General features: G+C 54.3%; 44 protein-coding genes (2 of these 44 cut by a window edge). 16 read left to right on the top strand and 28 right to left on the bottom strand.

Features of this window, described 5'->3' with window-relative positions; translation table 11 throughout:
- From tnpA to fabF, 7 genes are all read right to left on the bottom strand, one after another.
- Positions 1 to 101, bottom strand: partial view of an IS66 family insertion sequence element accessory protein TnpA gene (gene tnpA / locus Poly41_RS12230; protein WP_146526437.1) — the start only. 247 nt of this gene lie to the left of the window's left edge; only the first 101 of its 348 coding nucleotides appear in the window; it begins with the start codon at positions 99 to 101; its stop codon lies beyond the left edge, outside the window.
- A gap of 90 nt (positions 102 to 191) precedes the next feature.
- Positions 192 to 956: a class I SAM-dependent methyltransferase gene (locus tag Poly41_RS12225; protein ID WP_197231254.1), complete on the bottom strand. Its 765-nt coding sequence runs from the start codon at positions 954 to 956 to the stop codon at positions 192 to 194.
- Positions 957 to 1365: 409 nt separating this feature from the next.
- Positions 1366 to 2418 (bottom strand): nitroreductase family protein, encoded by a 1053-nt coding sequence (locus Poly41_RS12220; protein ID WP_146526435.1) that lies wholly within the window; start codon positions 2416 to 2418, stop codon positions 1366 to 1368.
- A gap of 345 nt (positions 2419 to 2763) precedes the next feature.
- Entirely contained in the window at positions 2764 to 3321 is a 558-nt protein-coding gene (locus Poly41_RS12215) for an REP-associated tyrosine transposase (RefSeq protein ID WP_146526434.1), read from the bottom strand.
- 541 nt (positions 3322 to 3862) lie between these two features.
- The gene (locus tag Poly41_RS12210) at positions 3863 to 4864 is read right to left on the bottom strand and encodes a ThiF family adenylyltransferase (protein ID WP_146526433.1); all 1002 of its coding nucleotides are present in this window, start codon (positions 4862 to 4864) and stop codon (positions 3863 to 3865) included.
- Between the two features lie 446 nt (positions 4865 to 5310).
- A complete protein-coding gene (locus tag Poly41_RS12205; RefSeq protein ID WP_146526432.1) occupies positions 5311 to 5682 on the bottom strand; it encodes a hypothetical protein in 372 nt (123 codons plus the stop codon).
- 18 nt (positions 5683 to 5700) lie between these two features.
- On the bottom strand, positions 5701 to 6933 hold the full coding sequence (fabF, locus tag Poly41_RS12200; protein ID WP_146526431.1) for a beta-ketoacyl-ACP synthase II: 1233 nt from the start codon (positions 6931 to 6933) through the stop codon (positions 5701 to 5703).
- 289 nt (positions 6934 to 7222) lie between these two features.
- Between fabF and Poly41_RS12195 the strand changes: the two genes are divergently transcribed.
- On the top strand, positions 7223 to 7990 hold the full coding sequence (locus Poly41_RS12195) for a transposase (RefSeq protein ID WP_146526430.1): 768 nt from the start codon (positions 7223 to 7225) through the stop codon (positions 7988 to 7990).
- Positions 7991 to 8159: 169 nt separating this feature from the next.
- Here the strand turns inward: Poly41_RS12195 and Poly41_RS12190 are convergent, their stop codons facing one another.
- From Poly41_RS12190 to Poly41_RS12165, 6 genes are all read right to left on the bottom strand, one after another.
- Complete coding sequence (locus Poly41_RS12190; protein ID WP_146526429.1) at positions 8160 to 8969, bottom strand: N-acyl amino acid synthase FeeM domain-containing protein; 810 nt, start codon at positions 8967 to 8969, stop codon at positions 8160 to 8162.
- A gap of 115 nt (positions 8970 to 9084) precedes the next feature.
- On the bottom strand, positions 9085 to 9441 hold the full coding sequence (locus Poly41_RS12185) for a helix-turn-helix domain-containing protein (RefSeq protein WP_146526428.1): 357 nt from the start codon (positions 9439 to 9441) through the stop codon (positions 9085 to 9087).
- Positions 9442 to 10282: 841 nt separating this feature from the next.
- On the bottom strand, positions 10283 to 11218 hold the full coding sequence (locus Poly41_RS12180; protein WP_146526427.1) for a hypothetical protein: 936 nt from the start codon (positions 11216 to 11218) through the stop codon (positions 10283 to 10285).
- 301 nt (positions 11219 to 11519) lie between these two features.
- Positions 11520 to 12203: a response regulator transcription factor gene (locus Poly41_RS12175; RefSeq protein ID WP_146526426.1), complete on the bottom strand. Its 684-nt coding sequence runs from the start codon at positions 12201 to 12203 to the stop codon at positions 11520 to 11522.
- 908 nt (positions 12204 to 13111) lie between these two features.
- Entirely contained in the window at positions 13112 to 13924 is an 813-nt protein-coding gene (locus Poly41_RS12170) for an N-acyl amino acid synthase FeeM domain-containing protein (RefSeq protein WP_146526425.1), read from the bottom strand.
- Between the two features lie 364 nt (positions 13925 to 14288).
- On the bottom strand, positions 14289 to 15098 hold the full coding sequence (locus tag Poly41_RS12165; RefSeq protein WP_146526424.1) for an N-acyl amino acid synthase FeeM domain-containing protein: 810 nt from the start codon (positions 15096 to 15098) through the stop codon (positions 14289 to 14291).
- Between the two features lie 393 nt (positions 15099 to 15491).
- Here Poly41_RS12165 and Poly41_RS12160 point away from each other — a divergent pair, with 393 nt between their 5' ends.
- From Poly41_RS12160 to Poly41_RS35665, 3 genes are read left to right on the top strand one after another with little or no spacing between them, the layout of a single operon-like run.
- The gene (locus Poly41_RS12160; RefSeq protein ID WP_146526423.1) at positions 15492 to 16760 is read left to right on the top strand and encodes an HlyD family secretion protein; all 1269 of its coding nucleotides are present in this window, start codon (positions 15492 to 15494) and stop codon (positions 16758 to 16760) included.
- Positions 16757 to 19834 carry an efflux RND transporter permease subunit gene (locus tag Poly41_RS12155; protein ID WP_146526422.1) on the top strand — a complete coding sequence of 1026 codons (3078 nt, stop codon included), beginning with the start codon at positions 16757 to 16759 and terminating at the stop codon, positions 19832 to 19834. The genes Poly41_RS12160 and Poly41_RS12155 overlap by 4 nt, the downstream gene beginning before the upstream one ends.
- An 11-nt stretch (positions 19835 to 19845) precedes the next feature.
- Positions 19846 to 19974, top strand: coding sequence for a PEP-CTERM sorting domain-containing protein (locus tag Poly41_RS35665; RefSeq protein ID WP_197231252.1), 129 nt, complete (start codon positions 19846 to 19848; stop codon positions 19972 to 19974).
- Between the two features lie 549 nt (positions 19975 to 20523).
- Here the strand turns inward: Poly41_RS35665 and Poly41_RS12145 are convergent.
- Entirely contained in the window at positions 20524 to 21378 is an 855-nt protein-coding gene (locus Poly41_RS12145; RefSeq protein ID WP_197231251.1) for a PEP-CTERM sorting domain-containing protein, read from the bottom strand.
- Positions 21379 to 21715: 337 nt separating this feature from the next.
- On the opposite strand from Poly41_RS12145, the gene Poly41_RS12140 reads away from it, so the two are divergent.
- The 5 genes from Poly41_RS12140 (at position 21716) to Poly41_RS12120 (ending at position 26832) form a co-directional block, all read left to right on the top strand.
- The gene (locus Poly41_RS12140; protein WP_231615615.1) at positions 21716 to 22762 is read left to right on the top strand and encodes a FemAB family XrtA/PEP-CTERM system-associated protein; all 1047 of its coding nucleotides are present in this window, start codon (positions 21716 to 21718) and stop codon (positions 22760 to 22762) included.
- Between the two features lie 235 nt (positions 22763 to 22997).
- Entirely contained in the window at positions 22998 to 24125 is a 1128-nt protein-coding gene (locus Poly41_RS12135; protein ID WP_146526419.1) for an ABC transporter permease, read from the top strand.
- A 5-nt stretch (positions 24126 to 24130) separates the two neighbouring features.
- On the top strand, positions 24131 to 24961 hold the full coding sequence (locus Poly41_RS12130) for an ABC transporter ATP-binding protein (RefSeq protein WP_146526418.1): 831 nt from the start codon (positions 24131 to 24133) through the stop codon (positions 24959 to 24961).
- Positions 24958 to 26001: an HlyD family secretion protein gene (locus Poly41_RS12125; RefSeq protein ID WP_197231250.1), complete on the top strand. Its 1044-nt coding sequence runs from the start codon at positions 24958 to 24960 to the stop codon at positions 25999 to 26001. Before Poly41_RS12130 ends, Poly41_RS12125 begins: the two co-directional genes overlap by 4 nt.
- A gap of 186 nt (positions 26002 to 26187) precedes the next feature.
- Complete coding sequence (locus Poly41_RS12120) at positions 26188 to 26832, top strand: YdcF family protein (protein ID WP_146526416.1); 645 nt, start codon at positions 26188 to 26190, stop codon at positions 26830 to 26832.
- Between the two features lie 180 nt (positions 26833 to 27012).
- Here the strand turns inward: Poly41_RS12120 and Poly41_RS12115 are convergent, their stop codons facing one another.
- Positions 27013 to 27741: a hypothetical protein gene (locus tag Poly41_RS12115; RefSeq protein WP_146526415.1), complete on the bottom strand. Its 729-nt coding sequence runs from the start codon at positions 27739 to 27741 to the stop codon at positions 27013 to 27015.
- A gap of 305 nt (positions 27742 to 28046) precedes the next feature.
- Between Poly41_RS12115 and Poly41_RS12110 the strand changes: the two genes are divergently transcribed.
- Entirely contained in the window at positions 28047 to 28646 is a 600-nt protein-coding gene (locus Poly41_RS12110; protein WP_197231249.1) for an RNA polymerase sigma factor, read from the top strand.
- 2 nt (positions 28647 to 28648) lie between these two features.
- Positions 28649 to 29911 carry a LolA family protein gene (locus tag Poly41_RS12105; RefSeq protein ID WP_146526413.1) on the top strand — a complete coding sequence of 421 codons (1263 nt, stop codon included), beginning with the start codon at positions 28649 to 28651 and terminating at the stop codon, positions 29909 to 29911.
- 257 nt (positions 29912 to 30168) lie between these two features.
- On the opposite strand, the gene Poly41_RS12100 is transcribed toward Poly41_RS12105, so the two are convergent.
- From Poly41_RS12100 to Poly41_RS12065, 8 genes are all read right to left on the bottom strand, one after another.
- Positions 30169 to 33948, bottom strand: coding sequence for an SUMF1/EgtB/PvdO family nonheme iron enzyme (locus tag Poly41_RS12100; protein ID WP_146526412.1), 3780 nt, complete (start codon positions 33946 to 33948; stop codon positions 30169 to 30171).
- Positions 33949 to 34023: 75 nt separating this feature from the next.
- A complete protein-coding gene (locus tag Poly41_RS12095; RefSeq protein WP_197231248.1) occupies positions 34024 to 35814 on the bottom strand; it encodes a cytochrome c peroxidase in 1791 nt (596 codons plus the stop codon).
- A 173-nt stretch (positions 35815 to 35987) separates the two neighbouring features.
- On the bottom strand, positions 35988 to 39521 hold the full coding sequence (locus Poly41_RS12090; RefSeq protein WP_146526410.1) for an SUMF1/EgtB/PvdO family nonheme iron enzyme: 3534 nt from the start codon (positions 39519 to 39521) through the stop codon (positions 35988 to 35990).
- Positions 39522 to 39802: 281 nt separating this feature from the next.
- Positions 39803 to 40672 (bottom strand): 3-hydroxy-5-phosphonooxypentane-2,4-dione thiolase, encoded by an 870-nt coding sequence (gene lsrF, locus Poly41_RS12085; protein WP_146526409.1) that lies wholly within the window; start codon positions 40670 to 40672, stop codon positions 39803 to 39805.
- An 18-nt stretch (positions 40673 to 40690) separates the two neighbouring features.
- Entirely contained in the window at positions 40691 to 41317 is a 627-nt protein-coding gene (locus tag Poly41_RS12080; RefSeq protein ID WP_146526408.1) for a DAK2 domain-containing protein, read from the bottom strand.
- A 119-nt stretch (positions 41318 to 41436) separates the two neighbouring features.
- Entirely contained in the window at positions 41437 to 42453 is a 1017-nt protein-coding gene (locus Poly41_RS12075) for a dihydroxyacetone kinase subunit DhaK (RefSeq protein WP_231615614.1), read from the bottom strand.
- A 23-nt stretch (positions 42454 to 42476) separates the two neighbouring features.
- Positions 42477 to 42803 (bottom strand): hypothetical protein, encoded by a 327-nt coding sequence (locus tag Poly41_RS12070; protein ID WP_146526407.1) that lies wholly within the window; start codon positions 42801 to 42803, stop codon positions 42477 to 42479.
- Positions 42804 to 42918: 115 nt separating this feature from the next.
- Complete coding sequence (locus Poly41_RS12065; protein WP_146526406.1) at positions 42919 to 43593, bottom strand: hypothetical protein; 675 nt, start codon at positions 43591 to 43593, stop codon at positions 42919 to 42921.
- Between the two features lie 318 nt (positions 43594 to 43911).
- Between Poly41_RS12065 and Poly41_RS12060 the strand changes: the two genes are divergently transcribed.
- The 3 genes from Poly41_RS12060 to Poly41_RS12050 all read left to right on the top strand — a co-directional run bounded on the left by Poly41_RS12060 (position 43912) and on the right by Poly41_RS12050 (position 48252).
- Positions 43912 to 44676: an IclR family transcriptional regulator gene (locus tag Poly41_RS12060; protein ID WP_146526405.1), complete on the top strand. Its 765-nt coding sequence runs from the start codon at positions 43912 to 43914 to the stop codon at positions 44674 to 44676.
- A gap of 862 nt (positions 44677 to 45538) precedes the next feature.
- A complete protein-coding gene (locus Poly41_RS12055) occupies positions 45539 to 45757 on the top strand; it encodes a transposase (protein WP_231615621.1) in 219 nt (72 codons plus the stop codon).
- A gap of 20 nt (positions 45758 to 45777) precedes the next feature.
- Positions 45778 to 48252 (top strand): heparinase II/III domain-containing protein, encoded by a 2475-nt coding sequence (locus Poly41_RS12050; RefSeq protein ID WP_146526403.1) that lies wholly within the window; start codon positions 45778 to 45780, stop codon positions 48250 to 48252.
- Between the two features lie 129 nt (positions 48253 to 48381).
- On the opposite strand, the gene Poly41_RS12045 is transcribed toward Poly41_RS12050, so the two are convergent.
- The 3 genes from Poly41_RS12045 to Poly41_RS12035 are packed head-to-tail and all read right to left on the bottom strand — an operon-like array spanning position 48382 to position 51193.
- The gene (locus Poly41_RS12045; RefSeq protein WP_146526402.1) at positions 48382 to 49806 is read right to left on the bottom strand and encodes an MBL fold metallo-hydrolase; all 1425 of its coding nucleotides are present in this window, start codon (positions 49804 to 49806) and stop codon (positions 48382 to 48384) included.
- A 32-nt stretch (positions 49807 to 49838) separates the two neighbouring features.
- On the bottom strand, positions 49839 to 50663 hold the full coding sequence (locus Poly41_RS12040) for a sulfite exporter TauE/SafE family protein (RefSeq protein WP_146526538.1): 825 nt from the start codon (positions 50661 to 50663) through the stop codon (positions 49839 to 49841).
- The gene (locus tag Poly41_RS12035; protein ID WP_146526401.1) at positions 50651 to 51193 is read right to left on the bottom strand and encodes a rhodanese-like domain-containing protein; all 543 of its coding nucleotides are present in this window, start codon (positions 51191 to 51193) and stop codon (positions 50651 to 50653) included. The genes Poly41_RS12040 and Poly41_RS12035 overlap by 13 nt, the downstream gene beginning before the upstream one ends.
- A 707-nt stretch (positions 51194 to 51900) precedes the next feature.
- Here Poly41_RS12035 and Poly41_RS12030 point away from each other — a divergent pair.
- The gene (locus Poly41_RS12030; protein WP_146526400.1) at positions 51901 to 53070 is read left to right on the top strand and encodes an alpha-amylase family protein; all 1170 of its coding nucleotides are present in this window, start codon (positions 51901 to 51903) and stop codon (positions 53068 to 53070) included.
- Positions 53071 to 53312: 242 nt separating this feature from the next.
- Entirely contained in the window at positions 53313 to 54776 is a 1464-nt protein-coding gene (locus Poly41_RS12025) for a sulfatase family protein (protein WP_146526399.1), read from the top strand.
- A 249-nt stretch (positions 54777 to 55025) separates the two neighbouring features.
- Here the strand turns inward: Poly41_RS12025 and Poly41_RS12020 are convergent, their stop codons facing one another.
- Positions 55026 to 56507 (bottom strand): sulfatase-like hydrolase/transferase, encoded by a 1482-nt coding sequence (locus Poly41_RS12020; protein ID WP_146526398.1) that lies wholly within the window; start codon positions 56505 to 56507, stop codon positions 55026 to 55028.
- Positions 56508 to 56674: 167 nt separating this feature from the next.
- Positions 56675 to 57671 carry the 3' portion of a BNR repeat-containing protein gene (locus Poly41_RS12015; protein WP_197231246.1) on the bottom strand. Its footprint extends 332 nt past the window's final position, so 997 of the gene's 1329 nt are visible here — the last part of the coding sequence; the start codon falls outside the window, past its right edge; its stop codon occupies positions 56675 to 56677.

Below are 57671 nucleotides of genomic sequence, written 5' to 3'. Positions count from 1 at the left end.
TCCAGTTCACAGAACTCAGCGATGGTCAACTCAGAGTGAGCAAATCGTTCGAGCCGCTCGCGCCACTGCTGAGCGAGTTGAGGGTTGGGCAATCGTGCCATGGGGTTCTCCGAAACGCGGAAAGAAACCCACCACGCTACCGCTCCCGTCAACATGGGAAGATAGAACGCTTACTATAAGCCACACTGCGATTAGTTGAGAGAACGGGCGGAGGCGGTCGCCATTGTCAGACGGCCCATGCGCAAATCGCCTTGGTCGCTCTCGGCGACCGGGTCCTCGCCCTTTTTCCAGAGACGAGACCGCTTTGTGAATAGTGCGCTGCTGTTGATCGGTTGGCCAATTAGAAACTGGACGAACGGAAGACCACGTGGCACCACTAAATTCCATTTTCTGCGGCTGTCGGATTGGACAGCGGATGACAACTCGGACGGTGTCCATGCTGCGTACATCGAGTTGCGGAAGTCCGCTAGGAAATTGGGCAGGCCTCTCTCGACGTAGTCGTGCCCGAGCATCTGCACATACTTTTCAGTCAGCGCTTTTGTACGCAAGCGGACTAAATCCATCACCACAACCAGTCCATCGGGACGAGTTACGCGATCGAGCTCAAAAAGTACTTTCTTCAGTACGTCCAGTGATGGCATGTGATGAGCTGCATCCATCATTGTGGATAGATCAAATTCTGCATCACCGAGATTATCAAGTGAGGTTGCGTCCCCGGCCTGAAACCTGAGGTTGCTCAGGCCTTGCTGTTTGGCATTTGCCGACGCGACGTCCACCATCGGTGCTGACAGGTCGATCCCAATTAGTTCGTCAAGTTTCAGCTCCTTGGCTAAGTTGATCGACATGTGGCCGGGGCCGCAGCAAACGTCAAGAGCTCGCCCGCCAAACGGATTCGTCCTTGCTTTATAAATTGTTTCAATCGCGATTGCATAGGAGATGGCCAGCTTGGTTTCCATCACCCGATCGTATTGCAACACATTGTCGGAATTGTCAGTCACCGCTTCTGGTTCGGGAGTTCGCTCTAGCTGTTGCTTGCCAAAGTTCTGCTGGACAATCAACGGTAGGAGTTGGAATACAGATGGCATCGTAAATCCTTCAATGGACGGTTGCCCTGGCACGGTAGCTGCGCATAGGTCGCTGAGGGGAACACCCCTTGAAAGCCGCGCAGCCGCCTCCCTTGGGAGAGCGTGTTTTAAGTTTGAGAAACCTATCAGTAATACGGTCGAGTTTGCAGTAGGCTGGAACGACCAACGGGAGTTCCGGCAACCACTCCAGCGACGGCTCGCTGTACCCTCACAATGCCGGGACTCGCTGGGGCTCGTCCCAGCCTACCATTTTTGCAGGCTGAAGCTTGGGCTTTTGCAATCAGCACTGTCTTGCATCGCTTGGCAATCTTTGCGAACGTTCGCTGGGTGGGGCACTATTGCCGACACGGAAGGCTAGTTGCAGAATTCGCTGCCCCAAATTCGGTAGGAGCTTCGCTAGGCCATGACGTGCGCTATCAATGGTTGTTTGGAAATTCGGCTTTGGTTGTTCTTGCAGAAGGAAAATTGGAGGGCTTCCAAGTGGATGCATGGAAAGTCCCATCTCGGCTCCCTTCAGCCAGAACCGTTCGATTGCTCGTCCACCGCGGAAGAACGCTTCGCTCGATTTGGTTGGAACCGACAAGAATGCGATCGCTCCACTTGCCCTGACCGCTTGAGACGATGGCATTGTCAATAGCGGCGTTAGCCGCAGGGTGTGTAGCGTCTGCATGATGGACCAACTGCGTAAGCAGCGCAATCCTGTCGCAACGCCAAAAGGCAACTCTAGCGTGCGGATATCCAAACCGTCGTTTGTCGTCTCGGCCTCGTGAGTGCTGAAACGAAGCTGTCGGAATAGTTCCTCGTGAAATGGACGGTGGCGAAAGCGGAGAGAGTCGGTTTTCGCGACCAGTTTGCCAAACGAGGCTTTGTCCTGTTTGCTGGTGATCCAATCGACTTGAACGTCCGAGAACTGCAACACAGACTCTTCGAGTTGTTGACACAGTTCGGAGGCCAACGGCTGTGAGTCGTAAGGTTTGCGGCAGGTGCATCGCTCGCTGATGAACGGATAGAGCGGATCGGGGGTAGCCCCTGGAGTCATTTGGATTTCGACAACGGCACTGTCGCATGACGGATGATCGCCATCAAACGATTGCCAAACCGGGGTGGCGATATAGCCGTGATGTGCGGCAGCAATGACCATGTTTTCAACGGCAGCACCAATTGCAGTCAAGTCGAACATCGACGATTCGTCTGATGGCAATGACCGGCGCGTGTCCATGAAGACGGAGATTCGATCTCCATCAATTTGAAACAACCACGGCTGATTGTTGTCGGGCGACGGAGCAGCTACGGCTGCGTCAAGGATCGTATTGAGGACTTGTGGTTCGATCATGGTTTTTTTGCGTAGGCTGGGACAAGCCGCGACCGCGGCGAAGTCCCGGCACGATGTGAGATGGAACGTTGTTTGCCGATTTATGCCGGAACGTCACCGACGCTTCGTGGTATTAGGTCTGTATGGTTGAGTTGGTGTTGGTAAGGATTGAATGATGATTGTATTTTGACCGCGACGGCTTGTTCCAGCCTACACTGACCCCGGAATGGTCCGGTTGGGACGTTGTTCTATTGGGTTCGTGCCGGAACGTCACCGACGCCTCGTGATGTTGGGTTTGTTTGGTTGATTGACGTTGGTGAGGATTGGGTGGTGATGGAGCTTATTAGCGCGCCAGTTTGTTCCAGCCTACGGTTCGCCCCATTCGCATTTGTCGGTGACTGCTTTGGGTATTTCGCCTCCCCAGTCCAAATCGTATTGTCCTGCTTCGACGAAACGATGAAAAGAGGACCACGGCCAATCCTGCACTCTGCGGACGACCTCATGTTTCCGTGGATTCCAGTGCGTGTAGTCCACGCATCTCTCCAAATCTGCTTCGTCCCTGATCGTGTGCTCCCAAAATCGTGGTTGCCAAATCCCTCGCATGCCTTTCTTCTTTTGTGCTGGTGTGACAGGTGATTCTGGCATCCCGGCTGCCAACCACGCTTCACTGAACGTTTCCTTGATCCGCTTGATTCGCGTCGAATAGTCGGCGTCACCTGAGGGCAGCGCCATGACCCAATGCCAATGATCGGGTAGCAGCACGGTCGCAAACAGATCGAATGGACGGTTTTGTTTGATTTCTGAAATCGCATTCCGCAAGCATTGTCGCCCAGCATCCATCGTCAGAATTGGCCGACGCTGGTAGGTCACTACCGTGAAAAAGTACATGGCCCCCGGAATGAAATAACGGCGATAATCAGACATGAGCCAAGCCCCGTTCGTGTAGGCTGGGACCAACCGTAGGCTGGGACAAGACGCGTCAGCGGCGAAGTCCCGGCATAATGTGAGGTGGAACGCTGTTTGCCGATTCGTGCCGGAACGTCACCGTCGCTTCGTGATGTTGGGTCTGTTTGATTGATTTGGTGTTTGTGAGGATTGAATGTTGATGGGTCTTTTTAATGCGATGGTAGCGTAGGCTGGGACGAGACGCGATAGCGGCGAAGTCCCGGCATGATGTGAGACAGAACGTCGTTTGCCAAATGGTGCCGGAACGTCACCGTCGCTTCGTGATGTTGGGTCTGTTTGATTGATTTGGTGTTTGTGAGGATTGAATGTTGATTGTATTTTGACCGCGCCGGTTTGTTCCAGCCTACACTGACCTGGGAACGGTCCGGTTGGGACGTTGTTCTATTGGGTTCGTGCCGGAACGTCACCGTCGCTTCATGATGTTGGGTCTGTTTGATTGATTTGGTGTTTGTGAGGATTGAATGTTGATTGTATTTTGACCGCGCCGGTTTGTTCCAGCCTACGGTTTGAAGCCTAATTGGATCATGCGGCGACGCATGATGTTTCTTTTGATTCGTTGCATGGGGCCTCGGTTGCCCCATCGCAGTTTTCCCTTTTTGAGCAAATAGCGATAGGCGTCGAATTGATGGTAGTACGGTGCTGCCTTCACCCGCCCGCGACCGAGCAAGATCTTAACCGCCTCCGCTCCGACCACCCCGCCTGCTAGCCGACATGCGGACGCTACCGAGGGACCTTGACCGGTTTCTCGATTGACATGCGAAAAGTCAAAGTAGGGGACGTGAGTCGATTTCGGCGCCAACCCCATCGCAAAGGCTATGAACAAGTCGAGCGAATCGAGATTGGGGCTCAAGTCAAAATACTCGTCGAACGACATTCCGTTGGGATCGAAACTAATCCATGCGGTACTGAATCCAATCGGACCAGCCGTCACCGCCCAAATGCCTCGTTTGCGTGCTTCTGCAAACAACAATCGGCGAGCGTCGAAAGAAAAGAAGTCCACCGCATCAACCAACAAATCGACTCCATCCAGGAAGTCACCAACATTCGATTCGTTGATGAATTCTTTTCGTACGTCGATGTCGAGTTCGGGATTGACCGACAATGCACAGGCGGCCAAGGTCTCGGCTTTCGACCGGTCAACCGAATCGACCGTTGAACCGAATTGACGATTGAAATTACCAACCGCAAACGTGTCCGCATCGGCAATACGAAACCGCCCGATACCCATCCGTACCAACGTCATGAGGTGCAGCCCACCGACGCCTCCCATACCGGGAATCGCTACACTGCAATCCCGTAGCCGCTGCTGCTCGTCCGGGTTGATCAATCCAAGATTGCGAGAAAACGCCTCCGCGTAATCCCAGTCGACTGGATTGCCGACGGAGGCAGATGGTCCTGTGAAAACAGGGTCATTCGAGCGTTGAGCCGCGAAAGGATCGCCAGACACCATGACAGACTCCGCAGCGTTAGCTAGAGACGATTCGAAAGTTTGAAGACTCATGGTTGAGAATATTTCATGTTAAGTGAAGCTACCCCCCAATGCAAGTGAAAGTACCCCCGGGGAGAAGGGGGGGTGTTGGGAGTTTCAAGTTTCGGGAATCTCTCTACTCCCTCAGCCCGGATTATTGATGGCTGATGTAGGCCGGATCAAGCAAATGCCTACTATGCCGGAACTTCGGTCGCAAATCACTCGTCATCTCGGCTCGCACACTGCGCATGACTACAAAGGCATTTGTGCCGCTCCGGCAGCGTATGCGACCTTGTTGCCAGCCTACCGGAATAACCCGGGTTAGCATCGCGAGGTCAATTGGTGTCTTTTCTTGTATGGCCGGTTCCCACTCATCTTTAGGCATTGGCCAACTCGGAGGCCTGCGATCGGCCGGTTGGAACTGGCCCGACGATGGTGCGGTTGTGTAGAAACCAGACAACTATCTTCCGCTCGATGCCTCAATTCTCGACCAAGACCGCTCGGATCATGTCTTCCAGCACATCAAAGTCTTCGCGGTCCTGGTCCTGCTGGCTTAGCCCAAGCAAGCTTTCCGTCAGTCCAGGTAGTAGCGAGAGGCAGAATTCGAGATCAACTTGCTCTCGTTTCCAACGCGCTAACCAACAAGCATCCGCAAGCTGAGCACGAAGCTCGTCCAAGCTCTCGCATCGCGGCTGCTCTGACGTTAGCCTTTGATTCAAATAGCAAAGCCACGCTGCGGCTTGACTTTGGCTCAATTGAAGACGTCGCCGGGATATGGAATCGCGACTGGCGTTGGCACGGGTTGCACGGTTGCTTTCGACCCGCGTCGGTGTAGTTGCTCGATCGGACATTTTCGTTCCTCGCAAAGACTAGGCAAGTTTCTTAAAGGCTAAGCAGGCGTTTTGACCACCAAAACCGGATGAGTTGCTCAGCGCCAACTTGATATTTCGTTCGCGTGCTGTGTTGGGTGTGTAATCCAGCGGGCAGGCTGGATCGGGGGTGTCAAGGTTGGCGGTTGGCGGAACGACATCGTGCTTGATCGCCAGCACCGTGAAGAGCGCTTCGATTCCTCCGGCGGCACCGAGACAATGTCCGGTCACGCCTTTGGTCGATGAAATCGAAACGTTGTCGGCCGAAACACCGAAGACCGATTGAATGGCTTGAGTTTCCAACGAATCATTGTTCGGCGTCGACGTCCCATGGGCGTTGATGTAATCAACGTCGGCTGGATTGATTTGTCCTGACGCTAACGCACCCCGAATCGATCGGGCCAGCCCCTCGCCTTCGGGTCCTGGCATCGTGATGTGATGGGCATCGGCTGACAGTCCATATCCGACCAATTCAGCGTAGATGTTTGCGCCGCGTTTGACGGCTTGCTCGTACTCTTCCAAGACCAACAACCCGCAGCCTTCCCCCATCACAAAACCATCACGGTTCCGATCAAACGGGCGTGATGCCAAGTGGGGCTCGTCGTTTCGGCGACTGAGGGCACGCATCTTGGCGAACGAGGCGATCGACAGCGGACAGATCGCCGCTTCAGCGCCACCGGCCAGCATCATCTTGGTTTCACCATCCCGGATCAGCCGTGCGGCTTCTCCGATCGCATGCGTTCCGCTTGCACAAGCGGTGGCGATTGCAAAATTCGGGCCTCGCAATCGATGCTCGATGGCAACGAATCCCGATGCCATGTTGGGGATCGCATAGGGCAACATCAGCGGCGAAATCCTGGAGGCACCGCGTTCCTTGAGCAGACATGCACTCTCTTCGATTTCACCTAGGCCACCGATCGCGACTCCGATCAAACAGCCACAATCGTCACCCATCGATTGGGAATCGTAATGGGCGTCTTGCAGGGCTTCGTTCGCAGCGACCGCAGAAAACTGGACGAATCGTGACGTTTGACGTGCGACCTTGGCACCCAGCAATTCGGTTGCCCCGAATTCCGGTACTTCGCCTGCGATTTGAACCGGCAACTCGGCACAGTCGAACCGCGTGATCTTTTGAATGGCCGAGCGTCCCGACAATGCGGTTTGCCATGCCGACGGCGCAGTCACCCCGCAAGGGGTAACGGCTCCCAGACCTGTGACAACGACTCTACGCATCGAATTTCCTTCAAGAAAATGAAAAACCGATGAATCATAGATCGCAAGAAATGACTTGCAGCGAACCGCTTCGACCGCCGTGATGATTATTTGCTGACCGAGGCTAGGTTATCAGGATGGTATCGATTAAGTACGTTAGGCTTTCTAGCCTGACAGTGAGTCCAAGAAGTCAGCCTAGAAAGGCTGACGTACGGGGGTGCGGGTCAGCCTGGAAAGGCTAACGTACGAGGGTGAAAGTCAGCCTGGAAAGGCTGACGTACGGGGATGCGGGTGACCATAAGGACGGTTGATGCCGAACGACACATATTACGAGCGACACTTACCGCATCAGGTTCCATCCGGCTTCCCGATCTTTCTGACCTGGAACCTCAAAGGATCGTTACCCCATCAAGTCATTCAAGAAATCGAAGCGGAAGCATCAAGATTGAAGGCGACGCCACTGCGGCGCGACGAGAGCGAGCATGATCGAAAGTTACGTCACGCCAAGCTGCTGTTTGTCAAACGCGACCGAAGCCTCGACAACGAATGCCGAGAGTACGTCAGGCTTTCTAGCCTGACTGGCGTACCGCGTGTCAGCCTGGAAAGGCTAACGTACGACGACCGGCCAATGTGGTTGGCGGATTCCGCCGCCGCGTGCGAAGTGGCGAAGTCGATTCTTTGGGGCGTACCTGCACGCTATCAGCTCTGGGCGTTTGTGGTGATGGGAAACCACGTCCACTGTTTGCTCAGTCCAAATGTCGAGCTACAAATCGTCACCCAAGGTATCAAAGGGTTTACAAGCCATCAAATCAATCGGCTTCAAAATTCAACCGGTCGCACTTTTTGGCAAGATGAATCGTTCGATCATTGGGCAAGGGACGAGCAAGAAATGTATAGGATCATCGAATACATCGAACAAAATCCAGTATCTGCGAAGCTCTGTCGCCGTCCCGAACTCTGGGAGTGGTCATCCGCTAGCCTGCGAGAACCGTACGCTTGGAAGCAAGGAACGCCGTTTCCGTCAGACAAGAAAGACGAGATCCGTCGACTCTTCGAATCTCGAGTTCGCTTGCGTTAGACTTTCCGGCCTGATAGCGGGGCCAGGAAAGTCAGCCTGGAAAGGCTGACGTACGAGAGTGCGGGTCAGCTCGGAAAGGCTAACGTACGAGGGTGCGAGTCAGCCTAGAAAGGCTGACGTACGAGGGTGCCGGTCAGCCTGGAAAGGCTGACGTACCTCAAGAGTCATCCTACGCGGCGGACATCGACAAGAATGCGTCGGCGCTCGAACCAATTGCTTGTTGAAAGTAGGTCTTTTCGGCTTCCGACATTCGCACGCCATCCAATTGCCAAGGACGATAGTGGGTACCGTAGACTTGATCGTAGAGTGGATAGCGACGCTGGTCGAGTTGTTTGAAATCATGCGTGCACAACACGGCGGGATTTCCCTGCACCGCTTCATATTGTTTGACATCCGTAATGATTTCACATCCGAACAACCGCCGATAGACTTTGGCATGCCTTGGATGGACGGCTAGGATCAAACGGTCGACGCCGCGCCGGCGGGCAACCTGAATGGTCAACCCGATCGCCCTGACCAAAACTTCGAACCCTTGTTTCTTGTTGTCGTCCCCGTACTCACCGGCAACACACGAAACCTCCGCAAGATGCAGACCTTCTTTACGCATCGCAGCAATTTCTTCCGTAAACAGCGATTCGGCAGGCATCCCTAGCAGGCCATCGCGGACCAACGTTACCGTGTAGACCACGTCACGATTTTGCTTGGCGATCATGACATCGGTCGTGTCGACCAAGTGATGCTTCATCACTCGCATTTGCATCGCATTGTCAGGCGTCAATCCCGCCCGCAAATAGTTTTGATGTACTAAGCGAAATGCCGCTGCACGCTCCGTCGCCGTTTCGGTCACTTTCATTTCAATCGGTTCAATGGAACCAGCGGAGACTCCGCTGCTGTTCTCTTGAGCCGGAGCTTTATCGATCGGCTCGGTGGAGCCGATGCGGTCAGAAGCGACGGCTGCGTTTGAGTAAGATACGTTCATGGGAGAATTCCTAAATGAAACGAAACGGAAAGGAAACAAAAAGGTTGGGAAGTCTCGCCCTTGGTCGCAATGAAAAAAAAAGGCTCCATTGGCGGCGTCCCGACGGTTAGCCCATTCAGCAAAGCTGTGCCGCTCTGCCCCAATGCCGGGACTGAGTAGCGAAATTCAATAACTCCGGAAGCGAGTTGACTTGCAGTTGGATGTACCCAGCCGGCTCATCCGGATTGATCCGAATGATGGAAAGGCTGGAATGAAACGAATAGATGTGTGATTGCACTGCCGATAACTCGGGCCCCTCATCCCAAGAGTGGATCCACACGTGAGGATGCATGGCAGAGATAAGCTTCATGCAATCAATCACGTCGGTGGCTTCACCAGCCAGCTCCAGGTCGGAACGGGTTGCCAAAGCATGCTTGATCAGTTGAGCGTGTAGTGGATGCCCGACCGTGAGCATGATGCGGGTTTTGTCCATCGGTGCTTTTCAATCAAAAGAAGTCTCGGTCGATCCTTTAAATGTGATGGCACGATTTTAGAAACTGCAAATAGGAAAACCTATGGATCTTTGGATTCAAAAAGGAGCCGTTTTCGATCGAGTTCGCTGCCCCCCATGTGCGTTAAGAAAGAACTAGTTCTTCCCTAGTTCTTTACGCGAGAATGGCAACAAGATGCCGCAGTGTTTTTCTTGAAGTTGGGGACGAGCAGTGGACTGCTAAGTGTTTGATGCGGGCGCATGTTCATTCGTGTCAAACGCATTGGCATTTTTCTTCCGTCTGCGAGGTGACGTTGTATCAACCTCCCCCCATACGAGGATGTCGTGCAATTAGCTTCACCCTTCCAGAGGGGTCAGCAACCGAAAGCCCTCTCCCGGCGTTTAAACGCCGACCTCTCCCAAAGGAGAGGTAACGGTACCGTAACTCCTCGATAAACAACAACTTGAAAGCTGCACGACCTGATAGCGGGTGAGAAGGGAGCCCAAATGACAGCCGAAGGAGGCAATCACCAATTCACGCCGACTTGCGGCGCAGGCAGGACTCCCATCAGGCCACACACAGGCAGGTTGAACGCTGGGTGTCGTGCGACAATTTGCCACTGAGCAGGCAGCTCGCAAATTGCAACCGAGCCGCTCTAACCCGGATGATTCATCCGCCTTTGCTGGAGTTCAGGCTTTAGCCGCACTTCCTCGCAAATCCAGTATGTAAATCGCCTAAAGGCTACGACTCCAACGTGCGCAGTCTGCTTTTGACTCAAACGATGCAAGTGGATTGCCAACAATGAGTTGCGAATGACGCCCTTGAACAGATGAATAATCCGCCCTATGGACGCCTAGCTTCCGCCTGAGCCGCGATCAGTGCTTCGCTGAGCAGATCGTGCTCGGATACATCCGCGGATCGGCTGGCGATCGCATGAGAAATGTTGCGGCAAACATCATCGGGAAGCTTCATCATGGTCATCTGATGATGAGGAGAATCGAATACCATCTCATCCATAAACATGCGAGCAAACCATAGATCTTGGTAGTCGACCAGACCACCACTCTCTCGGAATGTAAACCGAAAACCGCTGTGAGAAAGATGGATCCGAACGCGAGTTGCTTGCGGCCCCGGTTGGGCCCCCCTCTCGCTGCAAGCGTCGTCGTGCATCTGGCTGCGATCACGATGCACATGACCACACTCGCGATGCAAATGCATGTTTATCGCCTCTTCAAAGGCGCGGACCGTCCGCAGCTGATTTCTCAGGCCGCAAACATCCATTCGGGCTACATGCCGAAGCGTGTATTTGGCGAGGGAACCCGCAGCCATCGACGCCCGATCAAGTTCAAGGGACATATCGAACTCTTCAATCCTGCTGTGCATTGATGCGATCGCACGGCGAGCAATGTTGAGCTTCGCCAAATTGCGGCGGATAATTTTGGCGACATTGCGATAGCCGTCTCGCCAACAAACACAATCGACCGCACCGACCGTCAGCATGGCATTGGCCGCGACCGCATTGAGCGTTTCGGCAACCAATACGAGGACGGCATCGGGACTCGTGTTGACGATCTCCGCAATCAACGATCGCTGTCGCTCGCCGAGTCCGCGTACGTCGGCAACAAGTAAATCCCATTGATTCAATTGTCCGAAACCGGCCGACGCCATGGGGTCAAAGGCGCAGACAAGCATGACATCCGGCGCAAGTAAATCTCTTAGTGCGTCGAATCGTTTGATCCCCGAGGGACTCGAATCATCGAAATACAAGACTCGCGTCATTGGTAGCCCTACATCAATTGTCGGGTGAATGCTTGTTCTCTTGCGGCATGGGGGCCTCGAATCGTCGAGAGTCTTGACAACCTCCGTTACAGCCCCCCTCCCTAACATTGAATCTGGACAATGCACTAGCCAGTATTATTCGTTGGAGTGGTAGGCTTTAGCCGATTGCGTGCTGGATCCTTGCTGAATCGGCTAAAGCCTACCACTCCAACGTGCGCAGTCTGTTTTTTACTCAATCGGTATAAGCTGATTGTAAACAAAGGGTTACGGGGAATATGTTTGGACTGATGAATAACACGGGCTAGGTGGTTTTTGAAACGGACCGAGCGCTTAACCTGTTTTGCTGTCTGGCCATTTCCACGGCCTCCACTCGGTTGTCCACGTTCAGTTTCTCTAACAAATTATGAACATGATTCTTGACCGTAAACAGGGATACAGACAACTCCGAGGCGATTTGTTTGTTACTTTTCCGTTTCGAAAGTAGGTCTAGAACCTCTTGCTCCCGCACGGTCAATCGACAGCCTTTCGATTCGACCGGCTGCTCGGCCGTCTTGGATGCAAAGCGAGCGAGTTCTGCGAACATGGTCGCAACGATATCGGTAGAGCAATACGTTTGTCCGGCTAGCACATCTTGAATCGCGGCTTGCAAATCGTTCAGTGGAGAACGTTCCAACACGCAGCCATGAACGCCCGCGGCAATGCACTCGACTAACTGGTCGTGCTCATCTGGGACTAAAACGATCACTTTCGTGTTATCCTGCCGCTCCTTCACCGCGCGAACGATTTCTACAGCCAAGCTATCCGGAAGGTTCAAATCCAACAGGATTAGGTCGTTGGGATCACGCAGAAACTGGTCCACCTTGTCCGTCGTGCCGTGGTCAATCGACACCGCTTCGTAGTCAGCAAGACTGGACAAGAAATTGGAAAGGCAATCACGAAAAAGACAATTCCGATGAAATACCAATAAACGCCTTGGGCTGCTCATTCAAAAACCAAAAGACTAGTCTCGAAACCTTGCAACGCCGCCCGATTCACCCAAATAGCAATCGCTTCTACCGAAAACGCGAAGCCACCTAAAAATCAGAGCGGGTCAAAGATGACGAGTGATATGAGAACGGGGGCAATTATAACAACCTAGAGGACCATTAGCAGTGGGAAATGCGGCAAAATAGATAATTTGCGAGCTATCTGATCCCCCCCACTGTGTTGAGGTCGCCCAGGTTTCAAGTGCGTCAATTCTCAGCGATGCAGCATTTCACGCTGTTTGGTGAGGCCCGATGGGAATCTGCCTGCGGGGCAAGTTGGGGCGTCCTGGAAGATGCCGCTTCGCCCGAGATCCTTGCCCTCCTCTCTGAGCGATTTAATGGGCGTGGCGCCGGTGCTCGATTCAGACGCAGCAGTGAGTTGGAGCAGAGAAATGGACCTCGCTGGGTGACACGATTTCACTACGGCGAGGCCGTTAAACGAGATGGCCCAGGATTACGAGAGCGCACCCGGTGTCGACATCGTAATCCAACGCCGATTGGCATCGTTTTGCGGCGGCGATGCCGTTCATTGTAAAACCTCTTCGAGGTATGCGGCGTGACGTGGTCGCTGACCTAGGGTGCGATCTGCGGCTTCGCCGCGGCGCGACCTTAGGCTCTGGAATACAACGCCAGCGGGCGTAATAGCATTCCGCAAAGTCCAAGATCCATTTAGTCTATTAGCAAGCATCATTGTGACACGCAGATCGAGGCATCCCGCTCGGTGTTGGCAAGGCAGTTCCTCAAGTAATAAATCGAACGTCCCTTGCGGTAGTGTTCCCTACGAGAACGTCGTTTTATTTCGGAGCCGGCTCTTCGCGCCGTGGCTTTGCCGCGGGAGGGCACACCCTTGCGTTTTCCCACAAGTCGGCTACGACTGCTCTGCGACCTTTTCCCCGATTAATTCCTCCACAGCATCCTGAATCACCGCCAGTCGCTCACAGGCGGGATCCGTCGAGTGCGAGTTCATTGCTTGCGTCGCTACTTGGGATTGTTGCCAAATTGTTTGGAAGTGGTCGTGCGTTTCAACATCCCATCGGTGACCTTGAAGTACCCCCTCGGAATACGGCTTGCCGAATAGGTGCGTGTGAATCTCGCTGCCCCGGAGTTGCTCAAAGTCCATCAGCAGTGCCACGGCTGGGTTGCCTTGGGCGTAGGGGCACGCACGGACATCGCCAAAGATCTCAAAACCAAGATGGCGGATGTAGAATTTTGCGTGTTTCGGATGGGTGGCCGCAATCAGTCCGTTGCATCCACGATTTGCTGCCGCTTGAGCGATCAGTGTTGACAATTGCCGAAACATTTTCAGAAATCGGACTGGCGATTCGCGTTGGTCAGCCAAACATCCGACCTCAGCTAGCCGAAGTCCCTTATTTCGTAGCGAGTCAATTTCGCTCGCATAGATTGCTTCGGCCGGCAATCCAAGTTCGCCGTCTAAAATCAGCGTCGCGGTGGAAAGAGAAATCCCTTGCAGCTTGGCGAGCATCACTTCCGTGGTCGGCAGGAAATGATACGGCGTTAAACGCATTCCTGTTGGATTCTCCTTCGTCAATCCCGATCGCAGGTAGGACCGATAGGCCAACCGAAAGGCATCTTCGAGGTCGGCGGTCGTTCGAGCAATCGATAGCTCCACCGGTTCCACCGTACTGGTGGTGGAACGCTCCTGCGCACATAACGTGAACATGATATCAAAGGGGTTTGCGATTAGAATGCGAAAAGCGGCAAGACAAGTGGTCATGCCGTCAGAGAAACCCCCCGGTTTCTTTCTCTTTGCCAAACAGTAGGTCGCGTTCTTTTCGCCTGGCGGGCTGGCAACCCGATTCGTGTCATCGATTCATCCGAACACGGAATAATGTGCCGATTGTGCCGATTCAACGGATTGCAGGCTGTGACGGCTAGAGGCGGCGAGGCCGCAAAGTACGTTGGCCTTTCTAGGCGGACGGCCGGACATCCGATTCACCAAAAGGTGGGGAGATCGTGACGAATCGAGGCGGACGGTCAGGCTAGAAAGCCTGACGTACTTTAATGCTCGGTAACGGACGCCGTGGCTACGCAGCTCGGGTGGCTGCTTGGTCGGTGGCCATATAGGATTGGAAGTAAATCCGCTCTATTTGATTCATCGGATACGGCTGCAATTCGGCGTCATCGTAGACTCCGTCAAAATAGTACTTGCGCCAGCGTGCCCGGTATTGCGATTGATCATTGACGCTACCGAGGACCGGAATGCCCGGCTGGCCACCGACTTGGCGATACGGCGCCGATCCGCCAATCGGTTGGAATCCCATTGCATGTTGGTAGAACTTTGAGTGGCGTGGGTGGACGACCGCCAGCAGCGTCTGCAGTTTTCGTCGCCTCGCGAAATACATCATGATTCGAGTCAATTGCCCAAACATCTCCACGCTGGATCGCGCCCCGAGCGATTCAACACACAGCGAACAAACCTCGCCAAACGGAACTCCCTTTCGACGCAAGTTGGTGACGGCTTCGCCGAATGTCGACTCCATGGGAATCCCCCCGGAATTTCCATCACAAACCAAACTGACACTGCCGATGATTTGATCGCGGTGAGCCGCAGTCCGCTTGACCGCCACAAAAATCTGGGTTTCCGTCCAGAGATGGTAAGGCAGTACCCTCAGCGACTTTGCGTTCGCCGTCGCCAATCCGGCTTCCGCATAGCGGGCTTGCAGCAATTCAAAGGCGCCTCGAAAGTCCGCATGGGACCGCGCGGTGCGATACTCGACGCAATCACGATTTGTGGGGGCGTGTGCTAGGGATTGTCCAGGAAATGGCAAAACACGCCCCCCCTGGTCAGTCGTCGATTCCGATCCCGAAGATCGGAGATTGGTATTTCGATCCATCGAAATTCTCCGCGAAACCATGACCGGTTTGAAGTTTTGCTCCGTTTCGGTCATGTACAAAGCCTGACGAATCAGGCAAACTCGCTTCCATGCTGGTCGCCCTCAGGGTGAGGTCTGTGTCGCAGGAACGCGCCGTGTTGGTCAAGGTGGATTCTAGTGGTTTCACAAGGATCACCCGTCAGGTTTCTTATCGGGACAGGTGACTGGATTTCTTCATGGGGTTTCTTGGCTCGATTTCTTAGAGGGGAGGTTTTTGTTGCGTTATCAGCGGTAAATGCGGGCGAATTCCATCCTCGATTGTTTTTTTTCGTTGCCGATTAGCAAGGCTTTAACGAAGATGCAAAGGGTAGCGACTTTTCCTGATTTTCATTCAATTCTCTCGAGCCCGGCGATATGCCCCTACGCCTCGCAATCCAACTAGCAGCGGCCACGTCGGTGATGCTAGTGGTTGGCTGTCAGCGGGAGACGCAGCGCCATCCACCCAAATTGGCCGTTTTGCCCGTCACGGCGATCGCGGTGGAATATCGTTCTTCGTTTTCTTACCCGATCACGTATTACGGTCGCGTCGAACCGGCCCGTCGAGCAACGCTGTCGTTCGAACGTCCGGGCCGATTGGAAGAAGTACGGGTCAACGAAGGCCAACGAATCGCCGCCGGACAAGTCCTGGCTCTGTTGGACACTTCGTTGTTGGAAGCGGAAAAGAACGTGCTCTTGACGCAGCGGAAAACGGAACGCGCGTTGCTCGATCGGTTGCAGCGAGGCGAACGTGCGGAGGTGATTGAAGAGGCACGGGCGGAAGTCATGCGGTTGAACGTGGAATTGCGACGGGCGCTGACCAACAAGATACGCAACGAGAAAGTCTACGAAGAAAAGGCGATCGCACGAGCGGAGGTGGATCAGGCAACCTACACCTACCAAGCCGCCGAGTTTGCGTTGCAGCAGGCAGAGCATCGACTTGAGGCACTCGAATCGGGAAGTCGTGTGGAGGATGTGGGCGCCCAACAAAGCCGAGTCGATGCGATCGATGCACAGATGGAACTTATCGATGTGCAGCTAAAGAAAATGGTGCTGTTTGCTCCGTTTGACGCTTACTGCGTCAAACGGCATCAGGATGAAGGCGTTACCTTAACGGCAGGACAAAGCGTCTTGGAAATCAATGAGGCTAACCTGTATGAATGTCGGTTTTCGATTCCCTACTCATCGATCAAGTGCATTTCCAACGTCGAGAGTCTACGTATTGATGGGAAATCCTACTCCGTATCCAAACCACGCGGAATCGCTGAGATTGATCAAACGATGCGTACCGTCGACATCTTGTTTCCATTGCAGGTGGATGCCGCAGAACGGGTCTTGCCAGGCCAAGCCTGTACGATCGAGTTATCCAAAAGCGTCGAGTGCAAATGCATGTACGTGCCGCTTTCTGCGTTGACGGCAAGCATCCGTGGACTCTGGTCGTTCTACGGTTTGCAGCCCAACGAGGACCGCGAACAACCGGATAAGGTTCCTACCTACACGGTTGAAAAATTCGACGTCACGATCCTTCATTCCGATGGGGTCGGTGCGATGGTTTCCGCGACTCTTCCCCATGGGTCACTGATTATTGCGGAAGGTGTTCACAAGGTCGTGCCGGGAATGACCGTTCGCATTGTCGAAGGTGGATGATGCTGCGTTCTGCCTACCAAAATCCGCGACTGGTGATTCTGGCCGTGGCGTTGATCATCGTCAGTGGAGTTGCAGGATTTTACACTCGAGTTGCGAGAGAAGACCCAAAGTCTCAAGTTCGGTGGGGATATGTCACGACTCAGTTGCCGGGTGCGGAACCACTGGAGATCGAGTCGCTGATTTCCGAACCGATTGAACGGATGCTGCGTGAAGCGGGTACGGTGCGATCGATTGAGTCCTCGTCGCTGCGGGGGGTTTCCTTGGTGTTCATTCGGTTGACGGACGAGGTGACCGACGTGACTCAGTCGTGGTCAAAAATCCAAGACAAGTTGTCGGAGGTTGCCGGTCAGTTGCCGGCTCGAGCCACGGTCCCGGTGTTGGTCGACGAACGGCGCTGGGGTTCGCATACCCGCGTTGTCGCATTGTACGAAAAAGAAAACACGGCGGTTCCCGCTGGTTTGCTGGCACGCTGGGCCAAGGAATTAGACAACCGTTTAAGTTTCGTGCTGGGAACCCGGTTTACCGAAACGTTTGGGATTCCCAGCGAGGAAATCGCAGTCGAAATCGACGAGCAGACGATTGCCGCAATGGGGATCACCATCCAAGAGATCGCGAGTCGGATACGTGCTCGAGATTCCGAGGGGCTTGATGCGTTGTCCCAGTCATCGGGACATACGATGCCGGTCAGTTTGGCGGGTGACGTCGATAGCCTGGATCATTTGCGATCGCTGGTCTTGCGAGGCGACCCGTCCGACCGACGACTGCTGCTCGGTGATGTCGCCACGATCAGCCGCAGCGAGCGTCAGCCCCGTGATCAAACCGCCATTGTCCAGGGCCGACGCGCCGCGGTGGTGGCCACGCGAATGGATGATTCCTACGGGATCGACGCGTGGACCGATCGGCAACAACAAGTCCTGGATGATTTTCAATCGTCGATACCCGAGGGGTTGGAAATAGCCATTCTGTTTGACCAGAAGCGATATACGGACGAGCGAGCCGGGAATCTGTACCAAAGTCTGGGGATGGGAATGGCCCTCGTGATTGTTGTGGTTTGTATGATGATGGGATGGAGGGCAGCCATTCCCATTTGCACTGCACTGCCGCTGACGCTTTGCATGGTGTTCTTTTTGATGATTCCGTTTGGCATTTCGTTGCACCAAATGTCGATAGCGGGGTTGATCCTGGCGCTCGGAATGCTGATCGATAACCCGATCATTGTCGTCGACGAAATCCAAAGGCGATTGGATGCGGGGGACGAGGCTTTTGAGGCGTTGCGTCATAGCATTCGCCGACTGACCAAACCCCTGCTGGGGGCCAACGTGACGACGATCCTGGGCTTCTGTCCGATTCTACTCATCGGTGGTCCCACTGGCGAATTCATGGAACAACTGGGGTGGGCGGTGATTGCATGCTTGATCGGATCGCTGGTGTTGTCATTGACTTTGATTCCAGTACTGGCTGCATGGTGTTTACGTCCAAGCTCAACAGCGGCCGAACTCGATGTACCGTATTTCGATATCCATCGCTCAAAACCTAACCTGCTCGCACGAGCGTATGCAAAGTTTTTGCAAATCATTCTGCGGTTTCCACTGCTTGCGATCGGTTTGACCTTGATCGTGCCGGCATGCGGTTTCCATGTTGCCCGTACGTTGCCGGAGCAATTTTTCCCTGTCGCCGAGCGGGATCATTTCCATTTTTCCGTGCGACTTCCCACCGATGCATCGATTAGCGAAACCGAACAGGCAGCGATGTTGGCGCGGCGGGTCGTGATCAGGCATCCCGAGGTCGAAGACGTCGCGATGTTCGTTGGGAAGAGCGCACCCAAACTGCACTACAGCATGGTTGCATTAGAGGACAACCGGCCCAACTTTGCTCAAGGCTTGGTGCAATTATCTACGCCGACCGCAGCAGTCGACTTGATCCGGCAAATCCAGACCGAGCTTGACAACCAACTGCCACAAGCCCAGTGCATTGTGACGCTGATTGAACAGGGTCCGCCTGCACCAGCACCGATCGAGTTTCGTCTTTATGGCCCGTCTCTGGAAAAATTGGCCGAACTTGGCGACCAAACGCAAGCGTTGTTGATGCAGGTTCCCGGGGTGATTCACACTCGCACCTCGCTCGATCCAGGGGGACCGGTATTTGATTTGGACATCGAGCAAAGCGAAGCCGAGAGATCGGGGTTGATGGACGAATTCATTTCGCGGCAATTACGAGACCGCCTCGACGGAGTGATCGCGGCCAAGATGAGTGAGGAGATCGAAGAAATTCCGATTCGAGTCCGTCTGAAAAATAGCCAAGCGACCAATCCAGCGCGGGTTCTGTCGATGCCGTTGGTGACGCCAGGAAATCTTCCGCAAGTCGTCCCGCTTAGCAGTTTAGCGCATTGGAGAGTGAAACCGCAAATCTTCAGCATTTTTCGCCGCAATTCATCGCGCTGCAACATCGTGTCCGCGTACGTCGAAGCCGGCAGGCTGCCGATCGCGATCGAGCAGGATTTCAAGGCACAGATCCAGGCCAAGGGATTCGCTTTGCCTCGAGGCTATCGTTACGACTTCGGCGGTATTAGTTCCGAGCGTGATTCCGCGGTTGGGAACCTAGCGGCTTTCTCGGCCGTCGTTGCGGTCTTGGCTGTCGCCGTCCTGGTCTTGACGTTCGGATCGTTTCGCTTAGCCCTAATCATCATGGGCGTTACCGTGCTGGCTGTCGGACTCGGGCTCGGCAGTCTGTGGCTCTTTGGCTACCCAATTGGAATCATCTCTCTGATCGGAATGGCGGGAATGGTCGGATTGGCGGTCAACGATTCCATCGTCGTCCTGAGTGAATGCCAAATCGGTGAACAGCAATCTCAGCCGATTGAGCGCAGTGTCTACGCCTCGACTCGTCATGTCTTCACCACTTCGGTGACCACCGTCGCCGGAGTCCTTCCGTTGATTTTGCGAGGAGGCGTGTTTTGGCCGCCGATGATGATTGTGATCGCGGGTGGCGTGGTCGGCGCGACGGCGATCGCGCTTTGCTTTACCCCCGCCTGCTTCGAATTGATCAAACCTCGAAATCGACCGGTTACGGGCTGAGCGAGTCCTTCGTGACTGGTCCGCCGCCGAGCAATACGCATTCTGGTCTAAGTGCTGCTCCGGAACCAGCGTCGCTGGCTATCTTTGGCTTCGCTGCTTTTGGCATGGCCGGTGCCAGTCTTCGTCGCCGACGAAAGTAACGTTGCTGAAGTGTCTGTTCGAATGGACTTTGAAAAGAGAAAACGCGGTCGTGACCAAAACGACCGCGTTTTTGTTTAGGGATCGATCGGGAAATCGGTGTCGCACAAGAGCGAAGGCGAATTAGACATGGCGTTCTTGGCCGGGATCGGCGACCTGAACCAATTCGACAACCGTCGCCAGGTTGCCGTGTTTTAAGGCTACGTCCCTCGAAACCTGCATCCGTTATCGCCGCGTTTGATCTTATCTTGCCCGAATTAGAGTACGTCAGGCTTTCTAGCCTGAAAGTCAGCCTAGAAAGGCTAACGTACGATGCGGCTCTGCCGCCCTACCTTGCAAGCCCATGCAGTTGGCCCTGACCCAATAGAATCACGGCGACTCGACCCGCGGCTTTTACCGTCCAACTCTGCAGGACACTTTCCCACTTCGTGGATGCCATCGAGAACAAGCTGACGTTGCTGTGCGAGCGACCCGAGCAGTCGGCATGCGAACACGCGAAGCAAATGCCGCATCGTTTCGTCGACGTTGAGTACACCATCGCGAGCCGTCTTTTACGCCGCGTTCCTGCGACGACGACTGAACGCCAAACCAGCCGCTCCGATGCCAAAGATTGCAATCGAGGCGGGTTCCGGTGTCGGCGTGCCGAAAGGTAACGGTGGCGTGACTTCGAAGGGAGTTGAGTTTTCGACGACGTCGTTACCGCACGTCATTCCCCAGTGATACGCTAACATCCCATCTTGCGACAAACCAAACAGCGAGGCGATGTCGGCTGACTCCAAGTAAATCGTTAGTGTCTTGTTCGTCGTATCACGAGACCAACCGCCGGTGTAACTTAACGGATTATAAGACGTGTTCCCGCCCCAACTTTCATCGACTCGCACTTCTTGGCCATTTCGGAAAATTGAGCCACTGCCAAAGAAATCATCGGAAGCGAGGACTGCATCGGCGTAGTTCGACGTATCGATCCCGTAAAGCGTGACACCTCCGCCATTGGATGTGAGAGTATCGTTCAGCTGAACGGCATTCTGCCATTGCGTGCCACTCGCCATCGTGTCCGATTTTCCATACCATCCGTCGGAAAGCCCGGCATCGCCTGACAAAAACGGAGCGTAATCCTGAAATCCGAAGAACAGATCACCGTATTGGGCGGTCAGCGCACTCGGGGTTAACACAAAGTTGGTATGGATCGTCCATTCCAATCGGTTGCCAGAGAGCGCCACGCTCGACCCTTGGATGTCAAAACGTTGGTCGCCAATGGAGTCATCCGGGACGCTAAATTGGCCATGATCGGTACCGCCAATGTATCGATCCTCGATATAGCCGCTATCTGCAATCACGCCCGCGAAAACGGGGCTCGTGAGTGTCACGGCCCAACAGGCAAGCACAGCATTGAAGTTCTTCATCATGTTGTTTCTCATTGATGTCGTTAATTCTGACCGTCAGTTTGCACTACACGTGTGAGTGGGGGCGCAAGCGTCGGTCCCCCCAATTGCTTCCATGACTAGAACGCGTCGTTAAACCCCATATGACCCATTTAAATCCCCCATTTTTTCAAAACAACCCTAAAACCATGGTTTTAACCCCCGCGTCAGGGTGTGGTGTATTGTGTGCAGCATAGAAATCAATCCTTCGTTGAAAACCCCTGCGACTTATTGTGGGTGTCAGGTATCTTGGTGGTACAGATGACATACAGCATGAAACGACAATGAATATTCCTATGTACACTATTTTGGCTTGTGATCCGTGAATCAGGTTGAACGACTCGATTGGGTATCGGATGGTTCCAGGATGGAGTTGGGGATCACAAGCGAAACCGCTGCACTTCCGCGGCTCAACGGTCACCGGGCTGCCTGGGTCGAGAGTGTTTCGAAAGGCCTTGGTCACCAGGTGTTCTTCCTTCGTGCGTGCTCTGGCGACGAGACAACGGGGTTATTGCCGTTGGTATTGGTTACCGGGCCAATCTTTGGACGTTTTCTTGTCAGCCTTCCTTATCTCAATACGGGAGGAGTATGGGCACAGGACCGGGAGGTCGCGGGTCAATTGGTCGATTCGGCATGTGACTTGGCGGATCAGTTGGATGTGAAATACCTGGAGCTTCGACATGAATGCCCGGTCGACCATCCGCGATTGAATTATCAACGTACCGATAAGGTTCATATGCGACTTGAATTGCCTGAGTCGGCAGAGGCGTTGATGAAGTCGTTCAAGTCGAAGCTACGCAGCCAAATCAAAAAAACGGGCGAGTACGGTTTGGCCGTTCGGTTTGGTGGTGCGGAGTTGTTGGATGATTTCTACACGGTGTTCGCTCATAACATGCGTGACCTCGGTACGCCCGTTTTTTCTCGCACTCTATTTTCGAGCATTCTTCAGCAGTTCAAGAGCGATGCGGAGTTGTGTCTCGTTCGCAAGGGAACGCGTCCAATTGCGTGTGGATTGCTGGTTCACGTTGGCGGAGTGACAGAAGTCCCCAGCGCCAGTAGTTTGCGAGAATTCAATCGGACGGGTGCGAATATGTTGATGTACGTGAATCTTCTTGAACGTGCGATTCAGCGAGGAAGTCAAATCTTTGATTTTGGCCGTAGTAGTGAAGAGAGCGGGACTTACAAATTCAAGGCACAATGGGGCGCCCAGCCGTATCCAGCCGTTTGGCAGTATTACGTTCGCAAGGGATCACCTGACGAAATGCGTCCCGATGCGTCGGGCAAGCAGCGGATGGTAAAAGTATGGCAGCGCTTACCGGTTTGGCTGACCAAGATCATGGGGCCACCGATCGTCCGCGGGATTCCGTAGGGCGGCGAGGGACTATCCCGGATGATTCGTTGGAGTGGTAGGCTTTAGCCGATTGCGTGCTGGATCCTTGTTGAATCGGCTAAAGCCTACCACTCCAACGTGCGCAGTCTGTTTTATTCTCAAACTCGGATCGCGATTTTTTTCTGGAGCCTCAGCCGACTGCCTGCCGATACATGAGAAGTGCGTTTATAGGAGATCAATGGACTTTTCCGATCCGTTAGAGTGAGCGGACCTTATGCTTTGGAATATCGCTCTTCGAACGCTACTTTGCGACCGCGGAAAACTGCTGGCGGGCTTGATCGGTGTCATTTTTTCGGTGGTGTTGGTCAATATTCAAGGTGGACTCTTTATTGGCTTAATGAGCAAGGCTAGCCTTTTGGTGGATCGAAGTGGTGCCGATATTTGGGTCGGTCATCGCGGAATGCACAATGTTGATTTTCCTCATCATATTCCCGAGCGTTGGATCCATCGAGTTCGCAGTGTTCCAGGGGTCGAGTCCGCCGAACCACTTCGCATTTACTTTTCTGAAATTGCTCTGCCAGATGGCAATTTCGAGGGTGTCATGGTCGTGGGTGTCACAGAAGGTTCTGAACTTGGGCGGGCCTATGAAATTGTCGATGGCCCGGCCGATGCACTTTCCTACGCCGATGGGGTGATTGTCGATCAATGCGATGATGACAAGCTCTTCGATCCAACGATTGGAGAGATTCGCGAAATTGGTGGGCGACGTGCGAGGATCTCAGGTAAGTCCCATGGTGTGCTCAGTTTCTTGGTCACACCCTACATCTTCACGCATTACGACCGTGCGGTCGACTTTGCGGCTGCTGATCCCACGATGACCTCCTATTTTCTCGTTCGTGTGAAGCCGGGAGCTGATCGCGATCAAGTGTGTGCAGCGATCAAGAGTCGACTCGATGATGTGACCGCAGTGCCAGCGGAAGATTACGCTGCAACGAGCATCAATTTTTGGATGACTCGCACCGGCATCGGGCTCAGTTTTGGCGCTGCGACCTGCTTGGGGCTTCTTGTGGGGCTGGTCATGGTCGCACAAACGCTTTATGCGATGGTTCTCGATCGGATTAGCGAGTTCGCGACGCTCAAAGCAATCGGTTCGACCGAGCGTGAGATTGTGTTGCTATTGGGGGCTCAGTCGACGGTGGTTGCTGTCGTCGGTATCAGTATCGGTATCGTCTTGTCCTACGTGATCCAAGCGATCTTCAGCTCGCCTCGTGCAGCGATTACGATTCCATTGGAGCTCTATCTCGCCAGTGCCGTCTTGGTCTTTGTGATCTGCTTGGCAGCCTCAGCCCTTCCGTACTTGCGTGTTCGCCGCGTCGATCCGCATTCCGTTTTACAGGGTTGATACGAATGACTCACGATGTTTCACTCGGCAATATTTCACTCGGCAATGCTGCTGACCCGTATCCGCTTGGCTCAAGCGATGGGGTCTTCCCAGAACTGCAAACAGGGGAGAGCGCCCATCCAGTAAGCGCAAAGCAGCCAACCCGGAAATCGGTTGCTGCTGAAACGAAAATTGTCTTGTCTGCGACCCAGGTGCGGAAGTCCTACAACATTGGCGGCGAGAAACGCTGGGTACTCAACGGAGTCGATTTTCAGGCCGCTTCGGGCGAATGCGTTTTTCTATCGGGACCCTCCGGAAGCGGCAAGAGCACTCTCCTTTCTATTTTGGGGTGCTTGCTCGAAGCCGACTCGGGCAAGGTCACCATTGCCGATCGCCGGGTCGATACTTTGAGTGTTGCAGAACGAACATCGGTGCGGCGGGATAACGTTGGATTTGTGTTTCAGCGATTTCAATTGATTCGTGGTTTGTCCGCCGAAGACAACGTGGCCGTGCCTCTCACGCTGCAAGGAGCGACTCTTGCGGATGCCCGCGTGCAAGCGGGTGACTTGCTCGGGCGTGTTGGTTTAGAGACCCACCGCAAACACCTACCGACCGCGATGAGTCCGGGCCAGTGTCAACGAGTGGCATTGGCCCGGGCCGTGATTACGTCGCCTAAACTACTGTTAGCCGATGAGCCGACCGCTGCCCTCGATGGCAAGTCAGGAATAGAGGTTATGGAACTGCTAAGGGAGCTGGTCGGAGTGACGGGTTCGGCAACGATCGTGGTGACTCACGATCCCCGTATCTCAAAATACGCTGATCGGATTTGCGAGATCGAAAACGGACGATTCAAGTGAGAACGATTTTCACCGCTATTGCGACGATTGTTATCTTCGGAAGTGCGCTGGCTGTTCACGAGCACCGGCGGCAGTCGTTGGGCATTGGTACCCAGCCCTTGGATGGCGTACCCATTCAGGCCCTCGTAACGCAAAGGACCATTCGTGCCGCCGGGCGAATCGAGGGACGAACCGACTCGATCGAGATTCGCGCTCGTCTTGCCGAACAGATTGATGATATTTTTGTTGCAAGAGGTCAATGGGTATCCGCTGGCGATGTGCTACTTGCACTCGATGCAGCTCGTTTTATCAAGGAATGCGACTTGGCGCAAGCTTTGCTTTCTGAGGCCAACGCAAAAAAGGAGCGACTCGAGAACGGTTATCGAGCCAGCGAGATTGAAACGGCACGGCAAGAGTACAATGCAACGATGGCGAGGTTAGCAGGTTCCGAAAAAGCCTACGCTCGTGCAATCAAGCTACATGAACAAGGTGCGGGCAGCCAACAGGTGCTCGACGATCTCTACTCGCAACTGACCTCGTTTCGCGCAACATCCGCAGCCGCCAAGGGACGACTCGAAATGCTTGAACTGCCTGCGAGAGCTGAAGATCTGATGGCGACTCGTGCTGCGGTGGGAGCTGCAGAGGCAAGGTATGCAATCGCCAAAATCAATCTTGATCGTACAAGAATCGTGGCCCCCATTGATGGCCAGATCTTAGCAATTGAAGCCGAAGTCGGCGAGCTAACCGGCCCCGACGCTGCCGACGCACTGATTGTCATGTCCGATACGAAACGGCTCAAGGCAGTCGCTGAAGTCGATGAGTTTGACGCCATGAACGTTAGGCTTGGCCAAGTCTGTCAAGTCATCTGCGACGCTTCGGATCGCGTGATTGCGACGGGAAAAGTCGTCGAGGTGGAGCCGCAGATGAATCCTAAGCGGATGTACGGTCAGTGGGCCGGTGAGCGTACGGACACGTACAACCGCCGAATCTGGGTTGATTTACAGCAGGGAACGGATTTGCCCGTCGGCTTACCGGTCGATGTCTTTATCCAAGCTGATTAGAATACGGATCAGGCGCCCTCGTGTTTTTTTGTTTTACCGCGTGGGCATCGCCTCGCGTGCCAGGAAAAAACGCATACCAATAGGCATGTGGTTCAACGATGTGCTTACGAGAGACGTGTGGCGGGCCTTCAGTCGTCTTCAACGCGCCCTTTGTCGTTACTCAAACACACGCCCCCTATTGCGTTCATGAGCAAACCCAAACTCGCACCAAACTTTTCACGGCGGCGAAGCCGCTGGCGACGGCGTTTCTTCATTGTGATTGGCGTCTGGCTGTTGTCGACATTTCTACTCTCGTTTCATAGCATTCGCGGATTGGTTGCCTATCCTCTGTTGGTTCATGACCCTGATGCAACGGGCGATGCCGCGTATGTGATGGCAGACGGGTACGCCTATTGGGAGCGTCTTCATGCTGCCTCGGATCTATTCCATATGGGGAAAGTACCGCGGCTGATTCTCTTAGATGAGAGCGAGCCAGCCGGGTACAACTTTGTGCAGCAGCGTTTGGAAACTCGACTGCAGCGAGCTATCGCCTATTTGGAGTGGCTTGGAGTTCCCGCCGAAAAGGTCTCGACCGTTTCAGCGAAGAACTCGATGTTTGGGTCACTGAGCGAAGCACGGGCCGTTGCAGAGCAAGAATCGAGCCTGAAGAGCATCGTGGTGGTTACCTCTGCTCCGCATACGCGGCGAAGCCGACTTTGTTTTCAACGAGCGTTTTCTCCTCAGATTGATGTGCAGGTCTATTCGGCCTCCGTAGCAAGCGAGGGTGCAGAAATCGATGCACCGATTTGGATCGAGTACGCCAAGTTGTTTGTTTACTTTGTCGGCACGTGACGGGTGGCCCGGTTTGTCCATGACCGATGTAGGCCGGAACAAGTAAATGCTTGTTGTGCCGGAACTTCGGTCGCAAATTGCTCGTCCTCTCAACTCGCACACTGCGCACGACAAAGAAGGCATTTACGCCGCTCCGGCAGCGTGTGCGACCTTGTTGCCAGCCTACATGATTGCTCCGGGCTAGCAATGGATTCGACTTCGCACCAAGCCGCTGTCTTTCAGTAGCGACTGTAGACTGCATCCGATGTAGGCACCCAGGATTATCGCGGCGAGAAACAAACGGGGTTGATAGACGACGAGGTAGCCGAGTAGCTGATTCAACCCTCGCCCGATGATTCCGAGAAGACTGCCAGATTCAGGCATCAAGCTTACCCGGGGAACTGCTGCCTGTGGGTTGAATCGCCCAAAATCGCCATCCGCCAGGATCCCACAGGCTTCCTTGAGTGACACGCTTGAGTCGTCTCGGCTGGCCGGTGCATCGACGTTTTGAACGCGAAGTTCGTTCAGTGACACGGACGTTCGCTGCGTCGCACTCGCGAGCGATGGTTTGATCCATTGCTTCGTTGCAGCACGATAGCGGAGCTGTCCGCCAATCCACGTCGCCACAATGATGACGGCACTGCAAATCACTAACGCCGTTGGCGAGCGAAAGCGAAGCCACCCAAATCGGATCGCGAAGGTAACGGCTGCGGTCGCTAATGCCAATGGTGCGGTTTGAAAGAGAACTTGGATGAGTAAGTCCTCGCCGCCGAGAAGCGAAAGCACAAGCGACTTGGTGTAGATCCAAAACGCCTCAAACGCACCGACAGGACCCTGCAGCAACAATGCCACGGCCACCAGAACCACAAGACTGTTCGGTATTCGATGCAGGGCAAGGTGTCGTGATGGGGCGGGTTGAGAATCAGCCATTCTCACTTCGTAGCGTTTTCGGCGATTCGATGCAAGATAAACTGGAGAGGCTGCCCGTCCTTTCGATGCGAAACTTGGTCAGGTCACCCGATGCTGGGGTCTGCTTTCCGTCGTAGCCGTTTGTCCACAAGGACATGGGTATGGTGAGCTCTGGCCCGGGTCGAGTTTAGGAGTCGTTGCAAGCGAGTCCCGATCGGGACCGTTTTTTGTGCGGGGCTGGCGTAATCGGGAGGATTTTGTGCAACGTTTTTTCCCTCCCGGCGTTTATAACAACAATGACAGCCGCAGCGAATAAGAAGCTGACAATGAAAACCATGAACCTGCAAAATAGCGACGCCGACCAGGACCAGGATCAGGACACTTTGATTAAGGAGGCATGCAGTGATAGTGCAGCTTTTGCCCAGCTGTATAGGCTGCACTACGACAACGTCTTTCGCTATTGCGCCCGCAGGTTGTTCAACCGTCACACCGCAGAAGATGTAACATCGATCGTCTTTTTCAAGGCGATGAGAATGCTCTCTTCTTTTAAGGGAAATTCAAGAGATTTTCGAAATTGGCTGTATCGCATCGCTACCAACGCTGTCAACGATCATTTGAGAACAGCAAAAAGACGGGCAGATGCAATCCGCGATATTGCTCTGACACACGGCGGTGATCATACGCTCGACGCCGAATCGACTTGCGAACTTCAAGAGGAGCTTCTCCCTGTCAAGCAGGCGCTGTTAACGCTAAAGCCAAAGCAACAAAGTGTTATAACGTTACGTTTTTTTGAAAAGCTGAAACTAAACGAAATTGCCGAAATCCTGGGCCAAAACCCAGCTACGACCCGCAGCCAGCTTTCGCGAGCACTCAGTAGTCTGAGAAAACAACTGAGAGCTACTGCTGATCAACATGGTGAGGTGTAAAGATGAATGACAACACGAAAGATATCGAGCAGGTATTGCAGGACATCACATTTGACGATGCGATTGACTTGGCACACAAAGACCTACTCCAACAAAAACTGCTTCTCAATTTCAATGCAAGTCAAACTCGGCTTGCCAACGCAGGGAGATTTACCATGAGCTCAAAAATCGTTAGGTTCGCAGCAGCAGCGGTCATTCTGATTGGGGTGTTTGCGAGTTTGTTGTTATTGGATGGGACGTCCAGCACAATCTGGGCTCAGGTCCGAGATCAGGTTGCCGCCGCTAAAGCGGTCGTCTACAAGGCTAAAGTCGAGACGACTGAAAATGGACAACCGGTACAGTTCCAGATCGAGGCGACACTCGCCGACGAACACGGCACGCGACTGGATACCTATTTGGGAAAGCAGTTGCTGGGGCGATCTTTTACGCTTGCAGATAAGAGGTCACATATCTCTATCTTTCCTGCTCAAAAGAAGTATATCGAAGTGGAGCTTACGGAGGAAAAACGCATCGAGAACGGAGATCCAAAGCTCATCGTAGAAGCCTTCTTGCGGGGTGACTACAAGAAACTAGGCCGTCGCGAGATCAACGGTCTCACCGTCGAGGGCATTCAATCCAATGATGTCTCTGCCACAGCTGGCTTTCCCGGTGGCCGAGGACTGATGGAGGCAGTAGGCAAGACCTCTGCTAAAGTCACCGGCAGTTTGTGGGTTGATGTTGCGACCAGTTGGCCCGTCGAAATAACCCTCGAGATCACTGACAAGAATGGCAACGAGCAGATGACGATCGTTGTCAGTGATTTCCAGTGGGATGTGGAGATCGATCCCGCAACATTCGCCTCGGTCATCCCTGAGGGTTACGAGCTTATGTACAAGGTGAATGCAGAGCATCTCGAAGATGGAAACCAGCTTGTTGACGGTTTGAAGTACTTTGCAGGAATCAACGATGGAAAGTATCCCGCAACGCTTTCGATAAGAGGTGTTGTTGTTGAGATCGGCAGCATCTACGGGGCCAAGTCAGGCGACCCATCCTTTCAAATAGATGACGCCCAGGTCTCGACTCTCAAATACGGTGCACAGTTTTTTGAATCGCTCGAGGCAGACGGTAAAGACCCCGTCTATCATGGCCCCGCAGTCAGCGCTGCCGATTCCGATAAGGTTCTACTGCGATGGAAGTTTGACGACAGCCAGTACCGCGTCATCTTCGGCGACCTGAGAATCGAAGATGTTACCGCAACACGGTTGCAAGAGTTAGAAGCAAAGTGATTCACATTGTATCACCATGACTTCTTCGAAGGCCGATCCCAGGCAAGGGGTCGGCCTTTTTCTGTTTGCCCCGCAAACTCCCCGTGCTAACCCTGTTTCGAAAAATATCTCAGAGCATCGTGCTTCAGCATCAGAAGGCTCTTTCCTTGGCACTCATGGCCTTATTGGAGGAACGGAGATCGCCCTTTTCCTCCAGAAAGATCAATCGCGATCCGTGATGGCATCGCGTCCTTCCGGCTGTCCGAGCCTACTGACACCTACTCGACAACAACCCGGAAACCGGCGTGATAAACCCTTTGCCACTCGGGGAAGCCCAAACGATAGCTCGAGGTGGCACGGAACGGGCGGTCGTGCCAGGAGCCGCCGCGGAGCACCTTTTTGCCGCTGCCGGTGTTGCGTCCATCGCCTTCATCGTATGGGTACGCGTTGTAAGCGGACCGTGTCCATTCGGCAGCGTTGCCGTGCATATCGAACAAGCCCCACGCATTCGGCTGATAACTGCCTACCTTGGCGAGGTGGAGTACCCCGTCGCTTGATCGGGGGTCTTTCAGCTCGAAGTCGACTTGATGATTGGGATTGGGGATTGGCTTGGGATTGACGCCGTTTACTGCCATCTGTTGGACCGTAATATCCGCCAAGTTGGCGTGTTTGGAGAAATCGGCATCGAGGCCTCCGAAAGATAGCGGCGTATCGGCCCCAGCTCGGCAGGCCCATTCCCACTGGGCTTCGGTCGGAAGGGTCACCTTACGACCGGTTTTCTTCGAAAGCCAGGCACAGAACGCCATGGCCTTGTCCCAGGAAACGCGGATCGCTGGGTACCGCATGTCGTTCATGTAATAGCCCCGCTTCACCTGATCCTTGTAGTGCATGTCGTACACGCCGTTGAGATAGTCAGGGTCGAACTGCCGGAACTGTCCCAGAGTAACCTCCGTGGTTCCGATGAAGAACGGCTTGTCCATCCTGACGCGAGAAACCGGTTGCTCGACGGGCGTTTCGTCATTGCTACCCATGGAATACTCGCCTGTGGGTACGCTGACAAGCTTCATCGTCACCCCATCGCTCAACTCGAAAGCGAGCGTCTCGTGCTGGTGGGAGTCAACGCGCATTGGTTGTGGCTGGACCACGTTTTGCTCGTTCTGTACTGGAAGCTCGAATTTCTCCGACTTCTGATAGGGGTTCATGATCCGCTCCGGATCATAGTCAACGAGGTCGTACTGCTCGCGCAGCTCCTTCCGCCGTTCCAGGATCGTCGGCTTTGCCCCCGCCTCGCTCCAGGTACCGTGGTAGGGAGCGTTCAGGTCAATCCAGGTGATCAGACGCTCCCACGCTTCCTCGTCGAGCTTCACGTTATGGTGTCCCTTTTCGAGCATCTGAACGAGTTCACTCGTGTCGGCATGGAACTCGAGCGGAGTGAGCAGGTGATAATCGCCCTCGGGTCCATTGCGGCGAACGTACGGATGCAGCATTTCGTGCGCGTCCTTGGGGTTCGAAAGATCAGGGATACCGCAGTCGGCAAATTTCAGACCCGTGTTCGGTCCGGTACCGATGATGCGATCGGCCACCTGATAACGTCCTGCCCGGTCGTGGCCGTCCGGCGTAAGATCGTTAGAGCCGTCATGACAGCCTACGCAATACTTGTCGAGGACGGGTTGGACCTCGCGTTGAAAGCTGAGACCTCGCGGCGGGCCATAAAACGGTTCGAGTTCACTCGACGCACGATTCATGGCCGAAGCGCGTTGAATCATGGGGACCGTATCTTGGCTTTCATGGCAACCAACACACGAAAGCCTCTCGCCGGGCATGGCCACCGTCCAGCTTCGCATGAGTTGGAGCGCTTTGCCTTCCGCGTCGAGGGGTTGCATTGAGAACGGCGTATTGGCCGGAACCTTGAAGTTGGCGGAGCCGTCCGCATCGACCGGCGCGGTTCCGAGCAATTGCTTGGCATCCCAGCCAGCCTCCATTCCCATCGAATAGTGCCCTCCCTTGTGCCGCGGACCGTATTCATAACGATAGACGCGAAGGCTTTTCACCGTCCCCCGCGGGACATTCATCAGCCCTGGTCCTTCGTAGATGTTATTGATAAGCACCGTCGCATCTTTGTTTGTAAGATCGATCCGGTCCGGCATGAGCGCCGGGCGTTTTGTCGTGCGAAGTGGAATCGGCTCGAAGTAGCCGCCATCGCCGTTCGCTTTCTTCAAGCACAGCATGTTGTCGAACACGTCGAGCAGATAGACCGAGTTGCCGGTAACCGCCAGAAAGTACTTATCGCTCAATGGGTACGGGGTGTAGAACATTGGGCTATAGACTTTGGCCAAATCATCAATCACCAGCGGCTCAACCTCTTTGCCCCTGCCCGTAATCAACTGTACGGCGCCGTCAGCTTCGTGGCGGCCCTTGGAAACATCAAACAAGCATAGGGCGCCTCCCTTTGCGTTGCTGTGATGGCCGGTCACTGTCGCCAGGAACATGGAACGCTGACCAGGAATTTGTCTGGGGAAGAAAATACTGTTGGGCCAATAGGAGTTACTGCCATAAAACGCCTTTTGATCCGTTCCGTCGGGGTTCATCGTCATCAACACACGGCTGAAATAGTGAGCCGAGTCGGTGTATTCCCAACGGGCGTACATCACACGGCCGCTTTCCATCACCGTCGGATGCCAACTCGCATCCTGATCGAACGTGAGACGGCGAACGCCCGTGCCATCGGAATTCATTCGGTACAGATTGGCGACATAGGAATTGCCGCCGACGCATGGCACGCCTTCATAGCTGGCGGTCGAGGCGAAGAGGATACGGTCGTCGGGTAGGTAACAGGCGTCGTAGCAATCGACATCGGCACCCATGTCAGGAGTGACTCGGTGTGGCTTGCCACGCGGATCGCCACTGATGGGATCGATCTTCTGTTCGAACACGGCATACCCCATCCCTTCGCCCGGAGCCTCGCTCAATTCACCTTCTTCACAGTGCGAGGCGAACAGCAGCCGGTTGGCGTCGAAGTGCAGATCCACATCGCCGACAAACTTGCCGCCGTCTGGTTTGTAAACGGATTTGATCTCGCCCTCGTAAAGCGGCGACATGACGACGAGCTCATCGTCGTATGCGCCCGCAGCTTCGCCTGAAACCCGAGTCTGCCAATTCTTGGAAAACCGTTGCCCCTTTTTGCTGCGGACCATCAGCAAGTGGTCGAAGTCAAGCAGCGGGTTGGCCAACAAGGCCTCCTTCTTCAGCGTCGCGAATTCATCGCTATTTTCGTCGTCAATCACATCCAGCCGCTTCAAGAACTCCGTTCCCTTGGCATACTTGTCACCGAATTGGTTAATGAGATCTTCGATCGCCAACCGCAACGACTCGCGATTGCCTTCTCCACGGGCATGATGTCCGCCGTTCATCAAAGGCCCGTTTAGCACGCCGTCGTTGTGCTCTGGCAAGGGGACCTCTGGCATGGCAATCCTCGGGCCGTTACGCCGAGTTTTTTGGACATTACGGATCACCTTGAGTTCAGCGACTTTTTGGCCGACTTTGACGGAACTCTCGGAACCGGCGACGTCGAGGACCATCTCTCCCGTTGCGGGTTTGGGAATTGCAGCACCCCAAACAACTTTTCGATTCTGGCCAAGCACCAGTACTTCAACCTCATTCAAACGGGCTTCAAAACCGTCGCGATTCCAAATCGAAATCTTGTCAATCTTCACCAGCTCGCCGAGATCAACTTCCCAGCTGGGGGTCGGCATGTCATTGACCGTGTGCGTGACACTCCCCGCACTCCAATCGCCGTTGGTGTCACCATCGATGGCACGCGACGAAATGCCACCGTGGCCGATCGAGGTCTGCTGGGTTCCCTTGCCCAAGGCAACATTCTCATCACCACGGAAAACCTGTACTTCCGCAAGAGAAAGCGTCCGACTGTCACCAGGTAGACGGACCCTTACATATCGACCTTCGACGGGTTCCGCGGATGCGACACTCGAAACGGTAAGCCAGAGCAGAGAGGCAATCAGGCTAGCGAACCACTGGAATATGCGGGCAGAAAACTTCATCACGATTCTCCAAATCTATTTGCGCCGTTGAGGCCTATGTCGTCACACAGTGAGGTGACCCAAAAAAAACAGTTGTTAAAGGGACAATAAGTATTCGACCAGATCATCAAGCTGGTCTTCGGTGAGTATCGATAGCTTGCCATGGCCGTTCCCATGTTCAAAAGTCGTGACAACATCCTTCATCGTCGCGGCTCGTCCATCGTGCAGGTAGGGAGCGGTTCGCCATGCCTCAATCAAATGGGGCACGTCGACCGGTTGGCCCTCGTCCTGGCCCGTCGTGTAGCCAACGTCGCACATTCGCGAACTCGTGAACAACGGGGCCGGATGGCAATGTGCACAGCCGACTTGTTCAAAGATCTGTTCTCCCCGTCTGGCTGAATCACTTAGCTTTCCCTCAACTAAATGAGGACTTGGGATCGGCGTAAGACTCTTGAGGTAGGCGTCAATGGCTTGAGCGTCTTCTTCGGGGCGCACAGCAAATTGAATGTGCTGAATTCCGGCTCGAACCGCAGACTCGGCATCGGCTCGCACACCCAGCCACATGGCCGGAGGCGTGATGTGGGCGTAAAGCATCGACTTGACATTCTTGGGATTGCCAATCCCATCATTCATTAAATCCCAGTTTAATGCATCGGTTCGCGCATCGGGGTGACAGGTCGCACAACTCAGCCAATTCTGAAAACAGAGCGCCGAGTCATTAAAGAACATTTCCCCGAGACGCTCGGGTGTAACCTCCTGTTCCTTCCCCAGCTGTAGCAATTCACTCTCGGTCTGCCAATCCGATGTAAACCGAACGACTTCGACTGCGTCAGAAAAATAGTTGCCAACATAAATGACATCCCCATTCACCAACAAGGATCGAGGTCCAACGCCCTTCAGTTTGACACGTTTTCGCATCCCGGAAAGGAATGACAAATCATTGTGTGCATGTAGATGGGCTTCACCCTCAGGCAAAGAAGACTGAGAACGAATCTTTGATGTCAGGGCAGGCAAGTCAATGAGGGACAACTCTTGATTTCCAGCAGAGGAGACGACCAAGGTCTTTCCATCTTCCGAGAAACCAATGGCCCACGGATTGGCAAACCCTTGATCAATATCGTCCAACAAGACGGTGTATTCGAGTGTCTGGCTAGCGACGTCGATGACACTGAGCGCATTGGTGGAAACCCATCCCCTTTCAAGCTGAGTGGTCGGCACATGAAAACGAGCCATCAAATGGGTTGCGAACACCTTCTTTCCATCCGGCGAGATTTCCATTCCCCGAATGCCTTCGGCACCATTGACCAAAGGAAGCGTCTTGACTTCTTGGGTTTCGGTGTTGATCACGGAGACTTTTGAGGCAACGTATTCAATGTCCGCGCGACCGTCTGGAATATGGTTCGCGACAAACAGCAGCTTGCCGTCCGGTGTGATCGATGCCACGATTGGCTCTCGCAAAACGGCAATTCTCGCCATCGTCTCGCCTGATTCCAAATCGATCATCGACACGTCGTCGTCGAACCGATTGCAGACGTACAGCCGTTTTCCGTCAGGCGACACGATGGGTGACATTGGGGTGTGGCCCGTTTTGATCTCACCGACCAGCGAGCCCGAGTTGGCAATCCAAACACGCCCTTGATGACCTCCACCGGCGACATACAGCGTCTTGCCATCGCCCGACATCACCATGTCGGTTGGTTCTCCGGGCAAGTCCAATGCGCGGACAACCTGCTGTTCCTTCAGATCAAAATCGATCAGTTGCTTTCCCGTGGAAGCGAGAATATGGAGCGTTTTCCCATCCCGAGAAAGCAACAAATCGCTCGGCGATAGATAATCTTGGGCCGCAGACAAAGATGCCGCAAACAAAGACACCGCAAACAAAGACACAGTGAAACACAAAGCTATCACAGAGATGGCCGCTATCTTCATGTTTTCGGATCAGTGGGGAGGGCGGTTTTGCGTCTTGGCATTGCGGGATGGAGCACAGCCTTGCGGTTGACCAAAACGGATGGATCAGCAGCAAACAAAAGTCGGAACTTCATCCACAGCATACCGATCGATCATGGTTCGATGATCACACGGAAGCCGACGTTGAAAACCTTTTGGTGGGATTGGTAGGGCAGGCGATAGGAAGTGGTCGCCCGATGAGGTCGATCACACCATGAACCGCCCCGTGCAACTTTTCTCGTTTGCAGATTCAGGGCGTTTCGACCGTCGCCGGCCAGGTAGGGATACGCATTATAGTCGGATCGAGTCCATTCGGCCACGTTTCCATGCATGTCATAGAGTCCCCACGGATTGGGTGAGAACTGACCGGTTCCTTGGGGCGTCAGGATGCCATCATCAAAGCTTCGGTCACGCGGCACAAAGTCGGTTGTCGGTGATCGCCGGCTTACCGGAATGGGTTGCGGATCGACGCCCTGAACAGCGAGTAAGCCAATGGAATCGTCCGCAAGGTTGGCGTGGTTTTCGAAGCCCGCTTCGCCAAAATGGAAAGGCTTGTCACTGCCGGCTCGTGCGGCCCATTCCCATTGTGACTCGGTAGGGAGCGAAATTTTCAGGCCCGTTTTCTGCGATGCCCACTGACAATAGGCCATCGCTTCTTGCCAGCTGATACGGATCACCGGCATCTCTGGCTTGTTGGCCGGATACCCGGGGTAAATATGATCTTTCCATTGTTGGTCAATGGCGCCGCTGTCGTGCTTGGGATCAAAACGCCCGTATTGTTCGTTCGTAATTTCCTTGACCGACATCCAAAACGGCTTGTCAATTTCGACAATACTTTGAGGAACTTCGTCAGCTGCGCCTGTCAGTGATCCCATGACAAAACGTCCAGCGGGAATCTTGGCGAAGCTAAACGTTTGCCCGTCGATCTCCTCCTCGCGTGTCGCTGTGGCCAATTTCCGGACCATGGCTTCGCTGAGCGGCCATCCCTGCAATGGAAGGGGTTTGTGTTCCACCTTTTCTTCGGTTGGCATCACAAAGTCCGGGCGCACGATGGGATCTTGCGGCATCCACTCAATGTTATCGTCGATACAGGCAAACGAGTGCTTCATTTCAATGGTTCTGTCTGCTTGTACCCTTGTCTCTTCGGCGCTGTCTCGTTGTTGCATCCAAGTTGCGTAATACGGAACATTCAAATCGATCCAGGTCACGAGCCGATTCCAGCCGTCTTCATCCATTTTCACTCCATGATGTCCCTTTTCCAACATTTGGATGAGCTCGCTGGTGGACGCATGGTATTCCATGGGGCGGAGCAAATGCATGTCGCTTTCCGGTCCAGGGCGACGCACATAGGGATGAAGCGCATGATACGAGTTTGCGAATCCTGCATGCCCGGGCGAGTTGTCTTTGAAATCAGGTCGATCGCTTTCGGTTCCGTCATGACATCCGACACAGTAGCGATCGAGCATGGGTTGGACTTCACGCTGGAAACCAAACCCATAAGGTCTTTCGATTCCAGCCCAAGGGGTCAGTTTCTGTGGCATTTTTCGAGCGGCCAGCGCCATGCGTTCGGGTGGCGGAGTGCGAGTCGACTCGTGACAACCGACACAGGAAAGGCGTTCGCCAGGCATCGCGGCAAGCCAACTGCGCATGAGCTGAAGCGCTCTTCCGTTTTCGTCCAATGGCTGAATGGAGATCGGCATACTGTGAGGTATCGAGATCATCGCCGAGCCATCTTCCTCGACCGGCACGGTTCCTAAGATACGCTTCGTATCCCAACCCCCTTCGACAGCCAGCGTAGCATGGCCTCCATGCAATCGGTACGCATAACCATAGTTAAACAATCGCAACGACTTCACGGTGCCGCGCGGAATATCCTGTAAGCCGGGCCCTGCGTAGATGTCTTGAATGAAAAGGGTGGCATCTTCCGCTTCAAAGTCGCGGCGATCTGGAATGACCGGAGGCCGCTCACGTTTCTTCAGCGGAATCGGCTCAAACAAATACTTCCGATCGCTGGCCAACTTGACCATGTTGTCAAAGCGGTCCACCAGATAAAGTGACCACTGCTCCGAGGGATTCAGCTGACCTGAAACCAGGAAATAGTTTTCGCTCAAAGGATAGGGATGCAGAAAACGCGGCCACTTGTCCTTCATGTATTGGTCGATGATGACCGGCTCGACCTTCTTGCCATAGCCAGGAATCCGCTGGATCACGCCATCGGCCTCAAACTCGCCTTTTGCCGTGTCAAAGACGATCAACTCGCCAGCACGGGAAACGCCGTGGTGTCCTGAGCAAATCGCAGCGAATTGCGATGTTTTCCCCGGGATCTGCTTGGCGTAGAACATCGTGTTGGGCCAAAACGAGTTGGACCCGTAGATGCTGCGCAGGTTGGTCCCATCGGGATTCATCTGCATCAGGATACGAGTGAAGTAGTGCGCGTTGTCGGTGTATTCCCAGCGGCAGAATAGGATCCGTCCGTTCTCCATGACCCAGGGATACCAATCGTTTTCTTGATCAAACGTGATTTGCCGCATCCCCGTTCCGTCAGAATCGATTTCAAACAGGTTGCCGACATAGTCGTTGCCACTCACGCAGGGAACCGCATTGAGAGGCGTTGTGGTGCAGAACAGCAGCTTGCCGCTTGGTAGATACGTGGCGCTATAATGATCGATCTCGGGCATGACGGGTGTGATCCGTCGCTCGCCTGTCCCGTCGATGTTGATCTCATGGATTTGCTGCGTATTGCTCTCGGTGTCAATTCCCGTGAACAGCAGCTTGTCGGCATCGTAGTGCAAGCACAGGTCCATCACGCATTGGCGTTTGTCCGATGGCTGAAAAACGGTTTCAAATGTCTTGCTTTTTAGATCCAGAATTCGAATCTCATCTTCAAAGCTGGGCTGTCTTTCCTCCCCTCGGCTGCGCAAGTAGTTGGCATTTCCTTGCCAATTCGCAGGCATGCCGTCATTTTTGCTGGCTCGGAACAGAACTTGATCAAAGTCAACCTCTGGGTTGTTGACGACCAACGCCTCATAACGCAACGCTTCAACGTCGGAATCAGAAGCCTTCTCCTTTTTCAGTCGAGCAAGTTGCTGGAGGTATTGGGAAGCAGGATACGATGCATGTTGGCTGCCCAAGAATTCAATCGCTCGTTCTGCGTATTCAATCTTCTTTGCGACGGGCGTGAAGACATAGTCGAGGTCCGCCGGCGTGATAAAGACGTCCGCACTACCTGCTCTTTTCTGATTCTTTTTGGGTTTGTTTTCGACCTGAATCTCAAACACGTTGCTGCCTTGATGCAAAGGAAGCGAATAGAACGTGTCTTGGATGGGCTGCAGCAGCTTTCCGTTGAGCCGCAATTTGACTGGGCCGCTGACGTTAAAGCCTTGCGTGTAGTCCTGATCGGCAATCAGGTCACCGACCAGAAAAAGATCACCGTCACCGAGGCTTGCTCGATACATTCGGCTGATTTGCACGCGATCATCGATCTGCCAAATTTCAGGTCGCTCCGCCGCTTTAGCAAGGCTGCCGGTCCAGTCTTGAACATGAGCGGGATCGCCCACATAGACAGCACCCAAGTGGCAAGTCTGAGCACATAGCGACGAACCACCCAGTAACAGTAGTGCGAGCACCAACAGCTTTCGAGCATGCATTCTTCTAATCCTTCGCCAGGCGTTCTAACAACTTTGAATTATCTCCAACCCATCACCTTCCGGCTAGGGAGGTCGTGCAGGCTAGCATCACCCTGCTGCAGCATTGTCCCGATTCAACTTTAGGGTGGGTGCTGTAGCGGAAGTCGTGCAAGACTTTCGACGATTCACGCAGTAGACCGAAACTCTTGGCAAGTTTCGCTACCCTAATTTTGAAAGCTGACAAAAAAAGACGAGTGGGAGGGTGTTGTCCTTTATAACTCGCCTCTTCGAGATTCACGATTCTACGACAGATCGCGATAGAGCTCAAAGGCTTGGTCCGGTGTCAAACCATCATGAACCACACCGCGAACGGCCTTGATCATGCTGATCGGGTTTTCTGATTGAAAGACATTCCGTCCCATGTCAACGCCCGCAGCTCCTTCGTTGATTGCACAATAGGCAAGCTTCAGCGCGTCGTGTTCTTCCAATTTCTTGCCGCCAGCGATCACGATCGGAACGGGACATGCCGAGGTGACCTTTTCGAAATCTTTCTCGCAGTAATAAGTTTTGACGAACGTTGCGCCGTTTTCGGCACAAACACGCGTCGCCATTCCAAGGTAACGAGCATCTCGCACCAACTCCTTTCCAACGGCGGTCACGCCAAGAGTCGGAATGCCGTAACGGTTGCCCATGTCAGCGGTGCGGACCAGGTTTTCGATCGTTTTGGCTTCATACTGCCCGCCAATCGAGACCATGATCGCGAGAGCGGACGCATTCATGCGAATGGCGTCGTCGATCCCGAGGATGCATTCGTCGTTGAGCTCATTCAGCACCGTCGTACCGGCAGAAAAACGAAGCGAGATCGGCTTGTTCACTTGCGGGGGAATGCAACTTCGTAAAACGCCGCGGCTACACATCAGACAGTCAGCGTATTCGACCAACGGCAAAATACCCAAGTCAATCCGTTCCAATCCCGACGTTGGCCCCATGATATACCCATGATCAAACGCCAGCATCACGGTATGGCCACTGCGGGGGTTAAAGATTCGCCCCATGCGATCTTTGATTCCCCAATCGACGTGGTCAAGTCCTTTCAAGAAGAACGAGTCCTTCTTCACAGGGACACCAATTCCGTAATCATCTGCCTCGAGGTTACCGGTAGCTTCAGGCATAATCTCTCCTTTATGTGTTTAGGTTGATGCGGTGAATCCGCGTGCAAAAGCGTCAAACATGCAGGCGGTTGACACGGCGCCTGCGTCCAAGTGTCCGATGACTCGCTCGCCAAGATTTCGAGCGCGTCCAAATTTTGCGACCATGTCTTTTGTGCTCTCCGCTCCGGTTGCAGCCGCTTTTGCAGCCGCTTGGAGCATCGCCGGAATCCCGTTTTCCGCATTGGCAGGCATCGCGTCGACCGCTGGCTGCAAGGCATCGATCATCGTCTTGTCACCAATGGATGCCTTGGTCTGTTCTTTCACTTTTTTAAGACCCGCCGAAAACATCGAAGCGGTTTCCGCAGCGTTCAAAGACTCACCCTTAACGCCATCGCTCATGCCCAGGAAGAAAGCACCGATCAGCGTGCTGGTTGATCCACAGGACTCCGTCATGGCCGCAAAGCCCATGTCGCCAAGTACCTTCTTGAGTTCCGTTCCCTGCTGTGCGACACGGTCAACCGCCGTCATCGCACTGACGATCGCCGTACCATGGTCGCCGTCACCCGTCTCAGCATCCAAACCCGAGAACTCATCGGCTCGCTCTTTCAGGGAGACGAGTGCGGTCGCCGTCATTTTCGCTAGTCGTTGGCAATCGAATGAAGCCATCAATCCATTCCTTAAGCAGTTCGTATGAAGTAGGTTCTTGAAAACGAGCGGTCAACAAGTGCCGGATTCGTGGCACAGTCTGCTAGTCTGCACCACGATCTCTGTTGTCCGTTCCTTCCTTATCGCACGGTCCAGTAAGGCGTATCGCAGGGGGCCTTCAGTAGTGGAACATGGTCTGCGTCCAGCTTGCACAGGATCATTTGGAATCCGGCCATCTCCTGCACCGTGAGAATTTCGTCGACCAAGCCGGAGATAACTTCGATGCCCTGAGCCTCCAAGACTCGATAGGCTTTGCGGAAAATCAAATTCATTTCCATGAGCGTCGTTGCCCCAACCCCGTTGATAATCAACATGGTCTTGTCGCCAGCCTTTGCATCGACAGCCGAAATCAACGGCTCGATCATTCTTTGAGCGGTCTCGTCGGCCGAGAGAATTTTCGTCCGTCCTCCGCCAGCTTCACCATGTTGGCCCATGCCAATTTCCATCTCGTCGTCAGGCAGCTCGGAGATAGCTTGTCCATTTTGCGGATGGGTGGCTCCCGTCATCGCAACCGCCAGCGTTGCCATTTGCTTGTTGAATCGCTCCGCGATCTCGAGCACCTCATCGAGCGACTTGCCCGCCTCGGCCGCAGCACCCGCGACTTTGAAAAGGGGAACGCATCCCGCCAACCCGCGGCGGTCTTCATCCGGGGTGTCGAGCCCAGCGCTGATATCCTCGTGAGTCAGCAGCATGCGGACGTTCAACCCTTCTCGTTTCGCAAGTTCCATTGCCATGTTCGCACTCATCACGTCACCGGCGTGGTTCAGCACGACGAGCAGAATTCCTGCCTCTCGGTTGAAGGTCTTGAGTGCCTCGAGCAACTTCGGTGCACCCGGCGCTGCAAAAATGTCACCAACGACGCTGGCATCGAGCATGCCTTCGCCAACAAATCCGCTCAGTGCCGGTTCGTGCCCGGCGCCGCCAAGAGTGACCAAAGCAACCTTGTCCTTGGATTTGGGATGGGTCCGCACCACGATCTTCTCCGACATCAAGCTGACTTTGTCGGCATAAGCGAGCGTGTAGCCTTCGAGCAGCTCCGCGGCAATGTTTTCGGGATCGTTGAGGAACTTTTTCATTATCAATTTTTGAGTGGTCATGATTCGCTATCCGTTCTTCTTGATTAGGAATTCGACTCTTCGATTTGAAGAAACTCGATTGGCGCGCCTTCTTCGATCACGAACGCTACCGTCACACCTTCCATCGGAGTGAATGGATCAAGCAGCATTTCCGCGTCTTTCAATTCCGCAGCCAAGTCGTCGACTCGATACGCGATGTGCGGCATCGTCTTTAACATTTCGGGCATTCCACTTTGATCCTCAAACCGAAGCCACTCAATTCGATTGGGGCTCTGGTCGGGATCGGAAACATGGACTCCCGCCTCTTCCAGATAGGCCATGCCTTCGATGACACGATCGGTTGGGATGCCGATGTGATGTAACGTTCGCACAATTCTTCTCCTCGTGATGATCATTGATCCGAGCAGCATTCGAATGGCTGCCCGTGCAGAACCCTTGCCCCGATCGCCTTGAAAGGAATGCAGGCAACCGTTTCGCAATCGATTCTTAAAAAACAACAGACTTATTGGTGAACTCGAGCGCATCACCGTAGTGAGGCGACGCGTACTCCGAAACGATTGCTCCGTCTGGGCCAGCAATCATAAAGTGCCGAGCCTCAAGACGGTTGAGTGATCCCATTTCGCCTTGTTTCAGCGGTGTGCAATGCAAGGCAGTGATCCCGCCTGCCTTCAACTGGCTTTGGGGAAGCTCGATCGGTAAATCCTTGGTCGCCTCATCGTCGCCAAATGTGTAAACCATGCCGTGACGTACATGCCATGTTTCCATTTTTGCCGGGCCTTCTGGAACAGGTCGGTGGCAATGTTCGACGATCATTTGGCCGGGCAGCAAAAAGATCTCATGAGCAAAGTACATGTGCTCGGTGTTGTTGACCCAGAAAACACCGCCCATGCCGACATTCAGGAAGTCGTCTTGAGCGAAATCACTGGTCCAAAACTGGTCGGTTCGCAAGATGGGCGAAATCGGGTAACCAAAACGATCCATCATCTCATAGTAAGCCGCGAAAGCTTTGTCTTTGTTGAAGACGCCGTCGTCGTAGAAGTCATTGCGAGTGTAACTCTTGCGTTCACCGCCGGCCGCCCAAGTTCCGGCCGCTAAGGTGCCGGCCACAGCGCTCGATGTTTTCAGAAGGGTTCGACGGTTGACTGAGTTGGATTCGCTCATCGTTGGGCTCACTCTTTCAGGCTGGTGCGGGTCAGAAAAACGCTCCGCAGCAAACTGCAACGGCCGTTTGCCATATGGGACGCTGTTTCATATATACTATTTCTCAAAAGGAAGGTCAAGCTTTGCGGGCTCCAAAATATGGCCCCCTGTCCAAGGGAATTCAGCCGATTAGATTGCACAAAGCTGCTTTTTCAGCCAGCCTCGTCATCGCAACGCTCATGACTTACGGGGCGTTTCCACGGAGCGTTCTACATATAGAATGACCGTGGCGACTTGGTTGAGCCGCGGCTGAACCCCAAAAAACTTTGAGAAAAATAGATGCAGGAAGACTCCCGATACCAGGTTCCGAGCCTCGAACGTGCGCTGGTGATTCTGGAACGCTTGCTCGACCACCCCGATGGTTTGACGCTCGCTGAACTGACGACGGACCTAAACGTCCCAAAGAACAGTGTTTTTCGCATCACCAACACGCTGTTGGCACATGGATACTTGAACCGGGACGCGAACGCGAAACGCTTTTCGCTCAGTCGAAAGTTGCTGGTGATGGGGCAATTGAGCTTGGCGGATAAGCCGATCGTGCCCGCGGCGATCGATATCATGCAGGAGTGCCGTGATGAGGTACAAGAGACCGTGCTGATTGGAACACTCGTCGAATCCGAATTTGTGGTCATGGAACAAGTTCTCGGCTCCCACCCCTTTAAATTCTCCATCGACTTGGGCGTGCGCTTAGAGATTCATGTCTCCGCGCCAGGCAAAGCGATGTTGGCTTACCTAACGGAGCGTGAACTCGCGAAATCGCTCAAAGACTATCGCTTTGTCCGTTACAACGAGCAAACCATTACATCCAAGCGAGGCTTGATGGAAGAACTGCGTGGCATCCGCGAATGTGGATTTGGTTTGGATCGCGGCGAACAATTGCACGGGATTCACTGTGTCAGTGCGCCCATCTTTAATCGCCACCAACGTCCCGTTGCCGCGATCTGGATTACCGGACCCGAGGATCGCATTCCCAAAGAAGCATTCCCCGACCTGGGGCGAACGATGCGATCCTACGCAGACCAAATCTCAGAGCGACTGCTTTAAGGTTTCACAACTTTGCGTAACAGCCATAAAGCCTCTACCATGGGTTAGCCCGGATGATTCACGTAGGCCGGCAACAAGGTTGGGTTTTGGAACCCGTGCGTTAACTTTGAAAGAAAAGAGGGCTCCTCGGACGAATTAGTGGGTGAAAACCATCGAAAATTGGGCACTCGGGATCGGTGATTTGGAGTGCCTTTGCCGGTGCTCAAACACTCGCTCGGCGCTCCGCGGTAGGGGCTCATCCAACCCATTTGGCTCTCCCACGCAATGGGTGGGTAGCTTTTTGCCATCTTCATTCCGATCCCCCGGTTTTTTAAGGCATTTCAGGGCAGAAAGAAGGTGTTCAGCGTCATTCCATCTCGAAGCCCAAAAAGAAACCCCGGAAAGACACGCTCGTTCGACCCTTTCCCAGCGAGAAACTCTGGCTCATCCGGCGGAAGCGTGCGCAGGAGGTTTTCGAGGCATCTCTCCGGTGTCCCATCATTGCTGGCAGGAGCTATTTTCACTTGTTTATCGTGCAGTTTCCGGGAGAAACGGAGTGGAGCTCTGCAGAGGTGCAACTTGACAAGGGATATCCCGGTCGACGGTGCGCCAAGGGTGCTACCGGTTCCCGGCGGACGACCGTCCGTTGGGGACTCTTTTCTAAGAGATCATTGGACACCGGAGCCATACCTCCAAAAAACCTCGAGTCTGGGTTCCGCGCGCTTCCGTCGGATGAGCCGAAACTCTCCCCTTCCTGGCCCAGTTATCTCTCGGTAGGTTGCTCCGCAGCAGAGCCTGCCTTCTGTTTGACTGGGCAATCCTCAATAGGAAGGAGAGCAGACATCCAATTGTTTGCAGTGACATGTGGCAGGCGTACTTGAAAGTGATTGCCAAGACGCTCCGCAAGAAACGCGAATTGCTGCTGAACTGGTTTCGAGCCGGAGGGACGTTGTCATCCGGTGTTGTAGAAGGCTTTAACAACAAGCTAAAACTGATTACCAGAAAATCCTACGGTTTTCGCACCCAAGAAGCTTACGAAGCAGCGCTCTATCACAACCTTGGCGCGCTGCCTGAGCCAAAATTCACCCACAGATTCTTCTAAGGAAGCGAAAAGAGAAACCGATGCTGAGAGCTGTCGAATTCAAGTCTGTCTGTTACATGACCCTGGCCCTGTTGGTGTCAGCAGCGTCCACCACAGTCGCTCATACCGAGGAAACAAAGCAACCACTCGCACGGCAAGTCAAACGAGGCTTGCCCTTGCAAGTCCAGCAGGCATTCGGATTCGAGGACGCCCGCCTCTGGAGTGGCGGTACCCCCGTCACGTCCCCGCGAAGATCCGGCGCCGCAATGAAGTGGGAAAAGCATACCAAGAACCCGACGTTGGAATGCCGCCTTTCCCCCTTCGATCTGTCCGCCTTCAATGTCATGTCTTTCTGGCTCCATTCCAATCAAGCCGGTGATGCCACCTTCATGGTGATTTTGCCTTCAACTCGCGAGAAGGGGACGAACTCGTACTACTCCAATAAGATCACCGTCGACTGGGAGGGTTGGAAGAAGATCAACCTTCACTTCCGCTCCTTCGGTAAGGCACGCGAGCCCAAGGGCTGGGACCACATTGACAGCATCCGCTTCGCCGCAAGCGGTTGGGACCAGGAGCCAACCGACGAGCCCGTCTGGGTCCTCGACGAACTCGATTTCGAGTACACCACGGAACCCTATCGCCCCATGGTCGCGGCGAAAAAATACGTGCCCGAGCCAGACCGCAGCGACTACCTGGACCACCTACGTCCAGGCCACCCCCGCTTGATTCTGCTGGACGAAGACTTGCCTCAACTGCGTCAGTTCATCGAATCGGACGAGCGAGGGAAAGCCTGGTACCGCCGTGCCAAGGAAAGCGCCGAACGCCTCTACAAACTCCCGGTCCGAAAACACGAACTCCCCGACGGCCGTCGCCTGCTGTCGATCTCCAGAGACGTCGTCAATCGCATCTACCACTGGGGCTTCTTCTATCGCATCGAAGGCGACAAGAAATGGCTCGATCGGGCCTGTCAGGAATTGGAGGCGGTGGTCGCCTTCCCCGATTGGAATCCCAACCACTACCTCGACACCGCTGAAATGATGCATGCCGTCGCCATCGGCTATGACTGGTTCTATCCGGGGCTGACCGAGCAGCAGCGAAAAACCATCCGCGACGGCCTGTATCACCACGGTCTGCGACTCTCTTACGCCGCATACATGGGGCTCGAGGCCGAAGGCACGCAGAGTTGGCGGCATGTGACGAATAACTGGAATTTCGTCTGCAATGGTGGTACCGGCCTGGCCGCCATGGCCTTACTCGATGAAATGCCCGATCTGTGCACCGAGATTCTCGACCAGGGCTTTCAGTACATCCAAATCCCCTTGGAACATTTCGAACCCGATGGAGCCTGGTGGGAAGGAGTCGGATACTGGGGCTACTCCATGCGATACCTCGTGCCCTACCTCCGCGGACTCGAAACAGCCTTCGGAACCGATTTCGGATTCATCCACTCGCTGCAGGGAACCGGGTTTGCCCAGGCAGGCGACTTCCCCGTCTACCTCGTCAGCCCCCTTGGAGGAATCTACAACTTTGCCGACTCTGGATCCGGAGGCGGTAAGTACAAGCATTCCCAGCTATTCTATCTTGCCAGCCGCTTTCAGAACCCGCTCTACCAGTACTTCCAGGAGCAACAAACGTCTGGCGGATTGGAAGATCTGCTGTACTACGAACCTCTTGAAACGAAAACGACGATCCGTGATATCCCGCTCGACAAATACTTCCGTGGCACGGAAGTAGCAACCCTGCGCAGCAGTTGGACGGATCGCGACGCCGCATTCGTTGGTATCAAGTGCGGTCGGAACGGAATCGCCCATGCCCATCAAGACCTCGGCAGCTTCATCTTCTACGCCCTCGGCGAAGAATGGCTGATCGACCTGGGCACGGAACATCAGACCTACCTCAGCCACCAACACCATCTGTCCCGATCCGAGTTCTATCGCATCCGTGAGGAAGGACACAACACGCTCGTCTTCAATCCCGGCCCCGGGTACTCCCAGGGTTCGAAGGCGACTGCCAAGATCGAACGTTTTGAAACTTCGCCAGACGACGTCTTCGCCATCGCCGACTTGACCGACGCCTACCGCCAACACGCCACGTCCGTGAAACGGGGTTACAGACTGTTCGATGACCGGACCACGTTCCTGATCCAAGACGAATTCACGGCAAAGAAAAAAAGCGACGTCTGGTGGTTTGCCCACGGAGCAGCCGGCACCGATTACTCCCTCGACGATTCGGGTAAGGTTGTCACCCTTCGACGAGGCAACCAGCGCTGCCAAGCCCGTTTGCTGTCACCCGCCGGCGCGAAGTTTCAGGTCATGGACGCAGCTCCGCTGCCGACCTCCCCAAACCCCAACATCCAGGAAACAAACGACGGCATGAAGAAGCTGGCCGTCCATCTGGAGGATACTCAAAGGGAAACGATTGCCATCTTGTTTGTCCCCCAGATGGACGAGAAGACGCCCAAGGAGATTGGGGCCACCCCATCGCCGCTCGAGGATTGGAAATTGCAGCACAAGTAAAAAAGGGGGGGCTAACGAATGCTGACGGATTTGTATTCTCTGATATGCCGCAGGCATTTCAGCCATTAGGCCCCGGTCGCGGTAGCGCACCGGGGGACACCATCCCGCCCGCACAACGCCGATCCCAACTCAGCCGCTCATGGCAGGCTGTGATTTCACGCTCGCCAATCCGTCTGCTTTCCATGCCGTGTAGCCACCCGTCAGGTTGACGATGCTCCGGAATCCAGCGGCTTGCAACACGCTGGCGCCAATTGCCGATCTTGCACCGCTGCGGCATTGGATAACCAGCTTCTCGTCGCGTGGCAGTTCGCCGAGCGTCTGAGGCAGTCGACCCAGGAAGTGGTGCTCGGCCTGTTCGATGTGACCTTCATTCCATTCTTCGTTGGAGCGGACGTCAATCAACTTCACCTCACCCGCTTCAATCGATGCAGCGAGGTCTGCGGGCGTTCCCGTTGCATAGACTTCGCTAGCCAATCCGGATTGGCGTACCGCGGTCGCATCAAAGCCGCCTTTGATTTCTTCGATACCGATCTTGTGTAGCAGCCTTGCCGCTTCCTCCAACTGTTCCGGTTCGCAGACCAGGTACGTCGGCCGATCGTAGTCCACCAACCACCCCGCCCACGCGGACAACATGCCTAGCGGAAGGTTGATCGTGCCGGGAACATGCGCTTTGGCGAACTCCGGTGATGGCCTCAAGTCAATGACCGTCCCGGAACTCAACGCATCTGCGAGCTTGCCGGAATCGAGCATCTTGTGATGATGGTTGGCGCCTAGAATCAAGGGTCCTTCTTTATTGACTCGCTTCATCACCGCAAAGTACTTCGGGGCTTCCGGCTGATCAGCCAGGATGTAGCGAACGAATGCTTCTTCGTCCGTGAACTGAAGTGCCGGGTTGAACAACTTTTCATAGCCCGCGGTCGACGAAGGAATCGCGCCGAGACCTTTGCCGCAAGCACTCCCCGCACCGTGCGCTGGCCAAACCTGTAGATAGTCCGGTAAGGACTTGAATCGCTCGGCCGACTTAAACAAGTCGCGAGCACCCGGCTCGGCCGTTCCCTTCAAGCCAGCCGCTTCCTCGAGCAGGTCAGGGCGCCCGATCGAACCGACGAAAATGAAGTCACCCGAAAAGATCCCCATTGGCTTGTCCGCGCCACCGCCTTGGTCGGTCAGCAGAAACGAAATGCTTTCGGGAGTGTGACCCGGCGTGTGCATGACGTCGAACCGAATGTTGCCGATCATGAAGTGATCGCCGTCGTGCACTAGTTCGCTGTCGTAGTCGTCCACGTAGTGGTATTTCCAGTCGGCCGGTCCTTCATCGGATAGGTACAGCTTTGCACCCACGCGATCGGCAAGTTCACGCGCGCCGGAAACGTAGTCGGCATGAATGTGAGTTTCCGCAACCGCGACCAACTTCACTCCTTCACGCTCGGCCATCTCGAGGTACTGTTCCACATCACGACCTGGATCAACGACGATGGCAACCTTGGCACGCTGACAGCCAACCATGTAGGAAGCGTGGGCCAGTTTTTGATCATAGAAATACTTGAGCAACATGCTTTGTTTCCCTTTTTGAAAATGGAATTCCGTTACAAAACAACCGACTTGAAGATCACGAACATCGCAACCAAGACGACTGCGATGGAAAAGGTTTTTTGAAGCGTGGGGCCTTTCAATCGCTTAGCCACCAAGCCGCCAAGCCACATCCCAGCAAATCCACCGATCATGAATTGAATCGCAACGTCGATCGAAAGCGGATTGCCGCCGGCGACATGGGATGCCACGCCGCTGATGCTAACCAAGACGATGACAAACAGCGATGTGCCAACGGCTTGGTGGATCGCCATTCCGCTGAACAGCACCAATGCGGGAACAATGACAAACCCTCCGCCAACGCCGAACATGCCCGAAAGAACCCCTGTCATCAGGCCGACCAACACGAGCAGTCGAGCACACTTCGAAGTCAAGCGAAGTTTGCCGTCTTCGTCTCGTTGGCACGCGCTGCGGTCACGACCCGGCTCGCTTTCGGTGACGCAAACGCCGCTGGCCAGTGTTGGATCCTTTGCCTTCGACCACATCCGAGACGCGACAACAAGCATGAGAATCGCAAACAGAACCAGCAGAATTTGCTCGGGCACCAGCTTTGACAGGTATGCTCCGACCGGCGCCCCCATCATTCCGGCAACCGCGAACAGCAGCCCGGTGCGCAACTCCACTTCGCCGCGCCTCAGTCGTGGCAACGCTCCGAAAAGTGCAGTCCCACCAACCGACGCCAACGAGATCCCAACCGCTTCGCGTGGTGCAACGGACAACCCGTAAACGAGCAACGGAACAGCGAAAATCCCTCCGCCTCCGCCGGTTAATCCCAAGGCGAAGCCAACGATCGCCCCAAAGAAGATCGCTAGGCCGAACATGATCCGCCACCGCATTGATTCCATGGCATCTTGGCGATCAGGGACGCCATGGGGCACAAACCCGTGCTACCGGCGAACATCAAGCCAGCACCGACAAATCCAGAAAGCGCGACGAAGTAGGGGTGAACGAAGTAGCCCAGTACAACACCGAGCACGACTAGAAAGCCAGCCGTTATCTGAACTTGTTGCATTAAAGGAAACGCCTTCTTACCGCGAACAACCGGCAATCCCGCAGCAGCCCAAGCGGTCGTACCCCCTTCGACGTTGACAACATTCTCGATGCCGGCGTCGATGAATTTCTTGCAAGCCTGCGCCGATCGATTCCCACTGCGGCAGATCAAATAAATGGGTTCAGCGGATCCGTTACTGCGTGATCCTGCGACCTCGTTCGGATCAAGCGATTCAAGAGGCACGTTTTTTGCGCACTCGGCGTGAACCTCGCGAAACTCAGTTGGCATCCGGACGTCGATCAAATCCACTTCGCCCTCGGTTGCTTTGTCGGCCAATTGCTTCACATCAATCGTCTGCATTTCCTCTTCCCCATGTCAAATGTGTCACCGCAGCGAGAGGTTAGCACCTGGGCAATCTGCCGCGCTGGCAAAATGCTTCGCCGACCCACGACGGTTGGTTGGCTTCTGCTGTCGATGGTCTCTTTCAATAATATTTAGTTAATATATCGACACCTAACGAGATGTCAACCCGTTTTTTCGCCGCGAATATTTCCGGCAGATCGAAGGCCACGTTTCGCCCATCGATCCGGCGATTCCGATTGCACGCCGGACGATCAACCGTGGCACTGCGAATGACGAAAAAACACGTCACCTGCCGCCCGATGACGCTCCCGCGAATGGGCAAGAGCCTCTGCACTCAGGGACAAGGGAAAAGTGGCTCGTCGTCTCTTCGACCCAAGTTTGGTAGAATCCCGTCATTAAAATCGCTCATCCGGCGGAAGCGTGCGCAGGAGGTTTTCGAGGCATCTCTCCGGTGTCCAATCATTGCTGGCAGGAGCTATTTTCACTTGTTATCGTGCAGTTTCCGGGAGAAACGGAGTCGAGCTCTGCAGAGGTGCAACTTGACAAGGGATATCCCGGTCGACGGTGCGCCAAGGGTGCTACCGGTTCCCGGCCGACGACCGTCCGTCGGGGACTCTTTACTAAGAGATCATTGGACACCGGAGCCACTTTGACGCATAGCATTGGTTTTTTCCTGATCCTCGTGACATTCAAGAGCGTGCCAAATGAATAGATTGCAAAACACAATTGCAAGCGGACCGAGTCATGAACATTCGTCATGTTCAGACGGGTACAAAAAGAACACTCATTGCTGCTTGTATTTAAAATGCACCCCTCTACTTCTGCTGCTTTTTATCACGCCGGCATTCGCCCAGGATGTTGATTTTGGCAGTCCCGAACGCGTGAAACCCTTTGAAGGAACTTGGGGCATCCGAATATTGCTACCGACATCACAAGACCAAAAAGCCTTGGATGATTTTGATGTCCCTGCTTTCATTGACCAAGTCACTCAATTGAAATCGATCTCCTATGTAATGATCAACCTTCATAATGGACATTACGGAAGTTATCACAACGCGCCGCATCCAGAATTGCGGGCGGTGCTTGGCAGAAAGCACTTCCCAGACCGCGACCTTTTTGGCGAAGTGGCGGACGCTCTGGTAGACCATGACCTAAAAGTTCTTGTCTACTTTAGCTCTCCAGCATTTGATTGGGCAGAGAAGTACGTTCCAGATCGATCCATCAAGGCTGTTTGGGAGAAACATATCCAATCCCAATCGATGTCCCATTGGGATGCTGTGTCGAAGCTGATTGTGAAACACTATTCAGATCAATATAGAGGGAAGATCTCCGGTTGGTGGTTTGACCGAACAAAGAGAACGATAGCAAACGCCCCAACGACGGATGCGGAGTACCAAACCTTGGCAAGAGCTGCCCGCAGTGGGAACCCCAATTCGATCGTAGCTTTTCATTATCGTGTAGGCCCCGTAAATCGGGGAACTCGCTACTGCGACTATACCGCGGGGCACCCCCATCCGATGGCCTACTCAAAGGGCCCATGGGATAATGTGAACTTGAGAATGGTAACGGCGATTGAAAACGGGCCTTATATACAGGGCGCCTTTGTCAATGATCAAGCCAAGCCTACCGCGACACCTGATCAAGGCACTTTGGGTCACATTTTCATGCCATTTCAAAGGAATTGGAAAAACGGGGACCCCAATTTCCCTACAGACCAGGCACTAGATTGGATGACGCGGGTCGTAAATGCTGGGGGGTTTTATACATGGGCCGTCGCACGGAATGGAGGCCTGTTTGCTGAACCTCAATTTCAGCAGTTACTTGAGATGGATGCAGCCATGGAACAAGATGAGCGTTCAGTCCACGGTGATTAGCTGGATCGCGCCACTTTTGAGCGGAAACGTGCCAATCCAAGCACGTGGCGCAAGCGAGTCGATTTTGCCTCCAACCGCAATCGGCGAAGCGTAAACAGGACGCTGGCCTGACAAGCCGCCGATGACTGGCCGACCTCGATCGAAAAGCTGTTAAACTTGGCAAAACTTGGCAAGGTCGAAATGGCCTGCCGACGAATGCAACCTCCTCGCCCGCATGCCCTCGATTTTCCCCACAAAACACCATGAATCGTCCCTTGTCGCGACACGTTTCTTTCTGCGCGTTCACCTGTTGCTGGCTCTTATTGGGCCAAGCGTTGGCAGCCGACTCACCCAACGTCGTTTTGGTTTTGGCCGACGACCTGGGCTACGGCGATGTCCAGCCGCTCAACCGGGACTCCGCCATTCCCACCCCAGCTTTCAATCGCTTGGCTGCGGAGGGCATGACCTTTACAGACGCTCACACACCGTCAGCGGTGTGTACGCCGACGCGTTATGGTTTGTTGACGGGACGCTATTGTTGGCGGTCTCAATTGAAACGAGGTGTATTGAATGGCTATAGCGCACCTCTGATCGAAGCGGATCGGTCCACGATCGCAAGCGTGCTTTCCGCGGGCGGCTATCGAACGGCGATTGTTGGGAAATGGCACCTGGGTTTGGGGCTTGACGGAGGCGAAAAGAATCTTGATCTCAGCAAGCCTCTGTCGCACTATCCAGGCACGCTGGGTTTTGATTCCTCATTCGTGATCCCTGCGTCCCTCGATTTTCCTCCCTACGTCTATTTCCGCGATGGCCAAGCAACGACCACGGACACATTGGATCAAGATGCCCAGTCGTTTCCTCCCTATACGCGGAAGGGGCCTCGCGCAGTCGATTTTGATATGCAGGGTTGCCTTCGCCGTTTGACCGATGAAGCCATCGCGGTCATCCAGTCCATGCCTGGCTCGGACAAACCGGTGTTTCTGTACTTCCCCATGACAGCCCCCCATAAGCCCGTGCTTCCGGAGGACGGATTTATGGGCAAGACCGAGCTTGGGGCCTACGGGGATTTTGTCTGCCAGGTCGATGCCATGCTGGGTCGAATCTTGGAAGCGATGGATGACGCAAAGGTCGCCGACAACACGATCTTGATCGTAACCAGCGACAACGGTTCCTTCATGTACCGTATGGATGCCGATGTTCCGGATCACTTGGATGATGAATCCGTTCAGGGTTTTCATCCCGACAGCCATCGCGCCAACGCGGGCTGGCGAGGAACCAAAGCCGATATTTGGGAAGGCGGACACCGTGTTCCCTTTTTTGTACGACTACCGGATCAGGCCCATGCCGGAACAAGGGTTGAAAACGTCGTTGGACTTGTCGACCTATTGGCGACGCTCACAGATGAGCTGAACATTCTGGTTCCAGACGGTGCAGCGGAGGACTCGGTTAGCTTCGCCAGTTTGTTGAAAAACGGCGGTGCAGCTTTTGATCGCCCACCACTGATTTGTCATTCGGCCGGTGGCATGTTTGCGATCCGAGATGGCAAGTGGAAACTGGTCGCCGGAAATGGTAGCGGTGGACGGGAAAACCCCAAAGGTAAGCCGTTCGAGGAACCTTGGATGTTGTTCAATCTCCAACAGGATCCGGCAGAAACAACCAACGTTGCTGAGCAAAACCCCGAAGTCTTTCAACGTTTGAAAACCCAGCTTCTTGAAATCAAAGATTGATTCGTGTTGCGACCTTGGAGCCGGCATGCAAAAAGCGTCGACCACCGAGCTGGCTGGCTGGACAGCGCACTTCGTGGTCGATTTACTGCAATATGCCGAGTCAATCTCGGACTGAGCGGCAAGGCACTCGCCCAATACCGCTAAATCGAGGTCCACTTTTCGCCGCACGGCGCAAGCCGTCCGGTATCGAGGCCTCGCCAATTCCCTAGAAAAACCGGGCGGCTTGCGCCGCTCCGCTAAAACGGTAACTTATTTGTGAACGGTCCCTAAGTAATGGCCAACCAGTTCATCCGGATGCTCTGGATCCAGCATCCACCGCGGCGGGGGAACGAAGCCAGAGTTGTCGACATTGTAAGGCGTTATGGCATCTTTCGGCTGAAGTGCTCGGTGCTCGACGAGCTGTTGCGCCAATTTTTTGACACGCTCTGGATACTGAGCGGCCTGATCCGTCATTTCGTTCAGATCGTCAGACAAGTGAAAGAGATGCACTTGTTGATGTTCATCTTGAATTTGGCCAATGTCTCTCAATTGAGGCCCGTTGACCACCAACTTCCATTCATCGTCGATGACCGCCAAATGCTCCGAGGAGGGCCCGGATTGTCCGTGATAGGAAAACCAAGACCGGCTCTCGATCCTTTCACTTTTACCAAACAACACGGCGGACAAATCCACGCCATCCATCGGTTTCTCTGCGAGTTCCGAAATGGTTCTACCGGCCAGTGAAACCAAGGTCGGCAACAGATCGATGTAGCCACAGACCGCATCCGTTGATCGCCCTGCAGGGATTTTTCCGGGCCAACGAACACAGGCAGGAACCCGAGTGCCGCCCTCGAATACGGTGAGTTTTGCACCGCGGAGTGGATCATTGATGCCTCGCAACCCAGCCACGCCGCCGTTGTCACTGAAGAACCAGACGAGGGTGTTTTCGGATTCACCGGAAGCATCGATGGCACTCAAAATGCTGCCGATGCCTTCATCCATGCGACCGATCATCGCTTTGTAGATTTCTCGATTCTTCGCGTTGGGCTTATGCTTCCCATCTAAGTCACCGTACCGCTGAATCGCCTCGTCGGGCGCCTGGAAGGGTGAATGCGGAGCGTTGAAAGGCAAATAGCAAAAATACGGAGTATCCGAGGCTGCGGATTGCTTGATCCAGTTTGCCGCAGCGTCCGCAATCAGGTCCGTTGCATATCCCTCTTGGTCCGATGATTCATAGTCGAGGTGCCAATCACGGACGCCTTCACGCGTCAAATCGAAGTAGTCGATCGCACCGTTGTAGTGTCCATGAAAATGCGTGAAACCTCGAGCCAGGGGATGCCACTTCGCACGTCGATGCCCCAAATGCCACTTTCCGAAGACGCCACGATCCAGGTATCCAAGACGACCGAGCATCTCGGGCAGCGTCGTTTCGGAGACGGGTAGGCCAAAATCGCGATACGGTGGGATGACGGCACGGGCCAAGCCGAAGCGGATCGGATAGCGTCCCGTCATCAATCCGGCACGGGTAGGCGAACACATCGGCGCGACATAAAACCGATTCAGTTCAATCCCGTCGGCCGCGATGGAGTCGATATGAGGCGTCTTGAATTCGTCGTTGTGATAGCCGACCGAATTCCAGCCCAGGTCGTCTGCCAAGATCACCACGATGTTGGGAGGAGCGTCGTCAGCGTGTGCGGCGCATGCGAAACAGCCAAGTAGAAAACAACAAGGGATCAGCGTACGGAGCGGCATGGGATCAATAAGCGTGGAAGGAACGAAGGGGTCGAAGGCGTCGGATAGCTGCGTCAATCACTCGACGTTACGTTCGGCGAGGACCAACCTCGCATTCAGACGGTAGTTTCTTCGCAATCCTTATTTCAAGGCTCTTCATGCTATTTGGTGACGATTTCCATGATTGTTCAAGGCTGCGAATCGCTGACATCGTTTTCGGCCACGTCATAATCTGCAACGCTGACCGTTGTTCCGCTTTGCCCGATTACCGAAATCCAGCGATCCAGATCGCCACACATCGCGTCGACGCTCGGTTTGCTGTCGGTAAACAGACTTTCATTGCCTGTGTACCTAACGGATAGCTTACTAGGATCCTCTGCCGGTGCGAACAACACGTTGCCATCCGCAACGACGTACAGGCGGTCATGGTCTCCGGCCACCAACGTTCCGAGTACGTCTGTTTTGCCGCGAGTCCATTGTTTCGTGCCTGGATCGCGTTGGAAGTAAGCGGGCTGGCCATCTTCGCCTCGCATCAACACATGCACTCGGCCTCGTGCGTCAACGGTCATCGACCCTCCGTTTTGGTAACGAGTTCCTGGCGGGATGCGGAAAACCGCTACGCCTGGCGAATCGGCGTTGATGAATTGCTTTCCTAAAACACCGATGAGTACACCGTCATTGTTCAGCCACGTTTTCCCATGATCATCGCTGTAGGCGTAACACAGGTCGTGGCAGGTGCTGGCGACGGGCGTGTCACGCCAGCACCAAGTCAGGTGGCGACGTCCATCTCGCACGATCAAACCATGGGGATAGGCATTGACCGTACCGTTCCCGCCGGACCAATGTTTGTCGATCAACTTGCTGGCATCGAAATCATTGATCTGCCATTGTCCGTTTGCATATTCAAAGAAGTGAGAGTCCGCGCTGCCGGAACCCCCGTTGAGACGCAAGTAAAGCAGCAGACGATCGCCATCGCGAGTGAAACACGGGTACGTCACCGCTTCGATCGTCGGCCCGCCGAGATGGTCCTTGACGGGTTCAAACAAATCCGTGGTCCATGGGTGTAACATCGGATGGGTTGCCACTGACGTCTTGCTACGACGATAATGGAGCGTCGAGACATGATGATCAAAGGCAAGGTGAATCACGCCGTCGGCCGAAATCCCCATGGCGACCTTTTCGTGA

It is taken from the genome of Novipirellula artificiosorum, assembly GCF_007860135.1.
Taxonomy (GTDB): Bacteria; Planctomycetota; Planctomycetia; order Pirellulales; family Pirellulaceae; genus Novipirellula_A; species Novipirellula_A artificiosorum.
The sequence above is the reverse complement of the archived record's forward strand: the minus strand, read 5'-3'. Positions and strand labels throughout refer to the sequence as shown.

What these genes read in the sequence shown, in the direction of transcription:
- Poly41_RS12225 (WP_197231254.1), bottom strand. Translation starts at nt 956, where the DNA reads ATGGAAACCAAGCTGGCCATCTCCTATGCAATCGCGATTGAAACAATT.
- Poly41_RS12220 (WP_146526435.1), bottom strand. Translation starts at nt 2,418, where the DNA reads ATGATCGAACCACAAGTCCTCAATACGATCCTTGACGCAGCCGTAGCT.
- Poly41_RS12215 (WP_146526434.1), bottom strand. Translation starts at nt 3,321, where the DNA reads ATGTCTGATTATCGCCGTTATTTCATTCCGGGGGCCATGTACTTTTTC.
- Poly41_RS12210 (WP_146526433.1), bottom strand. Translation starts at nt 4,864, where the DNA reads ATGAGTCTTCAAACTTTCGAATCGTCTCTAGCTAACGCTGCGGAGTCT.
- Poly41_RS12205 (WP_146526432.1), bottom strand. Translation starts at nt 5,682, where the DNA reads ATGTCCGATCGAGCAACTACACCGACGCGGGTCGAAAGCAACCGTGCA.
- fabF (WP_146526431.1), bottom strand. Translation starts at nt 6,933, where the DNA reads ATGCGTAGAGTCGTTGTCACAGGTCTGGGAGCCGTTACCCCTTGCGGG.
- Poly41_RS12195 (WP_146526430.1), top strand. Translation starts at nt 7,223, where the DNA reads ATGCCGAACGACACATATTACGAGCGACACTTACCGCATCAGGTTCCA.
- Poly41_RS12190 (WP_146526429.1), bottom strand. Translation starts at nt 8,969, where the DNA reads ATGAACGTATCTTACTCAAACGCAGCCGTCGCTTCTGACCGCATCGGC.
- Poly41_RS12185 (WP_146526428.1), bottom strand. Translation starts at nt 9,441, where the DNA reads ATGGACAAAACCCGCATCATGCTCACGGTCGGGCATCCACTACACGCT.
- Poly41_RS12180 (WP_146526427.1), bottom strand. Translation starts at nt 11,218, where the DNA reads ATGACGCGAGTCTTGTATTTCGATGATTCGAGTCCCTCGGGGATCAAA.
- Poly41_RS12175 (WP_146526426.1), bottom strand. Translation starts at nt 12,203, where the DNA reads ATGAGCAGCCCAAGGCGTTTATTGGTATTTCATCGGAATTGTCTTTTT.
- Poly41_RS12170 (WP_146526425.1), bottom strand. Translation starts at nt 13,924, where the DNA reads ATGTTCACGTTATGTGCGCAGGAGCGTTCCACCACCAGTACGGTGGAA.
- Poly41_RS12165 (WP_146526424.1), bottom strand. Translation starts at nt 15,098, where the DNA reads ATGGATCGAAATACCAATCTCCGATCTTCGGGATCGGAATCGACGACT.
- Poly41_RS12160 (WP_146526423.1), top strand. Translation starts at nt 15,492, where the DNA reads ATGCCCCTACGCCTCGCAATCCAACTAGCAGCGGCCACGTCGGTGATG.
- Poly41_RS12155 (WP_146526422.1), top strand. Translation starts at nt 16,757, where the DNA reads ATGATGCTGCGTTCTGCCTACCAAAATCCGCGACTGGTGATTCTGGCC.
- Poly41_RS12145 (WP_197231251.1), bottom strand. Translation starts at nt 21,378, where the DNA reads ATGATGAAGAACTTCAATGCTGTGCTTGCCTGTTGGGCCGTGACACTC.
- Poly41_RS12135 (WP_146526419.1), top strand. Translation starts at nt 22,998, where the DNA reads ATGCTTTGGAATATCGCTCTTCGAACGCTACTTTGCGACCGCGGAAAA.
- Poly41_RS12130 (WP_146526418.1), top strand. Translation starts at nt 24,131, where the DNA reads ATGACTCACGATGTTTCACTCGGCAATATTTCACTCGGCAATGCTGCT.
- Poly41_RS12120 (WP_146526416.1), top strand. Translation starts at nt 26,188, where the DNA reads ATGAGCAAACCCAAACTCGCACCAAACTTTTCACGGCGGCGAAGCCGC.
- Poly41_RS12115 (WP_146526415.1), bottom strand. Translation starts at nt 27,741, where the DNA reads ATGGCTGATTCTCAACCCGCCCCATCACGACACCTTGCCCTGCATCGA.
- Poly41_RS12110 (WP_197231249.1), top strand. Translation starts at nt 28,047, where the DNA reads ATGAAAACCATGAACCTGCAAAATAGCGACGCCGACCAGGACCAGGAT.
- Poly41_RS12105 (WP_146526413.1), top strand. Translation starts at nt 28,649, where the DNA reads ATGAATGACAACACGAAAGATATCGAGCAGGTATTGCAGGACATCACA.
- Poly41_RS12100 (WP_146526412.1), bottom strand. Translation starts at nt 33,948, where the DNA reads ATGAAGTTTTCTGCCCGCATATTCCAGTGGTTCGCTAGCCTGATTGCC.
- Poly41_RS12090 (WP_146526410.1), bottom strand. Translation starts at nt 39,521, where the DNA reads ATGCATGCTCGAAAGCTGTTGGTGCTCGCACTACTGTTACTGGGTGGT.
- lsrF (WP_146526409.1), bottom strand. Translation starts at nt 40,672, where the DNA reads ATGCCTGAAGCTACCGGTAACCTCGAGGCAGATGATTACGGAATTGGT.
- Poly41_RS12080 (WP_146526408.1), bottom strand. Translation starts at nt 41,317, where the DNA reads ATGGCTTCATTCGATTGCCAACGACTAGCGAAAATGACGGCGACCGCA.
- Poly41_RS12075 (WP_231615614.1), bottom strand. Translation starts at nt 42,453, where the DNA reads ATGACCACTCAAAAATTGATAATGAAAAAGTTCCTCAACGATCCCGAA.
- Poly41_RS12065 (WP_146526406.1), bottom strand. Translation starts at nt 43,593, where the DNA reads ATGAGCGAATCCAACTCAGTCAACCGTCGAACCCTTCTGAAAACATCG.
- Poly41_RS12060 (WP_146526405.1), top strand. Translation starts at nt 43,912, where the DNA reads ATGCAGGAAGACTCCCGATACCAGGTTCCGAGCCTCGAACGTGCGCTG.
- Poly41_RS12050 (WP_146526403.1), top strand. Translation starts at nt 45,778, where the DNA reads ATGCTGAGAGCTGTCGAATTCAAGTCTGTCTGTTACATGACCCTGGCC.
- Poly41_RS12045 (WP_146526402.1), bottom strand. Translation starts at nt 49,806, where the DNA reads ATGTTGCTCAAGTATTTCTATGATCAAAAACTGGCCCACGCTTCCTAC.
- Poly41_RS12040 (WP_146526538.1), bottom strand. Translation starts at nt 50,663, where the DNA reads ATGTTCGGCCTAGCGATCTTCTTTGGGGCGATCGTTGGCTTCGCCTTG.
- Poly41_RS12035 (WP_146526401.1), bottom strand. Translation starts at nt 51,193, where the DNA reads ATGCAGACGATTGATGTGAAGCAATTGGCCGACAAAGCAACCGAGGGC.
- Poly41_RS12030 (WP_146526400.1), top strand. Translation starts at nt 51,901, where the DNA reads ATGAATAGATTGCAAAACACAATTGCAAGCGGACCGAGTCATGAACAT.
- Poly41_RS12025 (WP_146526399.1), top strand. Translation starts at nt 53,313, where the DNA reads ATGAATCGTCCCTTGTCGCGACACGTTTCTTTCTGCGCGTTCACCTGT.
- Poly41_RS12020 (WP_146526398.1), bottom strand. Translation starts at nt 56,507, where the DNA reads ATGCCGCTCCGTACGCTGATCCCTTGTTGTTTTCTACTTGGCTGTTTC.